We start from the raw sequence: 50,918 nt of genomic DNA on the forward strand, positions 1-50,918 counted from the left end.
GGAGAAGCGCTGGGTCTCGTCCGGGTTGCGGCCGCGGGTCGAGACGATCTCGCCGCGGTCGAGGAAGGCGTCGGAGACCATCACCGCCTGGTCGAGCAGGCCGCCCGGATTGTTGCGCAGGTCGATGACGTAGCCCTTGATCTTGTCCTGGCCGATCTCGGTCGAGAGCTTGTCGACCGCGGCGCGCAGGCCGTCGAAGGTCTGCTCGTTGAATTGGGTCAGGCGCACGTAGCCGATGTCGCTGCCCTCGACGCGCGAGCGCACCGGCTTGATCTTGATCACGTCGCGGGTGAGCGTGACGTCGATCGGCTCCTTGGCCTCCTTGCGGGTGATCTTCAGCTTGACGTTGGAGTTCACCGGGCCGCGCATCTTGTCGACGGCTTGGTTCAGGGTCAGCCCCTGGACCTGATCGTCGTCGATCTGGGTGATGATGTCGTTGGCGAGGAGGCCCGCCTTCGCCGCCGGGGTGTCGTCGATCGGGGTCACGACCTTGATCAGGCCGTCCTCCATCGTGACCTCGATGCCCAGGCCGCCGAACTCACCGCGGGTGGTGGTCTGCATGTCGCGGAACGCCTTGGCGTCCATGTAGCTCGAATGCGGGTCGAGGGAGGTCAGCATGCCGTTGACCGCCGCCTCGATCATCTTCGACTCGTCGGGCTTCTCGACATAGTCGGTCCGCACCTTCTCGAACACGTCGCCGAACAGGCTGAGCTGGCGATAGGTCTCGGCGGACGCCGCGACGGCGCGCGGACCCGACAGGAAGTCGGTCTGCGTGGCCACCATCGACGTCCCGGCGCCGAGGAACGCGCCGAGCATGATGAGGGAAGTCTTGCGCATTAGCCGCGAACCTTCTCGCTGGGGCTCCTGGCCCACCAGGGCTCCGGATCGATGGAGCCACCGTCCTTCTTGAACTCGACGTACAGGACCGGATCGCCACGGTCGCCGTCCGCTGCCGGCTGCGCCGCACTTCCCTCGCCCATGCTGCCCACCGGCTCTCCCGCGAGCACGAATTGGCCGACCTCGACGCTGATCTGATCCATTCCCGCCAGCAAGAGATAGTAGCCATCGCCCGCATTGATGATCAAGAGACGGCCATACGACCGGAAGGGGCCCGCGAAGGCCACCCAACCATCAGCGGGCGAGGAGACCACGGCCTTCGGGCGTGTCGAGAACGTGATGCCGCGCGTCAAACCGCCATTGCCGTCGGGCTGGTTGAAGGTGCGCAGGAGGCGGCCGCTGACGGGGCGTGGAACCTCGCCGCGCACCTGCGCGAAGGGTGTCTTGGGGGCGAGACGCGCCGGGTCGCGGAACCCGGCCGCGGCGAAGCGCTGCTGCGTCGCCTTGGCCTCCCGTTCCTCGGCGGCGCGGGCCTCCTCCGCGGCGCGGCGGGCGGCGCTCACCTCGCTCGTCATGCGGTCGAGGAGATCCTTGAGATTGCGCGCCTGATTGCCCAGCTCGGCCGCGCGTACGCGTTCGGCGGCGAGCCCGCTCTCGACTTCCGCCTGACGGGTGCGGCGGATGGTGACCAGGGCGTTGAGTCGCTGCTGCTCGCGGGCCCATCCGGCAAGGTCGTTGCGCAAGCCCTCCCGGTCGGCGGCGATCAGGCTGCGCAGGCGCACCAGTTCCGTGAGGTCGCCCGCGAGCGTCGCCACCTCGCCGCGCAGTTCCGGCACCACCGCGCCGAGCAGCATGGAGGTGCGGATCACCGCGAGGACGTCCTCGGGATTGACCAGGACGGCCGGCGGCGGGCGCCGGCCCATGCGCTGGAGCGCGGCCAGGATCTCGGCGATGACGGTGCGGCGGGCGTCGAGCGAGCGCCGGATCGCGGCCTCGCTCTCGCCCATGGTGCGCAGCCGCTCTTCCAGCCGCGTCAGCCGCGCCTCGGTCGCCTGGGCCTGCCGGCCGGCATCGACCAGGGCGGCGTTCAATTTCGCGCGATCCTGCCCGATCGCGGCGATCTCGGACTCGGCTTGGGCGCGCGCGCCGGTGCTGGCGGCCAGGGCCTCCTCGATGCGCTTGAGGTTCTCGGCGCGGCGCTCGCGCTCAGCCTGGGCCTTCTGCAGACGGTCCTGCTCCTGGGCCGGCAGGTCCTCGGCACACGCGGGCGCGGCGGCCGAAGAGAGGGCCAGAAGGAGCAGGGCGCCCGCCGCCCGTCTGATGAAGCCTCGCGTCACCGGGTCGTGCCGCTCAGGCCCCGGCTTCGCCGCGATGATAGGGATGGCCGGCCAGGATCGTCATGGAGCGGTAGAGCTGTTCGAGGACGAGCACGCGCACGAGACCGTGCGGGAGCGTCGCCGCCCCGAAGGACAGAATCAGCTCCGCGCGCGTCCGAATTGAGGCATCGTGGCCGTCCGGCCCGCCGATAGCGACGCAGAGCGCCGCGCGCCCGGCGTCGCGCCAGCCTCCGATCCGGTCCGCGATCTGCTCGCTCGTGAGATCGGACCGCCCGCGCTCGTCGTAGGCGATGAGGATGCCGCCGGCCGGCAGGTGGCCGAGCAGTCCCGCCGCCTCCTCGGCACAGCGGTCGTCCGCCCGCCGTGCCCGGCTCTCGACGAGTTCCACGAGGTCGCAGGTGGTGAAGCCGAGCGCCCGGCCGGACTGGGCCGTGCGCTCGCGGTAGCGCGCGGCGAGGTCGCGCTCGGGCCCGTTCTTCAGGCGGCCGACCGCGGCGACGAGAAGGCGCAAGGGTGAGGCGCCGTCAGCCGGCGAGCTGCTGGCCGGCGGGGCGGTCGGCGCCCCACATCTTTTCCAGGTTGTAGAAGCCGCGCACCTCAGGCCGGAAGATGTGCACCAGCACGTCTCCCGCGTCGATCAGGACCCAGTCGCAGGCCGGCATGCCCTCGACGCGGGCATTGCCGAAGCCGCGGGCCTTCATCTCCTGCAGGATCTTGTCGGCGATCGAGCCGACATGGCGCTGCGAGCGCCCGGAGGCGATGATCATGGTGTCGGCGAGCGAGGTCTTGCCGGCGAGGTCGATCGCGATCGTCTCCTCGGCCTTCATCTCGTCGAGGCAACCGAGAGCGAGCGCCCTCAGGTCTTCGGTTCGCGCCAGCGCGTGGGTCTCGGCGCTGGCGGCCTCGGTGTGGGTCGTCTCGGGCAGCGTCACGGTTCCTGATGAGAATTGGATTCCGCCGGAGCGGCACGGTCCGAAAGTGGAGGGTTCGCGATGCGATTGCAATACGCGATCTGCCGTTCACAGGCCCTGGCGGATCTGCGTGGAGGACAGATTCGAGCGCGGGCCGTGCAGGTAGGTCCAGGCAGGCGGGCGCCGCAGCGCCAGCGTCCCGGCCTGGTCCTCGGGCACGCGAGCCCCAGCAAGGAACCGAGCCGCGCGCGCGTTCGGGGCGCGCAGCGTGTGGCCGGGCCGGTCGATTACCGCGATCGGGACCCGCGCGGCGATCTCGCGGAAGCCACGCCAGCGGTGGAAGCTCGCCAGCGAATCAGCCCCCATGATCCAGACGAAATGCACGTCGGGCCGTCGCGCCGTGAGGTAGCGGATCGTCTGCCGGGTGTAGCGGGCGCCGATCGCCTCCTCGAAGCCGGTGACGGCGATGCGCGGATGGTCGGCGATCGCGGCGGCCTGGGCACAGCGCTCGGCCATCGGCGCGAGAAGGCCGCGGTCCTTCAGCGGGTTTCCGGGCGTGACCAGCCACCAGACCCGGTCGAGCGCCAAGCGCCGCAAGGCCGTCAGCGTGACATGCCGGTGCCCGAGATGGGCCGGGTTGAAGGAACCCCCGTAGAGCCCGATCCGCATGCCCGATGCGGTCGGCGGCAACGTTGCCCGCACAGCCGCGTCAGACGGGGCGCGTCTGCCCGTTGCCGTGGACCCGGTACTTGAAGGTGGTCAGCTGCTCCACACCCACCGGCCCGCGCGCATGCATGCGCCCGGTGGCGATGCCGATCTCGGCGCCGAAGCCGAATTCGCCGCCATCGGCGAACTGCGTCGAGGCGTTGTGCGTGACGATCGCCGAGTCGACCTCGGCGAGGAAGCGGGAGGCGGCTTCCGCATCCTCGGTGATGATCGCGTCGGTGTGATGCGAGCCGTAGGTCTCGATATGGTCGATGGCCGCGTCGAGCCCGTCCACGACGCGCGCCGAGATCACCGCATCGAGATACTCGGTGCGCCAGTCGATCTCGCTCGCCGGCGTCACCCGCGGGTCGGCCGCGCGTGCCGCCTCATCGCCGCGCACGGCGCAGCCGGCATCGAGCAGGGCCGTGACCAGGGGCACGAGGTGGGTCCGGGCGCAGGCCGCGTCGACCAGCAGCGTCTCGGCGGCGCCGCAGATGCCGGTGCGGCGCATCTTGCTGTTGAGGAGCACGGTGCGCGCCATGTCGAGATCGGCCTGGCCGTGGATGTAGACGTGGCAGATGCCGTCGAGATGGGCGAAGACCGGGACCTTCGCCTCGCCCTGCACGCGCTCCACGAGGCCGCGCCCGCCGCGGGGCACGATCACGTCGATGCAGCCGTCGAGGCCGGAGAGCATGGCGCCGACCGCCGCACGGTCGCGGGTCGGCACGATCTGGATCGCGTCGGCGGGTAGGCCCGACGCGGCGAGCCCCTCGCTCATCGCATGGGCGATCGCCATGGCGCTGCGGTGGCTGTCCGAGCCGGCGCGCAGGATCGCGGCGTTCCCGGCCTTGAGGCAGAGCGCTCCGGCATCGGCGGTGACGTTGGGCCGGCCCTCGAAGATCACGCCGATCACGCCGAGCGGCACGGCGATGCGCTCGATCAGCAGGCCGTTCGGCCGCTCGATCGCCGCGAGTTGCCGCCCGACCGGATCGGGCAGGGCGCCGATCTTCTCGACCGCGTCGGCGATGCCGGCGAGGCGCTTCTCGTCGAGGGTCAGGCGGTCGATCAGGGCCTGGCTGTGGCCTGCGGCCTTGGCAGCGGCGACGTCGCGGGCGTTCTCACGCAGGATCTCGGGGCCGCGGCTGCGGATGCACTCGGCGATGGTGCGCAATGCGATGTCCTTCGCCTGCGCCGAGGCGAGCGCCATCTTCCGCGCGGCGGCGCGGGCGCGGCGGCCGATCTCGGCCATCTGCGTGCCGAGATCGTCGGCTGCGGCGAGATCCGATCGCAGGTTCAGAACAGGCACGTCCGCTATCCGATCACGAGAAGTGGCCAGCCGTAATTGCACATCCGCAACCGGCGAAACAAGCGTTGCAGGTGCGTGTTCGCACCTACTCGGCAAACAACGCGAGATCGTCGCGGTGCACCATCCAAGAGCGGCCGGGATGGGTCAGCAGATCTCCGATGCGGGCGCTCGGATGGCCGATGATCCGTGCAGCTTCCGCGCTGTCGTAGGCGACAAGGCCGCGGCCGAGGGGCTTGCCCGCAAGGCTGCGGATATCGACCGCGTCGCCGCGGCTGAAGCTGCCCTCGATGGCGCGCACGCCCACCGGTAACAGGCTCGCGCCGCCCTGCAGCGCCCGGAGGGCGCCGTCATCGATGAGAAGCACCCCGCGCGGCTCCAGCGAGCCGGCGATCCAGGTCTTGCGCGCGGCATTGGGGGTCGAGCCGGAGAGGAACCAGGTGCAGCGCCCGCCCTCGATCACCTTGCGGAGCGGGTTCTTCTCGCGTCCGTCCGCGATGACGAGATGCGTGCCGCCGCCGACGGCGATCTTGGCGGCCTCGACCTTCGTGCGCATGCCCCCGCGGGACAGCTCGGAGGCCGGGCCGCCGGCCATCGCCTCGATCTCGGGGGTGATGCGCTCGACCACGGGCAGGTGGCGGGCATCCGGGTCGCTCTTCGGCGGGGCGGTGTAGAGCCCGTCGATATCGGAGAACAGCACCAGCACGTCGGCGCCGATCATCGTGGCGACACGGGCGGCGAGCCGGTCGTTGTCGCCGTAGCGGATCTCGCTCGTCGCGACGGTGTCGTTCTCGTTGACCACGGGCACCGCGCGCAGCTCGAGCAGCTTCTGAACCGTGGCGCGGGCGTTGAGATAGCGGCGGCGCTCCTCGGTATCCTGCGGCGTCACCAGGATCTGGCCGGCGATGATGCCGTGATGGCCGAGTGCCTCCGACCAGTGGCGGGCGAGCGCGATCTGCCCCACCGAGGCCGCGCCCTGGCTTTCCTCCAGCTTCAGCGCGCCCGGGGCCAGGCCCAGAACGGTGCGCCCCAGAGCGATGCTGCCGGAGGAGACGACGAGAACGTCGACGCCCCGGGCATGCAGGTCCGCGATGTCCTCGGCGAGCGCCGCGAGCCAAGCATGCCGCAGCCGGCCGCGCGCCCGGTCCACGAGCAGCGCGGAGCCGACCTTGATGACGACGCGGCGGAAATCTTCGAGAGCGGGGATCATGGCAGGAGCACGGAGGCGGGGACGCTGTCCGTGTGGACGAAGTCGTCGCCCTTGAACAGGAGGGGCGGGCGCATGACCGATGCGTTGGGGCAGACGTCGTGGGCGCTGCCGGCCGGCCTCACGATCTGCGGTCGGGGCCGCAAGGGCAAGGGTCGGCAGCCCTACGGCTGCCAGGCGGGTGCCGGCTCGGCTGCGGCCTCGGCCTCGCGGCCGGCCTCGATCGCGCCGGCCAGCGCCCGCAGCGCCTCGGGCACGCCCTGACCGCTCGCTGAGGAGAGGACCAGCGGGGCCCGCTTCGCCGCGCGCTTCAGCCGGGCGACCTGTTCCTTCAGGGTCTCCGGATCGAGGGCATCGGCCTTCGACAGGGCGACGATTTCGGGCTTGTCGGCGAGGCCGTGGCCATAAGCCTCAAGCTCGCCGCGCACCAGCTTGTAGGCTTTGCCGGCATGCTCGCTGGTGCCCTCCACGAGGTGGAGCAGGACCCGGCAGCGCTCCACATGGGCGAGGAACTTGTCGCCGAGACCGACGCCCTCGTGCGCGCCCTCGATCAGGCCCGGAATGTCGGCGAGCACGAATTCGCGCCCGTCCGCATTCACCACGCCGAGGCCGGGATGCAGGGTGGTGAAGGGATAGTCTGCGATCTTCGGCTTGGCCGCGGTCACGGTCGCCAGGAAGGTCGACTTGCCGGCATTCGGCAGGCCGACAAGCCCGGCATCGGCGATGAGCTTGAGGCGCAGCCAGATCCACATCTCCGTGCCTTCCTGGCCCGGATTGGCGTGCTTGGGCGCGCGGTTCGTCGAGGTGGTGAAGTAGGCGTTGCCGAAGCCGCCGTTGCCGCCCTTGGCGAGGCGCACCTTCTGGCCGACCTCGGTCAGGTCGGCGATCAGGGTCTCGCCGTCCTCGGCGAGGACCTGGGTCCCGGTCGGCACCTTCAGCACGATATCGGACCCGTTGGCCCCGTGCCGGTTCGAGCCCATGCCGTGCTCGCCCTTCCGGGCTTTGAAGTGCTGCTGGTAGCGGTAGTCGATCAGGGTGTTCAGGCCCTGGACGCACTCGATCCAGACGTCGCCGCCGCGGCCACCGTCGCCGCCGTTCGGGCCGCCGAACTCGATGAACTTCTCGCGGCGGAACGAGACGCAGCCGGCCCCGCCGTCGCCGGAGCGGACATAGACCTTGGCTTCGTCGAGGAACTTCACGGTGACACCCGTCGCTTGCGCTGAGCGGTCGAGCCGCCCTCTCGTCCAGTTTCGCACGATCCGGGCCGGGGCGTCGCCCGGCCCGAACCCTCAGGCGGCTTGTGCGGAGGGCATCTGCCAGTCCCGCCAGCGCGCCCGGTCGAGGCGGTACAAGTCGACCGCCAGGTCGCCGCCGCGCGCCGGGAAGGCCTTCTGCGCCCGTCCCGCGTGCTGGAATCCGCATGACGCGAGCACCCGCTGCGAGGCCGCGTTCTCGACCCGTGCCGAGGCCTGCAGGACCTCGCCGCCCGCATAGGCGAAGAAGGCCTCGACCAGGGCGCAGGCGGCCTCCGCCATCAGACCCGCGCCCCAATGGGGACGGCCGAGCCAGTAGCCGAGTTCCGGAACGCCCTCGGCGCCCGCGGACAGGCCGACGATGCCGATCAGCCCCGCCGGATCCGCGCGGCGCGACAGAGCCAGGGTGAGGCCGGTGCCGTCGATGTTGCGGGCCCGCGCGTCGAGGAGGAAGGCATCCACCTCCGCCCGTGGCAGCGGATGCGGGATGCGCGCCGTCATCTCGGCCACGGCCCGCTCGCCCGCGAGCCGGGTGATGGCCTCCGCGTCCCTGGCACGCGGCCAGCGCAGCCAAAGACGGCGCGTCTCGATCCGGAAGACGTCGTCGCGGGTCAGGTCCGGGAACATCGGGTCACCTCCGAGGCGGCCGCTTCGCGTGCCGCGCCTTGAGACGACGAAGGGGAGGATGGTGCCCCATCCTCCCCGCTGGTCCGTCCGGTCCCGGATCCGCGCGTGGCGGCGCGGATCTCGAAGGGAACGTCTCTGCCGGGTCGTCTGGGACACCGGCGGGACGCTCGCTTCGCCTGTCAGGCGCCCGCCGTTACTCTGCGGCCTCGAGGGCCGGAACCACCGCTACGAAGGCGCGCCCGCGGCGCGTCTCGAACTGCACCTTGCCGGGTACGAGGGCGAACAGGGTGTGATCCTTGCCCATGCCGACATTGGCGCCGGGGTGCCATTTGGTACCGCGCTGACGCACGATGATGTTGCCCGGAATCACGGCCTCCGAGCCGAACTTCTTGACGCCGAGGCGCCGGCCTTCCGAGTCGCGACCGTTGCGGGACGAGCCGCCAGCCTTTTTGTGTGCCATGGGAGATGCTCCGAATTCTGTGTTGGGTGGATGCGGTCGCGGACGGGGCCCGGGAGCGGACCACTACGCGCCCTGCGGGAGGGCGATCAGGCCTGAATACCGGTGATGCGCACCACGGTGTGCGCCTGACGGTGACCGCGCTTGCGGCGCGAGTTCTGGCGGCGGCGCTTCTTGAAGGCGATCACCTTCTTGTCGCGGCCGTGAGCCACGATCTCACCGGTAACCGTGATGCCGGACACGGTCGGCGCGCCGACCTGGGTCGCGCCCGCGCCGTCGGTGAACAGCAGGACCTCGCCGAACTCGATCGAGGCGCCGGCTTCGCCGGGCAGCGTGGCGACGGTGATGGTGTCGTTGGCGGCGACGCGGTACTGCTTGCCGCCCGTCTTGATGACTGCGAACATCGTTCTCTCGTGTTCTCGAACGGCCTCCGGGGCGAACCCCTGGACCGGCTTCTTGTTCAGTTGTGTCGCGCCCGCAGAGGTCCGCGGGACTGCAACGCGAAACGCGCGGACTTCTGCGAGGAAGCCGCGCGTGGTGCGGGTCCTTAGGCCGGAGCGCGGCCGCCTGTCAATCACCAGGGCCGAGGAATGCCGGTTCCCGGCCCGATCGGACGGGCGTCCTCAGTTCACCCGCATGATCTGGATCACGGCGGGCGTGATGATCACCACGAACAGCACCGGAAGGAAGAACAGGATCATCGGCACGGTCAGCTTCGGCGGCAGGGCCGCGGCCTTCTTCTCGGCCTCTGTCATGCGCTGGTCGCGGCTTTCCTGTGCGAGGACCCGCAGGGCCTGGCCGATCGGCGTGCCGTAGCGCTCGGCCTGGATCAGGGCGGTCGAGACGGCCTTGACCGGCTCGATGCCGATGCGCGTGCTCAGGTTCTCGTAGGCCAGGCGCCGGTCGGGCAGGTAGGACATCTCCGCGGTCATCAGCGCCAGTTCCTCGGCCAGAACCACGGAGGAGACGGCGATCTCGGTGCTCACCTTCCTGAAGGCGTGCTCGATGGACATGCCGGATTCGACGCAGATGAGCGTCAGGTCGAGAGCGTCGGGCCAAGCCTTGCGCACCTCGGTCTGCCGCTTCTTGGCGCTGTTGATCAGGAACAGCTCCGGCGCCTTGATGCCGAGATAGGCCGCGGCGATCACCAGAGCGATCCGGACCAGGTAGGGCTGATCGAGCACCTCGATGACGAAGAAGTAGAAGATCGAGCCGAGCGTCATCACCACCGGCGCGACGAGGCGAAAGAACAGGAACGCGGTCTCGGCCTGCGGGCCGCGGTAGCCGGCCTGCATCAGCTTGATCTTGGCGGTCTCGGTGCCGAGCCAGCGCCGCAGGTCGAAGCGCTCGACCACGTCCTTCATGTAGGCCTTCTGCTCGGCCCGGATCGAGACCTTGCCGGGGCCCATGCGCTCGCGCTCGCGCCGGCGGATCTGCTCGCGCTCGTCGCTCACGAGCTTCATCCGCTTGGCCAGGCGGTCGGTCTCGAGGAAGGGCTGCGCCACGGCGAAGGCAGTGGCTGCGACCGCGACCGCGATGAGCACCGTGCTCATGAACCGCGGGTCGAGGATCTTGGCAGCGATCAGGTCGATCATGGCGCTCGGGAGCCTGCGTCGGGCCGGCGCGGCGCCGGCCTCGGAGGTCAGAAGTCGAAGGCGATCATCTTCTTGATCGTGAGGATCCCGCAGGCCATCCACAGGCCCGAGCCGACGAGGGCGATCTTGCCCGCATCCGTCGTCCAGAGCAGCGAGATGTAGTCCGGGCTCGTCAGCGTGGTGATGCCGGCGACACCGAAGGGCAGCGCCGCGATGATCGAGGCCGAGGCCTTGGCCTCCATGCTCATCGCCTGGACCTTGCCGGCCATCTTGCGCCGCTCGCGCAGCACGCGCGACAGGTTGCCGAGGGCCTCCGAGAGGTTGCCGCCCGATTGCTGCTGGATGTTGATCACGATCGAGAAGAAATTCACCTCCGGCACCGGCACCCGCTCGTAGAGGCGGCTCACCGACTCGCCGAGGGACAGGCCGAGCGCCTGCGTCTCGATGATGGTCCGGAACTCGCTGCGCACCGGCTCCTCGGCCTCGCGCGAGACCATCCGGAAGCAGTCGCCGACCGGGATGCCGGTCCGGATGCCGCGCACGATGACGTCGACCGCGTTCGGCAATTCCTTGTTGAACTTGGCGATGCGGCGCAGACGCAAGCGGCGCAGGAGGTATTGCGGCACCCCGAGCGCGCCCACGAACACGCCGCCGAGAGCGACGAGCGGGCTCTCGGTGATCATCAGGACGATCAGGCCGAGGGCTGCGCCGATGCCCACCGAGACGGTCCAGAAGGTGCGCACCGTCCAGGGCAGACCGGCACGGGCGATCTTCAGCTCCAGCGTGACCTTGGTCGCGCCTTTCGATTTCGCCTCGATCTCGTTGAGGGTCTTGGCGACCTGATCCCGGCGACTGACCGTCGCGGCGCGGCCGGAGCTGCCGGCCGTCGGCACGCTGATGGTCTTCAGCCGCTGTGCCGCGCGGCGCTCGCCGGTGAGGAGCGGCAGCAGCAGGACATAGACGATCCCGGCAACAGCGACGGCAAGCAGGCCGGCCGCGAGGGGAAAGTTGCCGGCGAGCGTCACGGCTCGGCCCCCGTCTCGGCAGCGTCGAGGGCTTCGCCGAGCCGCTTCTCCAGGCCGTAATAGCGGGCCCGCTCCCAGAATTTCGGCCGGCCGACGCCGGTCGAGCGATGCTTGCCGATCAGGCGTCCGTTCGCGTCCTCGCCGACGATGTCGTAGAGGAAGATGTCCTGCGTCGTGATCACGTCGCCCTCCATCCCGATCACCTCGGTGATGTGGGTGATGCGGCGCGAGCCGTCGCGCAGGCGCATTGCCTGGATGATCACGTCGATCGAGCCGACGATCATCTCGCGCAGCGTCTTCGAGGGCAGGGTGAAGCCACCCATCGAGATCATCGATTCGATACGCGACAGGCACTCGCGCGGCGAGTTTGCGTGGAGCGTGCCCATCGAGCCGTCATGGCCCGTATTCATGGCCTGAAGCAGGTCGAAGGCCTCCGGCCCGCGCACCTCGCCGACAATGATGCGCTCGGGCCGCATGCGCAGGCAGTTCTTGACGAGGTCGCGCATGGTGACCTGGCCCTGGCCCTCCATGTTGGGCGGCCGGGTCTCGAGGCGGACCACGTGCGGCTGCTGCAGCTGCAGCTCGGCCGCGTCCTCGCAGGTGATGACGCGCTCGTCGTGCTCGATATAGGCGGTCAGGCAATTGAGCAGCGTCGTCTTGCCCGAGCCGGTGCCGCCCGAGATGACGACGTTGCAACGGCTCTTGCCGATGATCTTCAGGATCTCGGCCCCCTCGGGCGAGATCGCTCCGAAGCGCACGAGCTGGTCGAGGGTGAGCTTGTCCTTCTTGAACTTACGGATGGTCAGCGCCGGCCCGTCGATGGCGAGCGGCGGCGCGATCACGTTGACGCGGGAGCCGTCGGGCAGGCGCGCGTCGCAGATCGGCGAGGCGTCGTCGACGCGCCGGCCGACCTGACTGACGATGCGCTGGCAGATGTTCATCAGCTGCTGGTTGTCGCGGAAGCGCACGCTGGTGAGCTGGATCTTGCCCCCGACCTCGATGAAGGCGCGGTTGGCGCCGTTGACCATGATGTCGGCGATGTCGTCGCGGGCGAGCAGCGGCTCCAACGGGCCGTAGCCGAGAACGTCGTTGCAGATGTCGTCGAGCAGCTCCTCCTGCTCGGCGATCGAGAGGACGATGTTCTTGAGCCCGATGATCTCCGAGACGATGTCGCGGATCTCCTCGCGCGCGGTCTCGGAGTCGAGCCGCGAGAGCTGGGCGAGGTCGATGGCCTCGATCAGCGCGCCGAAGATCATGCTCTTCGTGCGGTAATATTCCTCGGAGCGCGTGACCTCCACCTGGACCGGCGCGGCCGGCTCGAGGCGCCGCGCCGGCGCGTCGTCCTGCATCAGGACGGGCGCGGAGACCTTCGCCGCCGCCTCGACCTGCGGGCGCGCCGGCGCGGTGGGTTGGGCGACGCTCTGCCGTCTACCGAACATGCTGCGGATCCTCGCCCGTGCGAGTTCGGATGGTCACGATCAGGACGCCTTGCGCCGCGCGAGCTTGGCGAGCAGGGGTTCGAGCAGATTCGCCCGGCCGCGGCGGGTCTCGGGACGGCCGAGCACCGAGGCGGCGAGCTCCGCATAGATCTCGGTCGCCTTGGCGCCCGGCTGCACCTCGGCCACCATCTGCCCGTTATTCGCTGCGGTGCCGAACAGGCCCGGATCGAAGGGAATGGTTGCCGCGAGCGGCACTTCGAGCGCCTTGGCGAATTCCGCCGCACCGATCTCGGGCCGCTTGGCCATGCCGACGCCGTTCAGCACCATGCGGGGCGGACGGTCGTTCGGGCGGCCGTGCTGCAGGGCGCCGAGCACGTTCTTGGCATTGCGCAGGCAGGTCAGGTCGGGGCCCGCGACCACGATGAGATCGTCGGCCCCGGTCAGGACCCGCCTGGTCCAGGCCGACCATTGATGGGGCACGTCCAGGACGATGCAGGGCACCGCGGCGCGGAGGTGGTCGATGAGCCCGTCGAAGGCGGGCTCGGCAAGGTCGATGGTGCGGTCGAGGCTCGCGGGCGCCGAAAGCAGGCTGAGATTGTCGCTGCACTTCGAGAGCAGGCGCTCGACCAGAGCCGAATCGAGGCGCTCGGGTGCGAAGACGGCCTCGGCGATGCCCTGCGGCGGATCCTGGTTGAAGTTCAGGCTCGCGGTGCCGAAGGCGATGTCGAGGTCGGCGATCACCGTTTGAAGCTTCTGGCCGCGGGCGATCGACCAGGCGAGGTTGTGCGCCACCGTCGAAGCGCCGATGCCTCCGCGCACGCCGAAGACGGCGATGGTGCGGCCGACCGGCTTGACGCCCGGCGCGGTGAAGAGATCGGATACCGATGTGATCAGCGTCAGCGGCTCCAGCGGCACCATCAGGTAGTCGCTGACGCCGCGCTGGATGAACTGCCGGTAGAGCGCCACGTCGTTGACGTGCCCGATCACCAGGACGCGGGTGCCCTCGTCGCAGACCTCGGCGAGCGCGTCGAGATGCTCGAGCGGCTTCGATTTCGGCCCCTGCGTCTCGATGATGATGACGTTGGGGGTCGGCGCGCTGCGGTAGGCCTCGACCGCCGCCGCGGCCCCGCCCATCTGCACCTTCAGATGGGCCTTCTGCATGCGCCGGTCGGTACCGGCCGCCTCGATCATCGCGGCCGTCTCCGCGGTCTCGCAGAAGGCCTGGATCGTGATCCGCGGCACCGGGGCGATCAAGCGCTCGGATGTCTCGGAAATGTCCGCCATGGTGAGGCTTTCCGGTTCGGGTCCTGTACGGGGCCGGCGTGGTCGCGACGCGGTTCAGATGCCGAGACGGCTGCCTACGTTGGTCTGGCCATCCTGACGCCAGTTGGTTGAGGGATCCTTGCCGATGCGGAGCTGATCGATGTCCTTGACGCGGCGGACCGTATCGATTCGGCCCTCCGTCCGTCCGCGCACGAGATCGACGGGGTCGGCGACCTGGGCGGCGATGGTGGACTGAGTCGCGCAGCCGAGATTCCAGTTCGGCTCGTTGCGCAGATTCGCCATGGGCGTGCTGACGCCGAGATCCTGCGGCCAGAGCCCGCACTGGTCGGCGACCCGGGCCTCCATGCGCTGGAAGCTCAGGCGGATCGGCGCGGCGAGGCCGGGATTGGCGACCGCGTAGCCGGACACCGCGAGTTCGCGGGCCGGCACGCCGCCCTCCGCCGCGAGCCGCCGGATCGCGGCGGCGCTGCGCTCGACCGCGGCTCCGGCCGCGGGCGCGACCCCGCGCGGCAACTCGACGAGCAGCGTGCCGCGGCCGTAGCGGCGGTATTCGAGCAGGAAGGCATCGGCATCCGCGCGCTGACGCGGGGCGAGATGGCCCGGGCCGGTGGGGGACACGTCGAGGCTGCGGCTGCCATCGGCGAGCACGATGGGGGGCCGCGCCCGGTAGTCGTGGGGATAGACCGAGCCGGTGGCGGCCCGGTCGGCCTGGCACGCGCCGAGGAGGGCGGCGAGAGCGACGGCCGCGAGGAGCTGGGGGCGGAGGGCGGTCATGGTGCGGATCCTGGACGGGCGGGCCGCTGTCGGGGCGGCCGCATCGGGGCGCCCGGCGAGGCAGGGAGGCGGAACGGTCAATCGGTGATGAAGCCGACGCGGCCGCGGTAGCCGCGCCCGAGGGGCTTCGCGCCGGCCACGCCGTAGAGGCGGTTGATCTGGCCAAGCAGGACCGCCTGGCCGTCGGTGGCCTCCACGAAGCCGTCATCCGGGCGCGAGACCTGGCGCGGCTCGATTGGCTTGGCGATGTAGGGCGTCACCATGATCATCAGCTCCGTCTCCTGCCGCTGGTAGTCGCGGCTGCGGAACAGGGCGCCGAGGATCGGCAGGTTGATGAGGCCGGGCAGGCCGGCGATCGCCGCCTTGCTCTTCTGCTGGATCAGGCCCGCGGTCATCATCGTGCCCCCCGAGGGCAGCTCGACGGTGGTCTCGGAGTTGCGCACCGTCAGGCCCGGGACGGCCGTGGTCGAGTTCCCGCTGACGAAGCTGTAGGAGTTCTGCGGATCGATCTCGCTGACCTCGGTGCCGACGCGGATCGAGATCCGGTTCTCGGACTGGACGACGGGCGTGAAGTTCAGGCTGACGCCGTACTTCTTGAACGCAATGCCGACGACGCAGGTGGGTTGCTGGCCGGCCACCAGGGCCGGCGTGCAGGTCTGGCTCGACGGAACCGGAAGCTCGCCGCCCGCGGTGAACTTGGCCGATTCGCCTGAGATCGCGGTCAGCGTCGGCTCGGCCAGGATCCGCGACACGCCGGCCTGCTCGAAGGCCCTGAGCGTTGCCGTCAGGCTGGCGCCGCCAGCGCCGTTGATCGTGCCCGAGATCAGGTTGCCGGTGGGGAACTGGCCGCCGGAGATCGCGAGTGGCGCGGCGTTGACGAGGTTGAGGTTCGACCAGTTGCCGCTGAGGTTGACGCCGAACTGCTTCAGAACGGTGCGCGAGACCTCGGCCACGGTCACGCGCAGCATGACCTGATCCTTGCCGCGGATCGTCAGGTTGTTGATCACGGCGCCGCGTGAGCCGCCGGCGACGCCCGCCCCGCTGCCCCCGCCGCCGCCTCCGGAGACGCCGACGAAGGCGTTGGCGATGTCGATGGCCTGCTGCGCCTCCGCGCTCGAGGCGACCGAGCCAGAGAGCAGGACCGAGTCGCCGCTGGAGCGCACGTCGAAGCGCGCGCCGGGGATGCTCTGGCCGAGGAGCTGGCGCAGGATGTTGAGGTTCAGGTCGCGCGCCACCGTGACGTCGAGGGCGGTGATCTGGCGCCCTTCGCCGTCGAGGATGAAGATCGAGGTAGTACCGTTCTCCATGCCGATCACGAAGACCTTCCGGGTCGAGCGCACCACGGCGTTGGCGACCTTGGGATTCGCGACGAAGACTTCCTTTGCGTCGCGCGGGAGATCGACGATAATCGAGCGGCCGGCGGTCAGTTCGACCTTGCGGGTGGCCGTGGCCTCGGCGGCGCCGACCGCCAAGGTCGGGGCGGGGCCGAGGACCGGCCGATCCTGCGCGGCCGCGGCCGAGAAGTCGAACGCGAGGCCCGCGAGCGGGAGGGCGAGCCGGAGCGCGGCGCGCAGCGGGCGGCGGAGGGGGGAGCGGGCGGCCATCTGTGCCATCACCGGGTGGTCTGCTGGCGGGCGACGCCGAAGCGCACGACCGTGAGGGCGGGGGTCTTCTGGTCCGGCTCGGCCTCCGCCGTCTTGCCGGTATCGGCGATGCTGCGCAGGGCTAGCGACAGCGAGCCGACCTTCTGCGCCAGCGTGATGGTCTCGGCCTGGGCCGGCGTCAGCGCGAGCGTCGCGGTCTCGCCGGTGACGACGTTGGTGCCGTTCTTCTCCTGGATGAGCTGCCCGACCGCGAGCACCCGGATGTCGCTGAGGATGATCTGGGAGAGCTGCACGTCGGTGCCGGTCGCGCGCGAGTTCTCCTCGTCGCGGTAGGTGCGGATCACGTCGACGCGGTCGTTCGGCAGGATGAAGCCGCCGGCCGAGTTGGTGCCGCGGGTGTCGGTGACGATGGCGACGGCGCGCATGCCCTGGGGCAGGATCGCGGCCATGAAGCCGCTGTCCGGCCGCACCAGCTTCTGCAGGCGCACGGGCTCGCCGACCAGGAACGGCGCACGCACGGTGGCGCCGACCGCTTCCTCCAGGGCCTTCGGATTGAGCTTGCGGGTCAGGTAGCCCGGGGTCAGCGCGTCGTCGGGCCATTTCTGCCAGCGCAGGTCGGCCGGCTGCAGCACCTGGCCCATGGGCAGCTCGGCGGCGGCCACGAGCACTTCCGTCACGGGGGCCGGCGGCGGCTCGACCTTGACGACGGGTGCCGGCGGCGGCGGCGGATCGCCGCCGCTCATGAGCAGCGCCGCACCGCCGCCCGCGACGAGGGCTATGGCGAGAACGGCAAGTCGTGCTGGTTGCATCGCCTGACCACGGGAAGGACGACGGCCCGATCTGCACCGTCGCCGCCAGAGTGCCGCGGCATTCGTGTAATTAGGGTTAAGGAGATGTCACCGCCTGCTTTCGGCCGGCGTCCGAAAGCGGCTCTCTCGATCGGTCGAGGGGGGTCAGGCCATCACGGCGCGGGCCCAGACCGTGGTCTCCGGCAGGACGAGGAGGGCCGCGGCGGCGAGCGCGATGCCGTAGGGGATGCCGGTGCGGCGGTCGTGCAGATGGAGCGCGAAGGGCAGCCGGGCGATCGCCTGCGGCAGCGGGTGGGAGCGGGCCGCGAGAATCGCCAGCGTCAGGCCGCCGCCGAGGATCGAGGCAACGAGGAGGTAGTCGAGCAGCCCGTCGAAGCCGAGCCAGAGCGCGGTCGCCGCGGCGAGCTTGGCGTCGCCCCCGCCGATCACGCCGAAGGCGAAGAGGGTGAAGCAGACGCTCAGCACCAGGGCCGCCGCGCCGGCATGCAGGCCGAGCTCGGTCCAGGACATCAGACCGGTGCAGGCAAGCGCCGCGAAGGCGCCGACGAGCGCGAGGGAGATCCGGTTCGGGATCAGCATGGTCAGGAGGTCGCTGGCGGCCGCGTAGGCCATCAGGAACGGGAACACGACCAGGATGCCGAGGGAGGCCATCGCGTCACCAGAGTCGGGGCAGGGGAGGGCGCCGCTGCGCGCGGGCCGCGCGAAACGCAGCCGCGGCCGGTCCCGCTCGACACGGGAACGACCACGGCAGGCTGTGTCGGTCCGCCCGAGCAGGCCGGCTCCGGCTCGTCCCCGGCGGGACGGGCCGGAGCACGGACGGTGCCGCCGGGCGAGCCGCGATGCGGATCAGTTCAGCTGGGCAGAGATCGCGTTGAACTTCGCGTTGAGCTGCGTGCCGATGATCTTCAGGGTGCCGATGATGACGACGGCGATGAGGGCGGCGATCATGCCATACTCGATCGCGGTGGCGCCGGACTCGTCGGCAGCGAAACGCTTGAACACGGACTTCATGGCTGAGATCCTTGGAGGAACGACCTGCGAGGGGGCCGTCGAAAATCTTCGTCTCGATCGGCGGCAGGGGAACAATGGCCGATCCGCTCTTGAAAATCGGTTAAACGGACCGCTGGTGGCAAGGCATCGGCAGCACAACTGCGGCGTGGTGAAGAGATCGTAATCGGAACGACAGTCGGGCCCGGTTCCTTCAGCGCGAACAACAGGTTCGGCGTTCACCCCGTGCGGCGGCGGAGCGCGATGTGCAGGGGTGGTGAACGTGCCTCGGGCCGCCTTAGCGCTTCCTTCACCAATCCGGTGTCTCGTTGCGCGGGAGGCAGCGCGCCCGCCGCGCCGCAATCCGTCCGTCCCGCCCGCGGAGATCCTCAGGGCGCGGAAGTGAGGCCTCGCCCGATGCGCCGTCCCGTCCTCCGCCTCGCCGCGGGCCTGCTCGCGGCCTCCGCGGCCCTGCATGCCGGCCCGGGCCTCGCCGCGGAGGCCGCACTGCCGGTGGTGAGCGTCAGCGTGGACAACGCCAAGGTGATGCGCCTGCCGGAGAAGACGCAGACGGTGATCGTCGGCAACCCGCTCATCGCCGACGTGACCCTGCAGAAGAACGGCGTGCTGGTGCTCACCGGGAAGAGCTTCGGCGCCACCAATCTGATCGCCCTCGACGCCGCCGGCGCGATGATCGCCGAGACCATGATCCGGGTCGAGGCGTCGCAGGCCTCGGTGGTCACGGTCCAGCGCGGGCCGAGCGAGCGCAACTCCTATTCCTGCACCCCGGTCTGCCAGCCCTCCGTGCAGCTCGGTGACACGGCCGACTATTTCGGCCAGGTGAGCGGCCAGGCCGACAGGCGCCGGAAGCTCGCCGCCGACGCGGCGGGCCCCGACAAGTAGGATCCCGGCGCGGCTCCGACGTCCCGGTCGGGACGCGCTCGCATCCGCCGATCCGGCGTCCGCCGGGATCGAGCGGAAGCCGGATCAGATCGTCTGGTTGTAGGCGCCGACCGCCGCGTTCTCGCGCAGCACGCCGTCGACCGCCGCGAACATCGCCCGCAGCCGGGCCTCCGAGACCGGGCTCTCGACCACCACCACCAGTTCCGGCTTGTTGGAGGAGGCGCGCACCAGACCCCAGGTGCCGTCCTCGGCGGTGATGCGCACGCCGTTCACGGTGACGAGATCGACGATCCGCTGGCCGGCGAGCGCCTCGCCCGCCGCCTTCATCGCCCGGAACCGCTCCGTCACCGTCTCCACGACGCCGTACTTCACCTCGTCGTCGCAATGGGGCGACATGGTCGGCGAGCCCCAGGTCTTGGGCAGCGCCCGGTAGAGGTCGGCCATCGACCGGTCGGGATTGCGGTCGAGCATCTCGATCACGCTGATCGCGGTGAGCAACCCGTCGTCGTAGCCGCGCCCGATCGGCTCGTTGAAGAAGAAGTGGCCCGATTTCTCGAAGCCCGCCAGCGCGCCGAGCTCGTTGACGCGGCGCTTGATGTAGGAATGGCCGGTCTTCCAGTAATCGGTCTTGACCGCGAGCGCCTGCAGCTCGGGATCGGTGTTGTAGAGCCCGGTCGACTTCACATCGACCACGAAGGTCGCGCCCGGATGCAGCTTGCCGAGGTCCCGGGCCAGCATGACGCCGATCTTGTCGGCGAAGATCTCCTCGCCCTCGTTGTCCACCACGCCGCAGCGGTCGCCGTCGCCGTCGAAGCCGAGGCCGACATCGGCGCCGGTCTCCTTCACCTTGGCCGCGATGGCATGGAGCATCTCCATGTCCTCGGGGTTCGGGTTGTAGCGCGGGAAGCTGTGGTCCGGCTCGACGTCGAGGGGCACGACCTCGACGCCCAGCGCCTCCAGAAGGCGCGGCGCGAAGGCGCCGGCCGTGCCGTTGCCGCAGGCGGCGACCACCTTGAGCTTGCGCGTGACGGGCTTCGCCCGCGCCTTCAGATCCTTCAGGTAGGTCTCGGCGAAGCCCTCCACGAATTCGTAGGCGCCGCCGTCGCGGTACTGGTAGGTGCCGCCGAGGACGATCTCCTTCAGCCGGCCCATCTCGTCGGGGCCGAAGGTCATGGGCCGGTTGGCCCCCATCTTCACGCCGGTCCAGCCGTTGTCGTTGTGCGAGGCGGTGACCATCGCCACGCAGGGGCAGTCGAGGGCGAACTGGCCGAAATAGGCCATCGGCGAGAGCGCGAGGCCGATATCCTTCACGCGCAGGCCCGCCGCCTGCATGCCGGCGATCAGCGCGAGCTTGATCGCCGAGGAGTAGCTGCGGAAATCGTGGCCGGTGACGATATCGGGCCGCACGCCGAGCTCGTGCACCAGGGTGCCGATGCCGAGGCCCAGCGCCTGCACCCCCATCAGGTTGATCTCCTTGGGGAACAGCCAGCGCGCGTCGTATTCGCGGAAGCCCGTCGGCTTGACGAGCGGCGTCTGCTCGAAGGCGAAGGTGTTGGGCTCGAGCGCGGGCAGCGGCTTGGGGAACATCGCGGTCCTCGTCCTGTCGGGCTCGTCCTGCCGAGCGGGTCGCCCTCGCTTAGCGAAGCGCCCGGGCGAGGCCAAGCCGGGCTGTTCCGGGCAAGCGGCTTCGTCCCCGCGCGTCTTGCGGACGCCGGAGGCATGGCTGGAGCGGGAGACGCGGGACGCCGCGGAACCCAAACTCATGTGCGTACGGATACCGAGCTCCCCGGCGTCCCGCGGACGAGGGGGCCGCGTGTGGCCGGCCTCGTCCGTTTAGCGTCGCGGTCTCTTGCTCACCTGCATCGACCCCGATCGTGGCGGACTGCGTAGCGCCGTTGCCCGGCTCGCCCAGCCTCACCCCGGCAGACTTGAAGCGTCGTGCACCGGACCTCGTATTGGGCCCGGCATCGGTTCCAACGACCTGTGCAGGCCGGACTATCGGGGCTGTCCCGTTGTTGATCCGGGCTGGCGCCGAGAACGGCCCTGTGTCGCGCAGAGGCGCCCGGGGCGCCGGCTGACCGGCCGGCGACGCGGGAACCGCCGCGCTGTCCTGGCACGGGCCGTGGTCATGCGGCCCGGGCTCCCTGCGCGCGGCGCGGCGGGTTGCAGGACCCGTCGCGCCGCGGGACAGCGCGTGGCCGGGATGTACGTGTTTTGTTCTCGCGTGTCAAGCTTTTTGTCTTAAGGAAGGCCTTTCGCCCTGCCGCCGCGACGTCGTCCCTCTCCCCTCTGCGGGAGAGGGTGGCCCCCGAAGGGGGTCGGGTGAGGGGACCCCCATCTCCGAATGAGGCGTCACGTCGATGCCGAGCATTCTCCTGCACCGTCGCACCCCTCTCCCGACCCGCTTCGCGGGCCACCCTCCCCCGCAGAGGGGGGAGGGAGGGCGGCAGTTCGCGCGTATGACCGGCTTTCAAGACCAAGCGCGGTCCCGTGATCGCTTCGAGACGCCGTCAATGCTCCGGCATCGATCCGGGCCGGAGATAGGCGAACATGTGCGGCACGTAATCGGCCTTGCCCAAGTCGATCCCGTGATGTCTCAGGATGGCGTAGGCTGTGATCAGGTGGAAACAGAACTGTGCCTGCGCCCAGTCGCGCGCGTATTGCTCGCCGGTCATGTCGAAGACGATGCCGTTCGGGAGTGTGAGCGTGATCGGCTGCCCGGCGCCGGCATCAAGTGCGGCTGGCCCGAGATCGCCGAGCACCGCCAGGGCTTCGCCGATCCGGCCTTGAGCCTCGGCCATCGAGCCCGGCCTGTCACCAGCTCTCGTCCCGCGCGGGCCACATCCTCCAGGGATTCCGGCAGGGGTTCGCCGCGGAGCCGGAACGTTGCCTCCTGTGCTTGGTAGCAGGCGAAGCGGACCTGGGATGCGAGGGGTAACATGTCGGGGGCAAGCCGCTTGCCGAGCAGCGCCTCTGCCTCCTCGCCGGGCAATTGCTTGCAGGCCTTGTCGAGCCAGCCCGAGAGCGCCCGCAGCATTTGTGCGTAGGCGGGGACGAGGAGGTTCGTCAGCGACATGGATTCTCCTGAAAACCGGACAGCCGTGCGGACTTAGCCGTAGCGGTGCAGCCCCGCGCCCTCGCGCTTCAGCCACGCCTCAGCCGGCTCCACATGGGGGCAGATCCGGCCGACCAGGGTCCAGAAGCGGGACGAGTGGTTCATCTCGCGCAAATGCGCCATCTCGTGCGCCACCAGGTAGTCGAGCACCAGGGGCGGGGCGAGGATCAGGCGCCAGGAGAAGTTCAGCTCGCCCCGCGCCGTGCAGGAGCCCCAGCGGCTGCGCGTGTCGCGCAGGGTCACGCCGGTCGGGCCCTGGCCGAGGGCCTGCGTGTAGCGGGCGATGGCGGCGGCGAGGTCCTTGCGCGCTTCGGCCTGGAGGAAGTCCCGCACCCGCCGCGCCACATGCGGCTCCCCGCAGGAGACCGAGACGACCGGGCCGCTGGGCGTGTCCTCGATCCGGGTCGCGCCGCTGCGCTCGCCGCGCCGCACGATCCGGTGGGGCGTGCCGCGGACCGGGATCTCCGATCCCTCCGCGAAGGCGATGCGCTCCGGCATCCGGGCGAGGCGCGCCGCGATCCAGCCGCCATGGCTCGCCGCGAAGCGCCGGGCTGTGGCGAGCCCGGTGCGCGGCGGCAGCGTCATCACGACCGCGCCGGTGGCCGAGGAGACCCGCAGGGTCAGCCGCCGCGCCGTGTCGCGTCGGCGCAGCAGGATCCGGACGGTCTCGCCCGCGTGGACGATCTCGATATGGTCGGGGGCGGGAGCCGGGTCGACGCGCCGCAGCAGGGCCGAGAGCATGGCCGCACTCTAGCGCAGGCTCGGCCGTTTGGCATCCGGTTCGGGCGGCTCCCGCTCCGCCGGGGTGACGCATTCGTGCGATGGTCCAGAGGTCGGCTCAAGACCCCTCTCCCGAACGGGAGAGGGGTCGTGTCGTGCTTGGCATCGGTGTCGGAGCCAAGCCTGGGGGAGGAGGCCTGGATTCGCAGATGTGCGAGGGGGAGGCCCCGCCTCAGCTCACCGCGCGCAGGTGCGGCGCCCTGGCCGCGGGCTCGCGCCGCTCGGCCGCCATCGCCCGGATGAAGGCGGCGATGCGCGGCGCGATGACGGCCCGGTAGCGCGAGCCGTTGAACACGCCGTAATGCCCGACGCCCTCCTGCAGGTGATAGGCCTTGCGCGCGTCGGGGAGGTTCGGCGTGAGGTCGAGGGCGGCCAGCGTCTGGCCGACGCCCGAGATGTCGTCCTTCTCGCCCTCGACGGCGAGGATCGCGCAGGTGCGGATGGCGGCGAGATCGACCGGCTCGCCCCGGTGCCGCATCACGCCCCGCGGCAGGGCGTGCTCCACGAACACCGTCTCGACGGTCTGCAGGTAGAATTCCGCGGTGAGATCCATCACCGCGAGGTACTCGTCGTAGAACTCGCGGTGCTTCTCCGCCGAATCGCCGTCGCCCGTCACGAGGTGGTCGAACATGTCGGCATGGGCGGTCACGTGGCGGTCGAGGTTCATCGCCATGAAGCCGGAGAGCTGCAGGAAGCCCGGATAGACCCGCCGCCACGCCCCGGGGAAGGTCGGCGGCACATAGGCGATGGTGTTGCGCTCGAACCAGGCCTGGCCGCGCTCCTGGGCGAGGCAGTTCACGGCGGTGGGCGAGGGGCGGGTGTCGATCGGGCCGCCCATCAGGGTCATCGAGACGGGCACCGGATGCGCCCTCCGCGCCTCCATCACCGCGACCGCGGCGATCACCGGCACCGCCGGCTGGCACACCGCCATCACGTGCAGGTCCGGCCCGAGATCCTCGAACATCGCCTCCAGGTAGTCGATGTAGGTGTCGAGATCGAAGGAGCCGGCGGTGATCGGCACCATGCGGGCATCCGACCAGTCGGTGATGTAGACCTGATGGTTCGGCAGCATCGCCTCGACGGTGCCGCGCAGGAGCGTGGCGTAGTGGCCCGACATCGGCGCGACGATGAGGAGCTTCGGCTGCGGCTCGGCCGGCGGGCGCAGGAAGCCCCGGTCGAAGCTGACCACCCGGCAGAACGGGCGCTCCCAGACCACGCGCTCGGTGACGGGCACGGCGACCCCGTCCACCACCGTGCTGTCGAGGCCGAAATGCGGCTTGCCATAGCGGCGGGTGACGCGCTCGAACATCTCGCAGCCCGCCGCGATCGAGCGGGCATAGGGCGAGTAGGCCAGCGGGTTGGCCGGGTTCTGCACCGCGTAGCGGGTGACGTCCGCCGCGATCCGGGCCGGCGCCATCAGGGCGCGGGCGCCCTCGTACCAGAAATAAGCCAGATCCATCGTCGGTCCCCCCGGAGCCCGCCCGGTCGATGCAGAGCATGGTCCGGCAGGATGCGTGGTCAGCGTTGTGCGAACGTTGCGGCCCGGACGGGCCACAGGGTGAAACCGTCGATCCCGCCGCAGGCCCAGGTCACGATGGCGTGTCACCATGGCGTGCGGACCGGATCGCGGCGCCCCGGGACACCGGGGCCTGTTGCCGCAACTTCGGGGCCCTACCTCCGTTCCCTCGCGGGGGGAGCGGCCCGGCGCCGCGCCCGCTGCGTTGTTCGACGAGACATGATGCCCGACAGCGATCCGTCCCGCCTGCTCCGCGATGCGCGCCACCTGCGCCTCGACACCTTCGTGCGCCTGCGCTGGCTCGCCATCGCCGGCCAGAGCGCGGCGGTGATCGGCGCGCAGTTCGGCCTTGGCCTGTCGCTGCCCTTCGGCTGGTGCTTCCTGGCCATCGCCGCCTCGTCCTGGCTGAATCTCGGGCTGCGCATCCGCTTCCCGGCGAGCTACCGCCTGAGCGACGATTCGGCCGCGCTGCTGCTCGCCTTCGACATCGTTCAGCTCGCGATGCTGCTCTTCCTCACCGGCGGGTTGCAGAACCCGTTCTCGCTGCTCTTCCTCGCCCCCGTGCTGATCTCGGCGACCGCGCTGCCGCCGGAGCGGACGCTCGCCCTCGGGCTCCTCGCGGTGGGGCTCGCCACGCTGCTCGCCCTCGTGCACCGGCCGCTGCCCTGGTTCTCGGACGGGCGGATCGAGTTGCCCTTCCTCTACGTCTCGGGGGTCTGGACGGCGATCCTGCTCGGCACCGCCTTCACCGGCGTCTATGCCTGGCGGGTCTCGGAGGAAACGCGCCAACTCGCCCAGGCGCTCGCCGCGACCGAGCTGGTGCTCGCCCGCGAGCAGCACCTGTCGCAGCTCGACGGGCTGGCGGCGGCCGCCGCGCACGAGCTCGGCACGCCGCTCGGCACCATCATGGTGGTCTCGAAGGAGCTGATCCGCCAGCTCGGACCGACCGCGACGCCTGCCATCCGCGACGACCTCGACCTCCTGCGCGAGCAGGTCGACCGCTGCCGCGGCATCCTCGGCAAGCTGACCTCCCTGGGCTCGGAGGGCGACGGGGAGGGCGGCGGCTTCCTGGAGACCGTGAGCCTCAGCCACCTCGTGGAGGAACTCGCCGCGCCGCAGCGCGCGATGGGCGTCGCCCTCGAATTGTCGAGCGTCGGCGAGGGGCCCGAGCCGGCCTGGCGCCGGAATCCGGGCGTGATGTACGGCCTCGCCAACATCCTCGACAACGCCCTCGACTTCGCCGAGGCGAAGGTCTGCCTGGAGGCGCGCTGGACGGTCGAGCGCGTGTCGCTGGAGATCCGCGACGACGGGCCGGGCTTCCCCGCCGAGGTGCTGCTGCGCGTGGGCGAGCCCTACGTCACCACCCGCGGCCGCAACCGGAGCGGGGAGGGGGTCGGGGGCGGGCTCGGGCTCGGCCTGTTCATCGCCAAGACCCTGATCGAGCGCTCGGGCGCGCAGATCACCCTCTCGAACGTGGCGCGCCCCGGATTGCAGGGCGCGGTGGTGCGCATCTCCTGGGCGCGCCATGTCTTCGAACGCGGGGCGGCCCCGCGCCATCAGCCTGAAATTCCGCGCGCCGCGCCTCTCCCGACAGGAGATGCCGCACCTATATAAGACCCTATCAGAACAAAGGAATCGAAAGGACGCGTCTCATGCTGACGCAGACCGGAATCCCGGCGCCGATATCCGATGCCACGGCCGCCGGCACCGACCCGCTCGCCGCCTTCTCCGACCGCAGCCTCCTCATCGTCGACGACGACAAGCCCTTCTCGACGCGGCTCGCCCGCGCCATGGAGAGCCGCGGCTACCAAGTCCAGGTGGCCGACAGCGTGGCCGAGGGCCTCTCGGCCGTCGAGAGCCGGGCCCCCGCCTTCGCGGTGATCGACATGCGCCTCGGCGACGGCAACGGCCTCGACGTGATCGCCCGCCTGAAGGAGCAGCGCCCCGAGGCCCGCGGCGTGATCCTCACCGGCTACGGCAACATCGCCACCGCGGTGAATGCGGTGAAGCTCGGCGCCTTCGACTATCTCGCCAAGCCCGCCGATGCCGACGAGATCCACGGCACGCTGATGGCCCAGCCCGGCGAGCGCGCCGACCCGCCGGAGAACCCGATGTCCGCCGATCGGGTGCGCTGGGAGCATATCCAGCGCGTCTACGAGCTCTGCGGCCGGAACGTCAGCGAGACCGCCCGCCGGCTCAACATGCACCGCCGCACCCTGCAGCGGATCCTGGCCAAGCGCGCCCCGCGCTGATGAGCCCCGCCCGCCGGAGACCTCTCCGGCGGGCTGTCCCGTAATCGGCCCCTCGAAGCTGCGGCTTGCGCCCGCACGGCCAATCACGCTAGTGCCGTCGCCAGAATCCCCGGGACCCCGAAGAGATTTGGCTCCGTGAATACCCGCAACCTGATCACGATCCTCAGCATGATGGTGCTGGTCGGGACCGAGGTCTTCGCCGTCGCCATCGCCGCCGGTTGGGCGCTGGCCGGCCTCCTCGATCTCGGCGACCGCGTCGGCCACATCCTCATGGGCCTGTTCAGCCTCGTGGCGGCCTGGGTGATGCTCCAGCTCTGGCGCCGCGCCACCAGCATCGAGCCCCTGCGCGATCCGCCCGCCCGCGCGTCCCGCTAGGGGGCGGACGCGCAGCCCCGCGCCGCGAAGGGTTGATCGGGGGCCTGCGAAAAACCTAAGTAGACTGGCGGCCCGTCGTCCCGGATCCTGGGGCAGCCTCCGACACGCGAAGAGCATCCCGATCATGAAAGCCCGCATCATCGTCACCCTGAAGACAGGTGTCCTGGATCCTCAGGGGAAGGCGATCGAGGCCGCTCTGAAGTCGTTCGGAATCGACAGCGTCGAGGGCGTGCGCCAGGGCAAGGTCTTCGACCTCGACGTGAACGCCAGCGATCCGGCTGCCGCCGAGGCCACGCTCAAGGCAGCCTGCGAGAAGCTCCTGGCGAACACGGTGGTGGAAAACTACGCGATCGAGATCGCCTGATGCGCGCGGCGATCGTCGTCTTCCCCGGCTCGAATCGCGACGCCGACGTGGCGCGCGCGCTCCGGCTCGCGGGCGCCGAGGTGGTCAGCGTCTGGCACGCGGACACGGAGCTGCCGGCCGGCACCGACCTCGCCGTGCTGCCCGGCGGCTTCTCCTACGGCGACTATCTGCGCTGCGGCGCCATCGCGGGCCGCGCGCCCGCCATGGACGCGGTGCGCGCCCACGCCGCCCGGGGCGGCCTCGTGCTCGGCATCTGCAACGGCTTCCAGATCCTGTGCGAATCAGGGCTGCTGCCCGGCGTCCTGATGCGCAACGTCAACCGCCGCTTCATCTGCCACCGCCAGACCCTGCGGGTCGAGCGCAATGACACCCGCTTCACCAGCGCCTACGCGCGCGGCCAGGTGATCGACGTCTGCGTCGCCCATGGCGAGGGCAACTACTTCGCCGAGCCCGAGACGCTGGCTCGCATCGAGGGCGAGGGCCGCGTGGCCTTCCGCTACTGCGACCCGACCGGCGCGCTGACCATCGACGCCAACCGCAACGGCTCGATCAACGCCATTGCCGGCATCTACTCCGAGACCCGCAACGTGCTCGGCCTGATGCCCCATCCCGAGAACTTCGTCGAAGGCCTCGTCGGCGGCCAGGACGGCCGCGGCCTGTTCGAGAGCCTCGCGGCCTGAGGGCTCGGATCCGCGGGCCGGCGACGCCGCGCATCCCCATTCCCGATCCTGCCTCGAGCTGCCGCGCCAGCGGCCTCGGGATCATGGCGTTGCATGGGATGCGCGAAGACGCGCGCCCGATGCGCATTTTAACGCCGTGTTAACGTTTCCGATTTATCAATGGGATCAGTCCAGATGGTCTGGATGTCGAGTGGTATTTCTGTCCACTCTGTTTGATGCCTCCCTGATGACTCTTTCAAGCCGCTCTTCGGAGCGGCTTTTTTCTTGGGCTGATCCATTTTTCCGGATGAGGGAGCGGACCGCCACGGATCCCCCCACTCCCCGCGTGCGGGGAGTGGGCTCAGCCGACCCTGCAGTCGGCTGAGCGAGGCGGCAGCCGAGGGTGAGGGGGCGGTTTCAAGCAGAGCCCCTTCCGGAGCAGCCCCCTCACCGCCACTGCGGCTTCGCCTTCGCTTCCTGCCTGCACGACGAGGTGCAGGCAGGCCTCTCCCCGCGCGTGGGGAGAGGGGGGCGCATGAGCCGGCCGGAGGCGAACAACCGGAGGCGGTACCGAATCCCGACCCGAAAAGCCCCTCCCGCCGGGGCGGGAGGAGCTCTGTCGCGGTCGAGACGGGAGAGACGGCCTCAGTACAGGCCGCCGGCCTGGGCGGCGCGGTCGGCATCCGCCGGCACCGCGGCGGGGGCGCCGGGGCCGTCGGGGCGGGCCACGTAGGCGTCCGGCGGGGCGGTGCCGGGCTTGAAGGCCTCGAGGATGGTGCCGCCGCCCTCACCGGAGCCGGCGCGCATGCCCGAGGACGCGCTGACGCGGATCAGCTTGATTCCCGGCGGCACGCGGAAGGGCGTCGGCGGCTTGTCCTTGAGGGCGCTCTTCAGGAAGTCGAGGGCGATCGGGGCCGCGAGGCCGCCGCCGGTCGCCCGGTCGCCGAGCGAGCGCGGCTTGTCGAAGCCGATATAGATGCCGACCGCGAGATCCGGCGAGAAGCCCACGAACCACGCGTCCTTGGCGTCGTTCGTCGTGCCGGTCTTGCCGGCGAGCGGCTTGCCGATCTGCTTCAGGATCGTCGCGGTGCCGCGCTGGACCACGCCCTCCATGATCGAGACCATCTGGTAGGCGGTGAGCGGGTCGAGCACCTGCTCGGAATCGTCCACCAGCTTCGGCTCGTCCTGGCCCGACCACTTCTCGGCGTCGCAGCCGACGCATTTGCGGGTGTCGTGCCGGTAGATCGTCTCGCCGGTCCGGTCCTGGATCCGGTCGATCAGGGTGGGCCGGATGCGCCGGCCGCCATTGGCGAGCATCGAATAGGCGGTGACCATGCGCATCACCGTGGTCTCGCCGGCGCCGAGCGACATCGGCAGCACGGGCAGCATGTCGTCGTAGACGCCGAAGCGGCGGGCATACTCGGCGATGAGCGGCATGCCGACATCCTTGGCCAGCCGCACGGTCATCAGGTTCTTCGAGTGCTCGATGCCGTAGCGCAGGGTGTGCGGGCCGCCGGCCTTGCCGTCGTAGTTCGAGGGCGTCCAGGCCTCCTGGCCGGGGCCGGCCTCGATGGTGATCGGCGAATCCTGCACGATGGAGGAGGGAGTGTAGCCGTTGTCGAGCGCCGCCGAGTAGACGATCGGCTTGAACGAGGAGCCCGGCTGGCGCATCGCCTGCGTGGCCCGGTTGAACTCGGACTCGTCGTAGGAGAAGCCGCCGACCATCGCGTGCACGCGGCCGGTATAGGGGTCCATGGCGACGATGGCGCCGGAGACCTCGGGCTTCTGGCGCAGGCGGTACTGGCCGCGCCCGCCATCCATCGCCTCGACATAGACCATGTCGCCGGCGGCGAGGCCGGCGCGGCCGGCCCAGCGCATGCCCTCCGGCGGGATCACGCCGGTCTCGCGGTCCTTGGAGACCTGTCCGGAGGCCTCGCGGCGGGGCTGCAGGCCGATCTGCAGGCCGCCCGCGCCGTTGCCCAGCACCACGGCGAGCCGCCAGGGCGCCACGTCGCCGAGCGCCGAGACCTCGGCCGCCGCCATGCCCCAGTCGCGGCCGGTCAGGTCGACCTTCGCCACGGGGCCGCGCCAGCCATGCGCTTGATCGTAGCGCACGAGGCCGTCGATCAGCGCCCGGCGCGCCCAGGCCTGCATCTTCGGGTCGAGCGTGGCGCGCACCGAGAGGCCGCCCTCGTAGAGCTTCTTCTCGCCGTAGCGCTCGGAGATCTCGCGGCGGACCTCCTCGGTGAAGTAGTTGGCGTTGGCCGCGTTCGGGAAGGCGACGCGCGGGTTGACGCCGAGCGGCTGCTTCTTGGCGGTCTCCTCCTCCTCGCGCGTGATGTAGCCGTTCTCGCGCATCAGGCGGATGATCTCGTTGCGCCGCACCAGCGCCGCCTGGGTCTTGCGGTAGGGGTGGTAGTTGTTCGGTCCCTTCGGCAGGGCGGCGAGATAGGCCGCCTCGTTGACGGTCAGCTCGTGGACGGACTTGCCGAAATAGTCGAGCGCGGCAGCCGCGACGCCGTGCAGGTTGCGGCCGGGCACGATGGTGCCGAGGAAGATCTCGTTCAGGTACAGCTCGAGGATCTTGTCCTTCGAGTAGGCCGCCTCGATCCGGAGTGCGATCAGCGCCTCCTTGATCTTGCGGTCGTAGGTCTGCTCGTTGGAGAGCAGGAAGTTCTTGGCCACCTGCTGGGTGATGGTCGAGGCGCCCTGCTTCTTGCCGCTCGCGGCATTGGTCAGCACCGCGCGCACGATGCCCTCGGGATCGATGCCGCCGTGCTTGTAGAAGTTCTTGTCCTCTGCCGAGAGGAAGGCCGCGACCACGACCTTCGGCATCGCCTGGATCGGCAGGTAGAGCCGGCGCTCGCGGGCATATTCGGCGAGCAGCGAGCCGTCCGCGGCATGGACGCGGGTCATCACGGGCGGCTCGTAATTGGCGAGCGCCGCGTGGTCCGGCAGGTCCTGGCTGTACTTCCAGTAGAAGAACGCCCCGGCAGCCGCGGCGACCAGGAACAGCACCGCCCCGATGCTGAACAGGAAGCCGAAGAAGCGAAGGATCAAGCGCATCCGGTTTTCCGCCTGTCGGTGGCTCGGCCGCGCACGGCCCTGTCTCGGCTGGGGCGGCGGGCGCGCTCCGGAAGGCTTTTACAGAACCTCGCGGGCGGCCGCCATGAGGCCCCGGCCGCTCGCATCCTGACGGCGGCGCGACGGGGCATTCTCGATGCCCCGTATCCACACTGGATCTATGGTGAAACTGGGGCGATTGCCGCCGCGCGGCGTGCCGTGGCAACCGGGCGCCCGAGCGTGGCGCGGTTGGCGAAGAACAGCTCGATCGCCTTCGCCATCGAGCCGGTGACGCCGGCGCGCCACTCGGGCGATTGCAGCATCTCGAGGTCGCGCTTGCTCGACAGGTAGCCGAGTTCCACCAGAACGCTCGGCACGTCGGGCGAGCGCAGCACCCGGAAGCCGGCCTCGCGGTGCGGCTTCGTGCTCATCTCCATGACCGGGCTCAGATGGCCCATCAGGGTGCGGGCGAAGCCGGAGGAGAAGCCGCGGGTCTCGCGCAGCGTCAGCTCCTGCAGGATGTCGGCGATCTCGGGCGGGCCCTCGCTCGCGTCGGCGCCGGCGGCGGCGTCGGCCTTGTTCTCGCGCTCGGCGAGCTTGGCTGATTCGGCGTCGGTCGCCTTCTCGGAACCCGTGTAGATCGTGGCGCCGCGCACCTGCGGCGCCGAGGAGATCGAATCGGCGTGGATCGAGACGAACAGGTCGGCCTTGGCCTCGCGGGCGAGGCGCACCCGCTCGGCCAGCGGCACGAACACGTCGCGGTCACGGGTCATGCGCACGCGGTAGCGGCCGCTCTCCTCGAGCTTGCCCACGAGGGCCTGGGCAAAGCCGAAGACGATGTCCTTCTCGAACACGCCGCCGACCGCGATGGCGCCGGGATCGGTGCCGCCATGGCCCGCATCGATCATCACCAGGGGGCGCTGGTCGGCAGCCTCCCGCACCACCGCCTTCGGCGCGGGCGCCGGATCGCTCGCGGCGGCGGCCTTGCGGAAGGCCTCGCGCTCGACCTTCTGGAACGGGATGGTGAGGAGCACGGCGCCGTCGCGGGGGCGCGTCGCCGTCTCGATCGGGCCGACGGCCGCGGGTCCGGCGAGATCCACCACGATGCGCGAGCGCCCGGGCGCGAACAGGCCGTAACGGAAGGACTGGACCACGCCCTCGCGGCGGCGCCCCGCCTCGGGGCCGAGCTGGAAATTCACCTCGGGCAGGTCGATCACCGCCCGGTCGGGCCGCTCCATCACGAAGGCGCGCGCCTCGACCGCCTTCGACAGGGTGATGGTGAGCCGCGTGGTGCCGGTGGCGCCGCCCGCGAGGTCGGCCGCGATCGCGACCACCCGCTCGCCGTCCTGCGCCGCGGCCGGTCGCGGCCCGGCGAGCGCCGGGACGAGCAGGGCGGCGAGGAGGACGGTTCGGATCAGACGCGTGCGGCTCGGCATCGTTCGGTGCGGTCTCCCGGGCCCTGAATAGGGCATAGGGGCGGCAGGGTTAACCGATGCTTGCAAAGTTTCGCACGATGGGTCCGGATTTGTGGCGGGCCGGCGACAGCCGCGAACGGTCCCCCGAAACGCGACGCGCCGCCGGCCCGGGGCCGACGGCGCGTCGCGTTCGTGGCGGCCTGGCGGCCGGTATGCGCGCCGGTGCCGGGCCGTCGGTCAGTGGGCCGACAGCGAGCGGCCGGCCCGGCGGGCTATGGCCATCCAGCAGGTCAGGGAGGCGTCGGCGGCGCGCTGCATCTCCGTGACGTTCAGGCGGATCATGTCGGCCGGCGTGCGGACCTCGCCGAGGGCGCGCATGTGCGACAGGGCCGCGGCGCTCTCGGTCTGCACGTAGTTCAGCAGGATCGTGCCGATGCCCTCGACGTCGAGATAGGTCGGCGTGAAGCTGAACCGGTAGGCGAAGGCCTGCGCCGGGGCCGGGGCCAGTCTCGCGGCCGGTGCCGCCGTCTCCGGCTCGGCGGGGGGGATCTCGGTGGCGAGCGTTGCCAGCGCCGGGGCGGCGGCCTCGATGGTGGCCGGCTCCTCGACCGGCTCCGCCGGCGGCGCTTCCGCGGCGGCCTCGACCGGTGCCTCGACGGCCTCGGCCGGCTCAGGCGCAGCGTCGAGCGCGGGCTCGACGGGGGCCGGCTCGGCCTCGGCCGCGGGCTCCGGCGCGGCGGTTGCAGTCTCGACCGGGCTGGTCTCGGGGTGGCTGGTCTCGATCGCGTCGGTTTCGGGCGTCTCGGGCGCGGCCGTCTCCGTCACGGCCTCGGCCGTCACCGTGGTCTCGGGTGCGGCACGGCTGGCGATCGGAGCGGGCGCGGCCGGGCTGCGCCGCAGGGGCGGCCTCCGATTCGAACCCTGTGGCGTGCGCTGCTTACCCATCGCTCGTCATCCCTCGTAGAATCCTCCGGCCGGCACGCCATCCCGGTGGACGTGCCGTCGGAGCCTCGACCCTGCGGGTCGACCTGATCCGGGAGCCCGCGGCGGACTCCCGGCCTGTCGGCCCCTGCGGGGGCCTCGACGCCTCAGTGCGTCGCGTTCTGGGCGAGGCTGCCGAACTCCTTGGCCTGGGCCTGGAGCGCGGCGATCTGGCTGCGAAGGAACTCGGTCTGCAGCTCGTAGGCCTCACGGAAGTCCTTGGCGCGGACCAGCTTCTGGGCGTGGTCGAAAGCGGCCGAGGCGTTGGTCTGAGCGTGGTCGAAGCCCTTGGCGACGGCGGCCTGCAGAGTCGACTGGAAGGTCTTGCTGCCCGTCTGGAACTGGTCGACGGCCTTGTGCGCGTTGGTCATCATCACGCCGACGGCGTTGCGCGCCTGGTCGACGCTCTTCTCCGCGAAATCGCGCATCTCGGTCGGGATCTCGAAGTTCGGGGTCTGCATGTCTCTCTCCGCTCGCGGGCCGGGCTCAGCCCGGCCCGATCGGCCACGACTGGCGGACTGACTTATGTTGCATTGCAACAAAAAGGTCAAGAGACCCCGATAGGCGGATATCGGCCTGTGTGACGGATCATAACAAATGTTAGCGTCACGAAAACTTTATCCGGCGGGTTGATCCGCCGAGATCCCGATCGTCACGGTACTGCGCCACAGGTCAGGTCCAGTACCGCCCCAGTGAGCCGGCGAAGTCAGCCGAAGCACAGGCCCGGAGATTGGGCCGGAAAGTCCGGATGCGCAAGCCTCCCGGCCATGCGGGGCGATTCTGAATGCAATAGTTCAGCCGATCGCCGACTCGGTCGCATGCGCCGGCACGCCATGCTGCGCCGCACAGGCCGCCTCTCGCGCCACCCGCGCATAGAGTTCCGCCAGCGCCCGGGCATGGGCCCCGAGACCCATCGGCGCGGCCCGGAAACGGGCCTCGGCCGCGCGGCCGAGCCGTGCGACCAGCCCGTCATCCCGCAGGGCGCGGACGGCCTCGGCCAGGGCGCCCGCCTCCGGCGCCGTCACGAAGCCGGTCTCGCCGTGCACCACCTTCTCCGAGGCCCCCGCGCGCTCCGAGGCGATCACGGGAATGCCGGCGGCCAACGCCTCGTAGACCGTAAGCGGCCCGGTCTCGAACCAGCGCGAGGGCGCGGCGAGCGCCCGCGCCCGGCGGCGCAGGATGTCCCCGACCGCCTCCGGGGCCTGCCAGCCCAGCATCTCGACCCCGGGGCGGCCGGCGAGCTCCGCCTCGAGCGGGCCGGTGCCGACGAACAGGGCCGTGAGCCCGGCGGCGGCGGCCGCCTCGGCGACGAGGTCGGCGCCCTTCTCGCGGGTGAGCCGGCCGACATAGGCGATGGCGTCGCCCCGTTCCGGCGCGGCCGCTGGCCCGGGGCGCGTGCGCACGGGGTTGTCGATGCGGTGGTGGCGCAGGCGATAGCCGCCGAGCAGCGCACCCAGGCGCTGCCGGCTCGCGTCGCAGACATGGATCACGTGCAGGGGGTGCCCGGCGAGCGCCTGCCGCAGGGCCGCGCTGCGCGCCACCCGCACCAGCTTGTGCGCCCGGCTCTTCGCATCGCAGGGCGCTGCGATGCAGGCGGCGGACAGAGGCTTCAGCGCGCAGGGCTCGGCCCGGTCGAAGCGGTAATAGACCCCGTTCGGGCAGGCGAGGAAGTAGTCGTGCAGCGTCACGAAGACGGGCGCGCCCGCTCCCGCCAGAACCGGGAACACGCTGGGCGACAGGCTGCGCGTCCACTGGTGAAGATGCAGGGCGTCGATCCGGCCGAGGCCGGCGAGCGCCGCCGCGACCCGCTCGGCCGCGGTGAAGTGCCAGATGCCGGAGGCGGCGCCGGCCAGCGCCCCCCGGCTCCAGATATCGGGCAGGCCGAGGCAGAGGCGCCGGATGCGCGGATGGTCGAGGAGCGGGTCGACCGGCCCGTCGATGCCCTGAAGATAGGTGACCGAGAGCCCGAGATCGGCGAGGCCGCGGGCCGATTCGAGGGCGACCTTCTCGGCCCCGCCGCTGACGCCCGCGAATTCGGCAAGGATGACGACGTGCATGGCGCGGGCCTGGCGGCGGTTGCGGAGCGGAGAGCCTAATCCCGGCCGCGCTGCCACCCGGTAAACGGCCGGCCTGCAACGCCTCCGGGCGCCTCGCGTTGAGGGGGCAAGAGGTGCGGCGCGCGCGCCGCGTCCCCGCCAACGAGGAGCGCGTTCATGGCCCAGAGCCCCAGCAAGCCGCAGGACACGGACAAGGCCGGCTTCCAGCAGGACACCCCGAAGCCCGGCGACAAGGCGAATCCCGAGAACAAGCAGGGCGAGCTGAGCGAGCGGCTCGACGAGGCCCTGGAAGAGACCTTCCCGTCGAGCGACCCGGTCTCGGTGAAGATCACGAAGTAGCGCCGACCGGGAGCCGCTGCCGCTCGCGGCGCGCGTCGCTCAGGCGGCCGTGCCGAGGCGGTGTGCGGCCTCGGCCCCGTCCTGGGCGAGCAGGGCGCGGGCCGCCTCGGCCGTCAGGGGGCGGCTGAACAGGAAGCCCTGAACCTCGCTGCAGCCCTCCGCCTGCAGATGCGCGAACTGCGCGGCGGTCTCGACGCCCTCCGCCGTGGTGGCGATGCCGAGGCTCGCGCCGAGCCCGGTGACCGCCCGCACGATCGCGTTGCAATGCGGATTCTCGCCGACCTGGCTGATGAAGGAGCGGTCGATCTTGATCTTGTCGAACGGGAACGAGCGCAGGTAGCCGAGGCTCGAATAGCCCGTGCCGAAATCGTCCATGGCGATGCGCACGCCGAGGGCGCGCAGGGCGTGCAGCGTCGCGACATTGGCGTCGTTCTCGGCGAGCAGCACCGATTCGGTGATCTCCAACTCCAGCCGCTGCGGGGCGAGGCCGGCGGCCTCCAGCGCCTCGGCGACCGTGCGGACCAGTTCGCGGTTGCGGAACTGGACCGGCGACAGGTTGACCGCGATCCGCACCGGGTCCGGCCACGCCGCCGCCTCGCGGCAGGCCTGGCGCAGCACCCAGGCGCCGATCGGCCCGATCAGCCCCGTCTCCTCCGCGAGGGGAATGAACTCGCCCGGCGAGATCGGCCCCTCGACCGGATCGGTCCAGCGGAGCAGCGCCTCGAAGGCGCAGACCCGCTGCGTGGCCGCGTCGATCAGCGGCTGGTAGGACAGGGACAGCTCGCCGCGGGCGAAGGCCTCGCGCAGATTGTTCTCCCGGCGGCGCCGGGCCTGCACCCAGGCATCCATCTCGGGCTTGAAGCACCGGAAGGTGCTGCCGCCATCGGCCTTGGCGCGGTAGAGCGCGAGATCCGCGTTGCGCAGAAGCGTCTCCGCGTCCTCGCCGTCGCGGGGCAGGCAGGCGACCCCGATGCTCGTGCCGATATGGCAGACCTGTCCCGCGATGTGGAAGGGCGCCGACATCTCGGCGATGATCCGGCCCGCCAGCGCCTGGATGAACTCGGCCTCGGCCGGCCGCGGAACCAGGATCGCGAACTCGTCGCCGCCGAGCCGGGCGACGCAATCCTCGGCGCGCAGGCAGCCGAGCAGCCGGGCGCCCACCTCGCGCAGCAGCGCGTCGCCGACCGGATGGCCGAGGGTGTCGTTGACGATCTTGAACTTGTCGAGGTCGAGGCAGAACAGGAAGGCGCTGCTGCCCTTGGCCTTCCTCCGGGCGAGGGTCTCGTCGAGGCGCTTGGCGAACAGGACCCGGTTCGGCAGCTCCGTCAGGGCGTCGTGGTGGGCCATGTGGTCGATGCGGGCCGCGTTGCGGCGGCTCTCCGTGACGTCGACCACGGCGCCGAGGCGCGCCGGCCGTCCCTCGAAGGGCATCGCCCGCTCGAACAGGCTGACCTCGATGACGGAGCCGTCGGCGCGGCGATGATGCAGGATGCCGTCGCTGTCGGTCTCCCCGGTCCCGGCCGAGAGATCGGCGAGCGCCAGGGTGAGGAAGGTCTCCCGGTCATGGCCGTAATGGGTCACGGCCGCGGCATTCACCGCGACGAAACGGCCATCCGCGGCATCGACCAGCCACATCGGCAACGGATTGTCCTCGAAGAGAAGCCGGAAGGATTCCTCGCGGGCCTTGATGTCGCCGACATCCGTGAGGGTCACCGCCACGAGGTCGCCCACCGCGCCGACCTCCCCCTTGAGGTGGAGCAGGCGGCCGTCCGAGCGCGGATAGGTCAGCTCGAACGCGCCGCGCCCCGGCCGCCCCGGGGCTCCTGCGAGACGGGCGATCACATCCCGGCCCGGGGCTCCCGAGAGCAGCTCCCCCAGTCGCTTCCATTGCAGCTCGGTGTCGGGCCGCCCGAACATCCGGGCCGCCCCCTGGTTCAGCGCGACGATTTTGAAGTCGGTGATGGTCCCCGCGGCGTCGCGCAGGGCCGTGAGGGCGAGCATCCCCTGCTCGGTCGCTCCGAACAGGGCCCGGGCCAACTCCGTCCGGACCATCTCCTCCCCGAGTTGGATCAGGACGAGCGGATCCGCGCCGCCCCGGGACAGCGGCACGCCGACGAGCCTGTGCGTCGTGACGATCCCCTCCGCGAGCCGGTCGCAGCGGGCCTCCGCGGGCGCGGCGCTCCGCGCGGCGGAGACGACGATCTCCGCGACGGACCGGTGCACCTCGTCCGGCAGGGCCGCGAGCGACAGGCCGCGGAGATCCTGGCCGAGCCAGTCCGCAAAGCCCTTTCCGCCCCACAGAATCGTGTCCGGCTGCCCGTCGCGGGTGGCAACCAGGGCGCAGCGATCGGCAAGGCGCCCGAGGCGGCCGAGCACCACGCTCTCGTAGCTCGGGATCGTGCCGTCAGCACGCCGGCTCTCCTGCCAGTGCTGAACCAGGCTGCCCGATGCGCGGGCGGCGTTATGCGAGGACACGCGTGTTGGCTCCGACGGTCTCGGAGCAAGGTCTAGAAGCAGATTTCCTTACAGCGAGTTCATGTGCCGGCTTCCGATCCGCGCAAAAATCTCGGAACCTCGGCCTGCCGCCGCGAGATCTATCGCCGAAGCCCGTCCGCGTCCGGAAGACAGGGGCGGACGATGCGAAGATCTGTGCGCCCTCGCGCGTCGCCCAGGCATATGCGTCGTATCTAGGCCTGGTCGCGCGCCGTCGTCGTGAGCGGACTCGTCTGGCGGCGCGAGGCGCGGATCCGGCTCTCAGAGCCTCTTTGAGCTGGATCGACTGATTCTCATGTGAAGATCCGGCTCCTCCCACCCATCCACCTCAGGATGAGGTCGAGGAGGGGATAGGCCGGATCGACACCCGATCGATCGGCTCGAACAGGCGCTCAGGCCGTCTCGAGCAGGCGCCGGGCGATGACCTGGGCCTGGATCTCGGCCGCGCCCTCGAAGATCGAGAGGATGCGGGCGTCGCAGAGCACGCGGCTGATCTGGTACTCCAGGGCGAAGCCGTTGCCGCCATGGATCTGCAGGGCGTTGTCCGCCGCCGCCCAGGCGACGCGGGCGCCGAGCAGCTTGGCCATGCCGGCCTCGAGGTCGCAGCGCTTGCCCTCGTCCTTCTCGCGGGCCGAGAAGTAGGTGAGCTGGCGCGCGATGTTGATCTCGACCGCCATCATCGCGAGCTTGTCGGCCACGCGCGGGAAGTTGATCAGCGGCTTGCCGAACTGCACCCGCTCCTCGGCGTAGCGCAGGCCGATATCGAGGGCCGACTGGGCCACGCCGATGGCGCGGGCCGCGGTCTGGATACGGGCCGATTCGAAGGTCTGCATGAGCTGGGCGAAGCCCTTGCCCTCGATGCCGCCCAGGAGGTTCTCCGCGGGCACGGAGAAATTCTCGAAGGCGAGCTCGTACTCCTTCATGCCGCGGTAGCCGAGCACCTCGATCTCGCCGCCGGACAGCCCCTCCACGGGGAAGGGATCGGCATCGTCGCCGCGCGGCTTCTCGGCGATCAGCATGGAGAGGCCGCGATGGCCCTTCTCCTCGGGCTTGGTGCGCACCAGGACCGTCATGATGTCGGCGCGCACAGGGTGGGTGATCCAGGTCTTGTTGCCCGAGATCTTCCAGGTGTCGCCGTCCTTCACCGCCTTGGTGCGGAGGGAGGCGAGATCGGAGCCGGTATTCGGCTCGGTGAAGACCGCGGTCGGAAGGATCTCGCCGGAGGCGATCTTCGGCAGGAACTTCTGCTTCTGCTCCTCGGTGCCGCCGCCGAGGATCAGCTCGGCCGCGATCTCCGAGCGGGTGCCGAGCGAGCCGACGCCGATATAGGCGCGGGACAGCTCCTCCGAGACCACGCACATGGCGGCCTTCGGCATGCCCATGCCGCCGTATTCCTCGGGGATGGTGAGCCCGAACACGCCGAGCTCGGCCATCTTCTCGATGATCGCCATCGGGATGTAGGCGTTCTTCAGGTGCCACTCATGCGCCTGATCGACCACCTCGGCCTTGCCGAAGCGGCGCATCTCGGAGCGGATCGCCTCCATGTCCTCGTCGAGGCCGGAATCGCCGATCGTCGCCGAGCCGCCGCCCTCGCGGATCTTGGCGACGAGGGCCGCGCGGTTCTGGGCGGTGTTGCCGGTGGCGATCATCGCCTCGACGGCGTCGGTGCGGAACTGGGCCAGCTCCTTGGCCGAGAGCCCGAGGGAGCCCACGGGGCGGACCATCTCGCCCTGGCTCATCGGGATGCCGCCGAACATCTGATCGAGATACTCGCCCGCGCCGATCCGCACGAGCAGCGTCTCGGTCTCGCCGAGGCGGCCGGCCGCCTGGAGGGCCGCCGCGTAGGCGCCGAGCTCGCGCACCGCCTCACCGTAGACCGCGAGCCAGGCGAGGCCGTGGGTGGCGTGCTGCTCCGTCTCGAGCTTGGCGGCGTCGATCTTGCCGTCCTGGCCGAGCACACGGGCGCGCACCCGGCGCGTGGCCTCGGCGACGAGCTTCTTGGCCGCCGCGCCGGCCTCCGTCGCGAGGGCGACGATGTCCTGCGGCTCGGTCTGGAGAACGGGGGAGGCTGACATGCGCGCACCTGTGCAGGGTTCGGATCTCGTGTGGCCCCGTTATAGGGCGCTCCGCAAAAGCGGAGATATTTTTTTATTTGCACCGGCTCTGAACGAAAGTGAATTCGCGTCGCATTGCACCATGGTGCAAGACGGCGCCGCTCTCGGGCTCAGTTCCGGCTCGCCAGGGCCACACCGAGCACGGCGACGACCATGCCGCCGACCTGCACGGGGGCGAGGGTCTCGCCGAACAGGGCGTAGGCCATGACGGCCGAGACCGCCGGCACGAGGTAGAACAGGGCGGAGACGCCGGCGACCGCCTCGCGCCGGATCAGCCAGAGCAGCAGCAGGACGCCGCCGACCGACAGGCCGAGCACCGCCCAGGCCAGCCCGGCGAGCGCCGGCGGCGCGAGATCGAACCGCCCGTCCTCGAACAGCAGGGCGAGCGGCAGGGTGAGGAGGCCGGCCCCGAGGAACTGCACGGCCGCGTTGGTGCGCAGGTCGACCGTCGCCGCGAAGCGCTTCTGCCACAGGGTGCCGGCGGTGAGGGCGAGCGTTGCCGCGAAGCAGACGGCGAGGGCAACGGGCGGGATCGCGTCGGCGGACGGGCCGAGCTTCGGCACGAGGACAAGCCCGGCCCCGATCGCGCCGATTCCGATGCCGAGCCAGCGCCGGCCCGAGACGCGCTCGCCCAGCAGCGGGCCGGCGACCAGGGCCGCGAGCAGCGGCTGCAGGCTGGTGATCAGCGCGGTCAGCCCCGCCGGCAGGCCGCGGCTCACAGCCCAGAACACCCCGTCGAGATAGAGCCCCTGGAGCAGGATCCCGGCCAGGAGCGCGTCCCGCCAGCCGCGCCAGCCCACCGGCCAGCGCGCCCCGGCGACGAGGGCGACCGCGCTCAGGACGCAGACCGTGAGCAGGAAGCGCAACGACAGAAAGGTGAAGGGCTCGGCATGGGGCGCGACGAGGCGGGCGACCACGAAGCCGCTCGACCAGATCGCGACGAAGAGCCCGGGAACGAGGCGGAGGGCGGGGTTGGCCGTTGCGGAGAGCGGGCGTGACATCGGATGCGGGCGGCGGCAGGGGCGGAGCCCTCTGTAGACGACTTGGCCCAAGAAAGCCTGGCCGCAGAAAGCCTGGCCGTGAGGCGCTTGACCGTGTCGGGTGCGGCCTCCAGGCGCGGACCCGCGCAGGCCCGGCGGCGGAATGGGCGCTCTCGCCCGTGGCCGGATCCGGTGTAGAGACCGGACCCGTCATGCCACCCGCTCCACGCCCGCGCCGCTTCCTCGAGATCGCTGCGATCGCCGCGCAGCGCTTCGTCGCCCATGACGGCTGGGCGATCGCGAGCCACATCGCCCTGTCGATGCTGACCTCGCTGTTCCCGTTCCTGATCCTGCTCGCGGCGCTCGCGGGCGTGTTCGGCTCGAAGTCGCTCGCCGACGAGGCCGGGGTGCTGATCCTCGATGCCTGGCCGCGCGAGGTGGCCAAGCCCATCGTCGGCGAGGTGCACCGGGTGCTCACCGAGCAGCGCGGCGGCGTTCTGACCCTCGGCGCCCTGCTCGCCCTCTACTTCTCCTCGTCCGGGGTGGAGAGCCTGCGCGTCGGGCTGAACCGCGCCTACGGCATCCGCGAGATGCGGCCCTGGTGGCTGACGCGCCTCGAATCGATCGGCTACGTGATCTGCGGCGCCTTCGCCATGCTGGCCTTCGCCTTCCTCGTGGTGCTGGGACCGCTGATCTGGCGCACGCTGATCAACGTGGCGCCGGGGCTTGAGCCGCTGAGCCTCACGGTGGCCATCGGCCGGATCGCGGTGACGGCCGTCCTGCTCGTGCTGGTGCTGGTGATCGCCCACAAATTCGTGGCCGCAGGGCGGCGGCCGATCCTGATGGTGCTGCCGGGCATCGCCGCAACGCTGCTGCTCTGGTTCCTCGCCGGGCTCGGCTTCGGCTTCTATCTCGACCGGTTCTCGAACGCCTACGCCTCCACCTATGGGGGGCTGGCCACCGCGATGGTGTTCCTCGTCTTCCTCTACTGGCTCGCGGCGATGTTCCTGTTCGGCGGCGAGATCAACGGCACGGTCATCGCGGCCCGCCGCGCCCGGCTTCAGGCGAAGATGCAGGCCCGCCGCGCCGGGGTGACGGCGCCCTGATCCGGGTGCCGAGAGGGATTATCCCTCTCTCAGGGATGGGCGGAGCCCGGGGCCTTCCGTCAGGGCTTTGCCCCGACACCCCACCAAAGGGATGATCCCTTTGGAAACCCGGAGGTGCCGGATCGCACGCGGGCGGTGGAACCCCAAGCGGGGCCGGCGCATTCCCCCTGCACTCCATGCGATCCCCAGAGCACCTGCAAAAGGCCCGCCGTCCGGCGGGCCTCTTTTTTCGTGCCTTGCGGTTCCCGTGTCTCAGGCGGCGAGGGCCAGATCGTCGTCGGTCTCCGCCTCGGCGGCCATGAACTGGGCCCGGGCGAGCTCGGCGAAGCGGCCGTCCTGCGCGACCAGTTCGTCGAAGCTGCCGCTCTCGACGATGCGCCCCTCGTGGAAGACCAGGATGCGGTCGGCGTTGCGGATCGTGGCGAGACGGTGGGCGATCACGAAGGTGGTGCGGCCCTCCATCACCGTCTCGAGGGCGGCCTGGAGCTTGCGCTCGGTGGCCGCGTCCAGCGCCGAGGTGGCCTCGTCGAGGATCAGGATCGGCGGGTTCTTCAGGAGCGCGCGGGCGATCGAGAGGCGCTGGCGCTCACCGCCGGAGAGCGAGCGGCCGCGCTCGCCGATCACCGTGTCGAGCCCGTCGGGCTGGCGCGCCATGAAGGCCGAGGCCTGGGCCCGCTCCAGGGCGTCGAGCATCTCGGCATCGGTCGCGTCGGGGCAGCCGACCTGCAGGTTCTCGCGGATCGAGCGGGCGAACAGCATCGGCTCCTGGAAGACCACGCCGATGTTGTGCCGCAGGGAGGCGAGGCCGATGTCGCGGATGTCCATGCCGTCGACCCGGATGGCGCCCGAGGCCGGGTCGAAGCTGCGGTGCAGGAGGCCGAGGGTGGTCGACTTGCCCGAGCCCGTGGTGCCGACGAGCGCCACCGTCTCACCGGCCCGCGCCGAGAAGGAGACGCCGTCCAGCGCCTGGCGGCGGCCGTCATAGGAGAAGGCGACGTTCTCGAAGCTGACCTCGCCGTCGAGGCGGGCGACCTGTTTGGCGTGCGGCCGGTCGCGCACGGCCGGGACCGTGTCGTAGATCTGGAAGAACTCGGCGATCTTGGGGGCCTGCTGGAACACGCCGTTGACGAAGCCGACCACGTGGTCGAGGCGGCCGACGAAGGCAGTGGCGAGACCCATGAAGGCCACGACCTCGCCGACCGTGGTCGTGCCGGCCTGGTAGAGCATGATGCCGGTGACGAAGATCGCCGTCATGGTGATGGTCGCCGAGGCGCGGGTCGCCACGTTGGCGAGCGCCCACCAGGACAGGACCGGGATCTGGGCGTCGAGCAGGTTGCCGATGATGTCGCGCATGGCATCCTTCTCCGCCTTGGCGCGGGTGAAGGACTGGATCACGGCGACGTTGCCGAGCGCGTCCGACGCGTGGGCGGCGAGGCCCGAATTGTACAGCTCGACCCGGCCCTGCAGCGTCTCGGTGCGACGCATCACGAAGGTGGTGAGCGCCGTGAAGACGAGCACCAGCACCACGAGGATGAGGCCGAGCTTCCAGTTGACGAAGAGGGTCATCGGCAGGAGCACGCCGAGCGAGACCAGCGCCGCGAAATGGTCGCGGAAGAAGCCGAGCCAGAAGGCCGACATGCCGTTGGCACCCTCCAGCATCGCCTTGAGAACGGTGCCCGAATGGGTGCTGGCGTGGAAGGCGAGAGGCAGGTCGAGCACGTGCTCGAAATAGCCCGCCATGGCCGAGAGCCGGTTGCGGTGGGCGAGCCGGTCGGCGTGGAGCGCGATGGCGACGCCCGCCGCGATGGTGAAGAAGCCGAAGGCGACCCAGGCGAGAATCAGCGGCAGCATCGTGCCCATGGCGTCGCCGCCCCGCTTCAGATGCGTGAGCTGGTCGATGATGCGGCCCATCAGCAGCGGCTCGGCGAAGGCCGTCCCCGCCAGCATGACGTTGGCGCCCGCCAGGCCCCAGGCGAGCCTGCGGTCGGTGCCGAGCAGTCCCAGCACGCGCGCGTAGAGACGAACCAGCGACATGGACACTCCGGTTGCCCGCTCTCCCGGCGCCGACCCGTCCGGGTCTCCGCGCCGCTTTCCCCTGGACCCGCCTGCGCGATGCAGTCCGGGTCGTGCTCCCTGCGCGGCGGAAAGCGCTGCCGTGTGCCGGCATTCCTCCCGCTGCGTAAGGGCTTATGCGCGGCCCAGCCTGAACGCTGCATGACGCGGCCCTTCAGCGGGCGGCGCCTTTACGGTTCGTTCAGCAAGATTTCCTAACGCTGTGGCGGAGCCCGCGACAAGCGCCGCGGCGCCTCGGCCCATCCGAATTCGCGCGTCAGGTCGTGTCCCGATGGATCTCGCAACCGGAGTCGGACTGCTCGGCGGCGTCGGCGTCGTGTTCACCCTGATCATGATCGATGGCGGCAACTTCGCCGCCTATTTCGACAAGCACGCGGTGATCGTGATCTTCGGCGGGTCCGTCATGGCGACGATCATCCGCTTTCCCTTCTCGACCATCGCCCACGGCCTGCCGATGGGCCTGCGCTACGCCTTCACCATGCGGGCGGTGAAGCCGCACGACCTGATCGAGGAGATCACCAAGATCGCCGACGTGGTCCGCAAGAGCGGACCCATGGCACTGGAGAACATGGAGATCGCCGATCCGTTCCTCGCCCAGGGCGCGCGCTACATCGCCGACGGCTACGACCGCGAGTTCATCCGCGACACGATGGAGCGGGACCGCGACAACTTCCTGATGCATCTCGACGAGGGCTCGAAGATCTACCGCGCCTTCGGCGACTGCGCCCCGGCCTGGGGCATGATCGGCACCATCCTGGGCATGGTGACGATGTTCGCCAACATGTCCGACCCCTCGAAGCTCGGCCCCGCCATGGCGACGGCGCTGCTCGCGACCCTCTACGGCGCGCTCATCGCCAACCTCGTCACCCTGCCGATCGCCGACAAGCTGCACGTGAAGGTGGAGGAGGAGGACGTCTCCCGCTCGCTCATCATCGACGGCATCCTGATGATCCGCGACCAGAAGAGCCCGACCCTGGTGCGCGAGATGCTGGTCGCCTACCTGCCGCACAACCACCGCGAATCGCTCGCCGAGGCGGCGGCGTGAGCCGCACCCGTCATCCGGCGGCCGGCACGCCGATCTCCGCCGGCCGAGGCCGGCGATCCGTGAGCGGAGTGCGGTGAGGTGGCCAAGAAGAAGCGCGGCGGTGCGCATGGCGGACACGGCTGGTTCGTCACCTTCGCCGACCTGATGGCGCTCCTGATGAGCTTCTTCGTGATGATCGCCGCGTATTCCACGCAGGATCAGAAGAAGATGCAGGCGGTGGCGGGCTCGATGCGCGACGCCTTCGGCGTCAACAAGGAATCGCGCTTCGCCGGCGTGATCGAGTACAAGGGCCTGCCCTCGGCCGACAAGCTGCGATACCTGCGCGACGTTCCGCCCGACCGTGCCTCCGACCGCACCACCCCGGCGCGCGACCTGCAGACCGCCGAGGACGGGCTCGACAATCAGGGCGACCCGGAGAATTTCGGGCTCGCGGCCGCCTCCCTGCGCCAGGCGCTGCAGGACCTGCCGGAGATCTCCGAACTCTCCAAGCACGTCATCGTCGCCAAGACCGAGCAGGGCCTCGACGTATCGATCGTCGACCAGGATGGGCGCTCGATGTTCCCGGACGGGTCGAGCCGGCCGACCGAGCGCACCCGCCGCCTCCTGGAGGCGCTGGCGCCGGTCCTGCGGCAGATGCCGAACCGCATCGCCGTCACCGGCTTCACCGCGACCGACCGGCCCGGGCGGCGTCCGCTCGCGCCGCCCTGGGAGATCTCGGCGAGCCGCGCGATCAGCGTGCGCGAGATCCTGGCCGGATCGGGCGTGCCGGACGACCGCTTCGCCTCGGTCTCGGGCAAGGCCGATACCGAGCCGCTGTTCCCCGACAACCCCTATCTCGCCGCGAACCGCCGCGTGACGGTGACCCTCCTCAAGGAGGCGCCGCCGACCCCGCTCAAGGGGCTGCCCTGAGCGTCTGTCGGGGAATGGATCGAGCATCCTGCGAATCTCGGTTCGCCCTCCCGAACGACCTCCGGATGAGGTCGCGGATGGAAGGGCCGGCCGCGATCGCGGGGCGGCCCCTCCGGCAATCCGACGCGGCGTCTACTTCGCGGTCAGCAGCGCCCAGTAGACCTTGTATTTCGAGCCCGGCGCGAAGGCGGTGGCGATGCCCATCCGCGTGGCCTCGGGATCGAGCAGCACGGCGTTGTGGGGCGGGCTGTCGCGCCAGCCGGAGAAGGCTTCCGCCAGGGTGTGGTAGCCGGCCGAGAGGTTCGCGTTCGGCGAGGCGTAGCCGAGGCGGCCCACCGCGCCCTTCACCGTCTGCGCCTTGCTCGGCCGGTCGGCGAGCGCCATCGCGGCGGCCTCGGCCTCGGCGAGGCGCTGCAACTCGGGATCGACGGTGAGCGGGCCCTCGCCGCGGTTGCGGCGATAGGCCGAGATCATGTCGCGCGCGGTCTGCGCATCGACCTGCGCGCCGGTATTGGCGAGCGGCAGGTACAGGGTCGGGATCGCCGAGGTCGTGGGTGAATCCGCCGCGCAGCCCGCCAGAAGCAGCGCCGCCGCGCCCGCCAGCCCGATCCCGATCCGCCCGACCACTGTCCGTCCTCCGTCGCGGCCTACTCGGCCGCCTCCCGCTTCGGCGTGCCGCCCCGCCCGAACCGGCTCGCGATCTCGGACATGGCGTCCTGCATCCCGTCGAGGCCCTGGACCGTGACGACGCTGGAGCCCGGACCCATCGGCGGGATGAAGCCTTCCCCCGATAAGGTCTTGAACACCGAGAAGTTCAAGTCGTTCTGCACCTTCAGCGACAGCGACACGTCGACGATCATCGCGATCAGCTCGAACTCGAGGAAGGGGTCGCCGATCTTGCGGAACACCACCCGCGGGGCCGGGTCCTTCAGCACCTCGGGGAGGGCGGCGGCGCACTGCACCATCAGCTCGGCGGCGCGCACCGGATCCTGGTTGCGCAGCACGTTGACGGTGATGTTCACCCGGCCCGCCCGGTCGCCGCGGACGCGGTTCTTCACGATGCCCGAGATCAGGTTCGAGTTCGGCACGATCACCGCCGAGCGGTCGAAGGTCTGGATCTCGGTGGAGCGCACCGAGATGCGCTTCACGATGCCCTCGCTGTCGCCGATCAGCACTTGGTCGCCGACGCGGATCGGGCGCTCCCAGAGCAGGAGCAGGCCGGAGACGAAGTTGTTGACGATCGATTGCAGGCCGAAACCGATACCGACCGAGAGCGCGCCGGCCACGATGGTCAGCTTCTCCAGGCTCAGGCCCAGATAGGAGAAGGCGACCGCGAGCGCGATCAGGAAGCCGCAATAGCCCGAGACCGTCGAGATCGAGTTGCGCAGGCCCGCATCGAGATCGGTGGCCGGGAGATAGGTCACGTCGAGCCAGCGCTGGATCGCCCGGGTGATGACGACGCCCAGCACCATGATGCCGATGGCCATCGCGATGGTGGAGAGCGAGATCGTGACGTCGCCGACCTTGAAGCCGAAGAAGGCCGAGCGGACCGAGGACAGGATGTCCGTCGAATCGAGGCCCCAGGGCGCCAGGATCAGCAGGGCCGCGAGCAGGAACAGCACCACCCGCGCCGCGCCCGTGGTCAGCACCGCGATCTGGTTGAGCGAGCGCTTGCGCAGGCCCGTATTGGCCTGCAGCGTTGTGGCGAAGCGGGCCCCGTCGCAGAGCGAGCTGCCGACGAAGGTGTCGATGCTCTGCACGAGCAGGTAGAGCAGCACCAGGACGCTCGTCGCCCAGACGAGCTGGTCGATCAGGAAGCTCGCGAAGGCGACGTAGCCGCTCACCGCCGCCGCCGCGATCACGCCGACCGCGGCCCAGCCGATCAGGCGGGCCGGGCCGCCGATGCCGGTGGTGGTCTTGGTGGGGACGTAGGGGCCGAAGCAGGCCTCCTCCTCCTCCTCCGTGTCGGCGAAGCGGTGGAGGCCGATCGCGAGCATCGCGGCCATGGCGAGCGCGCCGATGCCGCGGGTGGCGATCGAGACCGGGAGCGCCGCCGAGATGCCGCTGTTGAGCGCCTCGATCGCCTTCACCACGGAGATCACCGTGGCGATGCCGACCGCCAGACGCATCACCCGGGTCGCGGCCGCGTCGCTCACCGGGGCCGGCCGCCAGGCGGGCTTCCCCGGCGAGAGCAGGCCGTCGCAGAGCGCCTCCACGAAGGCGACGAAGGCGAAGCCGCCGAGCACCGCCCCCGCGAAGGGCAGGAGACGCGAGGGCAGCAGGTCGGTGGCGTCGAGGGCGTAGTAGACCGCGTAGCTTCCGGCCACCGCCGGCAGGGTGCCGAGCAGGATCACCCGCCAGGCCCCGAGCAGCGTGGCGCGCCGCGAAGGCGCGGTGTCCGTGGCGTCGCGGCGGCCGAGCCGCGGGGCGATGTTGCGGCGGCCGAGATAGAGCGCCACCGACACGCCGAAGGCGACGCCGAGCAGCAGGAGGTTCCAGAGCGTGCCGTTGCGGGCGAACAGCAGGCCGATATCGGACAGCGCGCTCTGCAGCGAGCGGGTGTCGCGCGGCAGGTCCGCCATCACCCGGGTCCACAGGCCCGGGCTCAGCAGCGGCTGGGTCCGCTCGAACAGGCCGCGGGTGAAGGATTCGCGCCGCTTGTTCGAGACGCGGTCGATGATCTGGTCGCCCTGGACCAGCAGCGAGCGGGCGAGGCGCTGCGATTCGTCGATGCGGGCGACGACGGCCTCGCGCTCGACGCGCTCCTGGGCGACCTCGGGGCTCTCCTCCGCGTCCTTCGGCTTCGGCCCGAGCTGGGTCAGGCGCTCGCGGGCCGCCTCCAGGGGGGCGTCGAGCTGGCTGATGATCGTGCGGATCTGATCGGTGACCGGGCCGACGCCGTCGCGCACCGCGGCGAGGTCGGCGGTGGTGAGATCGGGACGCTGCAATTCCTTCTCGCGCCGCTCCAGCTCGGCCTTCGCGGCGTCGAGCTTCGCCCGGACCTGCTTGCCCTGCTCGGACATCTCCGGCTTCTGCGGGGCGGGCTTTGCCTCGGCGGGTTTGGCCTCGGCAGGTTTGGCCTCGGCCGGCTTTCCGCCCGGCGCCTGTGCGGCAGGTTGCCCCGGAGCGGGGGCGTGCTGGGCCGGCGCCTGCTGGGCCGGCGCTTGGGCCAGCGCCGGCTGCAGCGCCAGCGCGCCGGGTGCGAGGAGCAGCGCGACGAGAGCCAGGGCGAGGCGCGGCTGGCCCCGTCGGGATCGCGGTCCGGTCGGAGCGGGCGCGGAGAGGCAGCGGCTCGGGCGTCGGCGCATCGGCATTCTCGGTCGGGTATCCTTCTGGTCGGCGGCTCGGGCGCATCCCGGCGGCCGGGCGCGGGCCGGACGGAGCCCGGGCGCGGCGGGCCGCGCGGCGATCTCTGCCGGAGGAATAGGGCGAAAGCCTGCCCATGCCCACCCGGGCCGGCCGGCATGCCGGACCAGTGCCCTACGCAGTCGGCGCGGTCGATGCGCGGTGACGGCCTGTGCGCGGTGCCTGCGCGCTTTGAGCGCGCGGCTTCACAAGGGTGTCACCGTGATATTAGACTAAGAGTTGATGGACAGGGCCTTTTCGTCACCGGGCGAGGAGGCGCGGCCGAGCGGTACGCCGCCGCGGCCCCGCCACGCGCCGGATCTTCACGCCCCGCCGGGTCGCCCCGGGCGCCCGCCGTTCCGTCCGTCATCGTGCCGCCGCACCCGTCCGCGCCGGCCGTCTCCTGCCCTTCCCGTCGATTTCCGCCCCCGTTCGGCGCGCTGGCCCGGTCTCGCGCGTTGTCCGGCAGGGCCGCCCCTCGAAGAAGAGCCGTGCCGATGATGGACCTCCAAACCCTCGTCCTGAATGCGGATTACCGGCCGCTCTCCTATAATCCGCTGTCCTTGTGGTCCTGGAAGGACGCCTTCACCGCCCTGTTCCTCGACCGCGTGACCCTGGTGGCGAGCTACGATGTCGAGGCCCGCTCGCCGAGCCGGGCGCTCAAGGTGCCGAGCGTCGTGGCGCTCAAGAACTACGTGACGCTCGCGCGCAGCCCGGCCTTCACCCGCTACAACATCTACCTGCGCGACGGCTTCGCCTGCCAGTATTGCGGCCTGCGCCTGCCCGGACCCGGTCGCGGGTCCGCCGATCGAGGTTGGAGAAGGGCTCGTCGAGGAGGAGCAGCCGAGGCCTCGGCGCCAGCGCCCGGGCGAGGGCCACC

46 protein-coding genes and 1 pseudogene (1 of these 47 running past the window's edge) are annotated in these 50,918 nt (G+C 70.6%); 11 read left to right on the forward strand and 36 right to left on the reverse strand.

Going from position 1 to position 50,918, the window contains the following annotated elements; genetic code table 11:
• The 20 genes from MET9862_RS04335 to MET9862_RS04430 all read right to left on the reverse strand — a co-directional run.
• Nucleotides 1-837: the 5' portion of a S41 family peptidase gene (locus MET9862_RS04335; protein WP_142581882.1), read on the reverse strand. The gene continues 486 nt to the left of window position 1, outside the view; the window shows 837 of its 1,323 coding nt (coding positions 1-837); its start codon is at nt 835-837; its stop codon lies off the left edge, out of view.
• Nucleotides 837-2,087, reverse strand: a complete 1,251-nt coding sequence (locus MET9862_RS04340) for a murein hydrolase activator EnvC family protein (RefSeq protein ID WP_438616593.1) — start codon at nt 2,085-2,087, stop codon at nt 837-839. Before MET9862_RS04340 ends, MET9862_RS04335 begins: the two co-directional genes overlap by 1 nt.
• 100 nt (nt 2,088-2,187) lie before the next feature.
• Nucleotides 2,188-2,685, reverse strand: coding sequence for a 23S rRNA (pseudouridine(1915)-N(3))-methyltransferase RlmH (rlmH, locus tag MET9862_RS04345; protein WP_142581884.1), 498 nt, complete (start codon nt 2,683-2,685; stop codon nt 2,188-2,190).
• A gap of 13 nt (nt 2,686-2,698) precedes the next feature.
• Complete coding sequence (rsfS, locus tag MET9862_RS04350; protein WP_244612567.1) at nt 2,699-3,100, reverse strand: ribosome silencing factor; 402 nt, start codon at nt 3,098-3,100, stop codon at nt 2,699-2,701.
• Between the two features lie 93 nt (nt 3,101-3,193).
• On the reverse strand, nt 3,194-3,787 hold the full coding sequence (locus MET9862_RS04355; protein WP_142581885.1) for a nicotinate-nucleotide adenylyltransferase: 594 nt from the start codon (nt 3,785-3,787) through the stop codon (nt 3,194-3,196).
• 7 nt (nt 3,788-3,794) lie between these two features.
• Nucleotides 3,795-5,096: a glutamate-5-semialdehyde dehydrogenase gene (locus MET9862_RS04360; RefSeq protein ID WP_142581886.1), complete on the reverse strand. Its 1,302-nt coding sequence runs from the start codon at nt 5,094-5,096 to the stop codon at nt 3,795-3,797.
• Nucleotides 5,097-5,181: 85 nt separating this feature from the next.
• Entirely contained in the window at nt 5,182-6,303 is a 1,122-nt protein-coding gene (gene proB / locus MET9862_RS04365) for a glutamate 5-kinase (RefSeq protein ID WP_142581887.1), read from the reverse strand.
• Between the two features lie 161 nt (nt 6,304-6,464).
• Nucleotides 6,465-7,499, reverse strand: a complete 1,035-nt coding sequence (obgE, locus tag MET9862_RS04370; protein ID WP_142581888.1) for a GTPase ObgE — start codon at nt 7,497-7,499, stop codon at nt 6,465-6,467.
• A gap of 90 nt (nt 7,500-7,589) precedes the next feature.
• Complete coding sequence (locus tag MET9862_RS04375) at nt 7,590-8,180, reverse strand: GNAT family N-acetyltransferase (protein ID WP_142581889.1); 591 nt, start codon at nt 8,178-8,180, stop codon at nt 7,590-7,592.
• A gap of 193 nt (nt 8,181-8,373) precedes the next feature.
• Entirely contained in the window at nt 8,374-8,640 is a 267-nt protein-coding gene (rpmA, locus tag MET9862_RS04380; protein WP_142581890.1) for a 50S ribosomal protein L27, read from the reverse strand.
• An 86-nt stretch (nt 8,641-8,726) separates the two neighbouring features.
• Nucleotides 8,727-9,041, reverse strand: a complete 315-nt coding sequence (gene rplU, locus MET9862_RS04385) for a 50S ribosomal protein L21 (protein ID WP_142581891.1) — start codon at nt 9,039-9,041, stop codon at nt 8,727-8,729.
• 219 nt (nt 9,042-9,260) lie between these two features.
• Nucleotides 9,261-10,232 carry a type II secretion system F family protein gene (locus tag MET9862_RS04390; protein ID WP_142581892.1) on the reverse strand — a complete coding sequence of 324 codons (972 nt, stop codon included), beginning with the start codon at nt 10,230-10,232 and terminating at the stop codon, nt 9,261-9,263.
• Nucleotides 10,233-10,279: 47 nt separating this feature from the next.
• Nucleotides 10,280-11,257, reverse strand: a complete 978-nt coding sequence (locus MET9862_RS04395) for a type II secretion system F family protein (RefSeq protein WP_142581893.1) — start codon at nt 11,255-11,257, stop codon at nt 10,280-10,282.
• Nucleotides 11,254-12,696: a TadA family conjugal transfer-associated ATPase gene (locus tag MET9862_RS04400; protein WP_142581894.1), complete on the reverse strand. Its 1,443-nt coding sequence runs from the start codon at nt 12,694-12,696 to the stop codon at nt 11,254-11,256. Before MET9862_RS04400 ends, MET9862_RS04395 begins: the two co-directional genes overlap by 4 nt.
• A gap of 39 nt (nt 12,697-12,735) precedes the next feature.
• Nucleotides 12,736-13,980: a CpaE/TadZ family protein gene (locus MET9862_RS04405; RefSeq protein WP_142581895.1), complete on the reverse strand. Its 1,245-nt coding sequence runs from the start codon at nt 13,978-13,980 to the stop codon at nt 12,736-12,738.
• Nucleotides 13,981-14,034: 54 nt separating this feature from the next.
• A complete protein-coding gene (locus MET9862_RS04410) occupies nt 14,035-14,754 on the reverse strand; it encodes a CpaD family pilus assembly protein (RefSeq protein ID WP_142581896.1) in 720 nt (239 codons plus the stop codon).
• Between the two features lie 77 nt (nt 14,755-14,831).
• Nucleotides 14,832-16,358 (reverse strand): type II and III secretion system protein family protein, encoded by a 1,527-nt coding sequence (locus MET9862_RS04415; protein ID WP_142581925.1) that lies wholly within the window; start codon nt 16,356-16,358, stop codon nt 14,832-14,834.
• Nucleotides 16,359-16,366: 8 nt separating this feature from the next.
• Nucleotides 16,367-17,167 carry a Flp pilus assembly protein CpaB gene (cpaB, locus tag MET9862_RS04420; protein WP_142581897.1) on the reverse strand — a complete coding sequence of 267 codons (801 nt, stop codon included), beginning with the start codon at nt 17,165-17,167 and terminating at the stop codon, nt 16,367-16,369.
• A 144-nt stretch (nt 17,168-17,311) separates the two neighbouring features.
• Nucleotides 17,312-17,818, reverse strand: coding sequence for an A24 family peptidase (locus MET9862_RS04425; RefSeq protein ID WP_142581898.1), 507 nt, complete (start codon nt 17,816-17,818; stop codon nt 17,312-17,314).
• A 195-nt stretch (nt 17,819-18,013) separates the two neighbouring features.
• Entirely contained in the window at nt 18,014-18,178 is a 165-nt protein-coding gene (locus MET9862_RS04430) for a Flp family type IVb pilin (RefSeq protein ID WP_142581899.1), read from the reverse strand.
• A gap of 393 nt (nt 18,179-18,571) precedes the next feature.
• Here MET9862_RS04430 and MET9862_RS04435 point away from each other — a divergent pair, with 393 nt between their 5' ends.
• Complete coding sequence (locus MET9862_RS04435; RefSeq protein WP_142581900.1) at nt 18,572-19,057, forward strand: pilus assembly protein N-terminal domain-containing protein; 486 nt, start codon at nt 18,572-18,574, stop codon at nt 19,055-19,057.
• Nucleotides 19,058-19,141: 84 nt separating this feature from the next.
• On the opposite strand, the gene MET9862_RS04440 is transcribed toward MET9862_RS04435, so the two are convergent.
• The 5 genes and pseudogenes from MET9862_RS04440 to MET9862_RS04455 all read right to left on the reverse strand — a co-directional run bounded on the left by MET9862_RS04440 (nt 19,142) and on the right by MET9862_RS04455 (nt 24,411).
• Nucleotides 19,142-20,644 (reverse strand): phosphomannomutase/phosphoglucomutase, encoded by a 1,503-nt coding sequence (locus MET9862_RS04440; RefSeq protein ID WP_142581901.1) that lies wholly within the window; start codon nt 20,642-20,644, stop codon nt 19,142-19,144.
• 923 nt (nt 20,645-21,567) lie between these two features.
• Nucleotides 21,568-21,858 (reverse strand): DUF1993 family protein, encoded by a 291-nt coding sequence (locus MET9862_RS29945; protein ID WP_244612563.1) that lies wholly within the window; start codon nt 21,856-21,858, stop codon nt 21,568-21,570.
• Between the two features lie 101 nt (nt 21,859-21,959).
• Nucleotides 21,960-22,133, reverse strand: a pseudogene (locus MET9862_RS30600) (DUF1993 family protein); the annotation flags it as partial.
• A 33-nt stretch (nt 22,134-22,166) separates the two neighbouring features.
• A complete protein-coding gene (locus tag MET9862_RS04450) occupies nt 22,167-22,913 on the reverse strand; it encodes a M48 family metallopeptidase (protein WP_142581902.1) in 747 nt (248 codons plus the stop codon).
• 211 nt (nt 22,914-23,124) lie between these two features.
• On the reverse strand, nt 23,125-24,411 hold the full coding sequence (locus tag MET9862_RS04455; RefSeq protein WP_142581903.1) for a polyhydroxyalkanoate depolymerase: 1,287 nt from the start codon (nt 24,409-24,411) through the stop codon (nt 23,125-23,127).
• 279 nt (nt 24,412-24,690) lie between these two features.
• Here MET9862_RS04455 and MET9862_RS04460 point away from each other — a divergent pair, with 279 nt between their 5' ends.
• From MET9862_RS04460 to purQ, 5 genes are all read left to right on the forward strand, one after another.
• Nucleotides 24,691-26,082, forward strand: a complete 1,392-nt coding sequence (locus MET9862_RS04460; protein WP_185156743.1) for an ActS/PrrB/RegB family redox-sensitive histidine kinase — start codon at nt 24,691-24,693, stop codon at nt 26,080-26,082.
• A gap of 38 nt (nt 26,083-26,120) precedes the next feature.
• Complete coding sequence (locus MET9862_RS04465) at nt 26,121-26,720, forward strand: ActR/PrrA/RegA family redox response regulator transcription factor (protein WP_142581905.1); 600 nt, start codon at nt 26,121-26,123, stop codon at nt 26,718-26,720.
• Between the two features lie 135 nt (nt 26,721-26,855).
• Nucleotides 26,856-27,095, forward strand: coding sequence for a hypothetical protein (locus tag MET9862_RS04470; RefSeq protein ID WP_142581906.1), 240 nt, complete (start codon nt 26,856-26,858; stop codon nt 27,093-27,095).
• Between the two features lie 124 nt (nt 27,096-27,219).
• A complete protein-coding gene (purS, locus tag MET9862_RS04475) occupies nt 27,220-27,459 on the forward strand; it encodes a phosphoribosylformylglycinamidine synthase subunit PurS (protein WP_142581907.1) in 240 nt (79 codons plus the stop codon).
• Nucleotides 27,459-28,139, forward strand: coding sequence for a phosphoribosylformylglycinamidine synthase subunit PurQ (gene purQ, locus MET9862_RS04480; RefSeq protein WP_142581908.1), 681 nt, complete (start codon nt 27,459-27,461; stop codon nt 28,137-28,139). The genes purS and purQ overlap by 1 nt, the downstream gene beginning before the upstream one ends.
• A gap of 624 nt (nt 28,140-28,763) precedes the next feature.
• Here purQ and MET9862_RS04485 read toward each other — a convergent pair.
• The 5 genes from MET9862_RS04485 to MET9862_RS04505 all read right to left on the reverse strand — a co-directional run bounded on the left by MET9862_RS04485 (nt 28,764) and on the right by MET9862_RS04505 (nt 35,634).
• On the reverse strand, nt 28,764-31,184 hold the full coding sequence (locus tag MET9862_RS04485; RefSeq protein ID WP_142581909.1) for a penicillin-binding protein 1A: 2,421 nt from the start codon (nt 31,182-31,184) through the stop codon (nt 28,764-28,766).
• A gap of 176 nt (nt 31,185-31,360) precedes the next feature.
• Entirely contained in the window at nt 31,361-32,617 is a 1,257-nt protein-coding gene (locus MET9862_RS04490) for an N-acetylmuramoyl-L-alanine amidase (protein WP_142581910.1), read from the reverse strand.
• A gap of 216 nt (nt 32,618-32,833) precedes the next feature.
• Nucleotides 32,834-33,436, reverse strand: a complete 603-nt coding sequence (locus MET9862_RS04495; RefSeq protein WP_142581911.1) for a hypothetical protein — start codon at nt 33,434-33,436, stop codon at nt 32,834-32,836.
• 248 nt (nt 33,437-33,684) lie between these two features.
• Nucleotides 33,685-34,038 (reverse strand): phasin, encoded by a 354-nt coding sequence (locus MET9862_RS04500; protein ID WP_142581912.1) that lies wholly within the window; start codon nt 34,036-34,038, stop codon nt 33,685-33,687.
• A 333-nt stretch (nt 34,039-34,371) separates the two neighbouring features.
• Nucleotides 34,372-35,634 (reverse strand): glycosyltransferase, encoded by a 1,263-nt coding sequence (locus MET9862_RS04505; RefSeq protein WP_142581913.1) that lies wholly within the window; start codon nt 35,632-35,634, stop codon nt 34,372-34,374.
• A 156-nt stretch (nt 35,635-35,790) separates the two neighbouring features.
• Here MET9862_RS04505 and MET9862_RS04510 point away from each other — a divergent pair, with 156 nt between their 5' ends.
• A complete protein-coding gene (locus tag MET9862_RS04510) occupies nt 35,791-35,973 on the forward strand; it encodes a hypothetical protein (RefSeq protein WP_142581914.1) in 183 nt (60 codons plus the stop codon).
• A gap of 39 nt (nt 35,974-36,012) precedes the next feature.
• Here the strand turns inward: MET9862_RS04510 and MET9862_RS04515 are convergent, their stop codons facing one another.
• The 3 genes from MET9862_RS04515 to MET9862_RS04525 form a co-directional block, all read right to left on the reverse strand.
• Nucleotides 36,013-38,448 carry a putative bifunctional diguanylate cyclase/phosphodiesterase gene (locus tag MET9862_RS04515; protein ID WP_438616592.1) on the reverse strand — a complete coding sequence of 812 codons (2,436 nt, stop codon included), beginning with the start codon at nt 38,446-38,448 and terminating at the stop codon, nt 36,013-36,015.
• 410 nt (nt 38,449-38,858) lie between these two features.
• A complete protein-coding gene (locus MET9862_RS04520; protein ID WP_142581915.1) occupies nt 38,859-40,541 on the reverse strand; it encodes an acyl-CoA dehydrogenase family protein in 1,683 nt (560 codons plus the stop codon).
• Nucleotides 40,542-40,690: 149 nt separating this feature from the next.
• A complete protein-coding gene (locus MET9862_RS04525) occupies nt 40,691-41,581 on the reverse strand; it encodes a DMT family transporter (protein WP_142581916.1) in 891 nt (296 codons plus the stop codon).
• Between the two features lie 191 nt (nt 41,582-41,772).
• On the opposite strand from MET9862_RS04525, the gene MET9862_RS04530 reads away from it, so the two are divergent.
• Nucleotides 41,773-42,666, forward strand: coding sequence for a YihY/virulence factor BrkB family protein (locus MET9862_RS04530; protein ID WP_142581917.1), 894 nt, complete (start codon nt 41,773-41,775; stop codon nt 42,664-42,666).
• Nucleotides 42,667-42,918: 252 nt separating this feature from the next.
• On the opposite strand, the gene MET9862_RS04535 is transcribed toward MET9862_RS04530, so the two are convergent.
• A complete protein-coding gene (locus tag MET9862_RS04535) occupies nt 42,919-44,700 on the reverse strand; it encodes a glucan ABC transporter ATP-binding protein/ permease (RefSeq protein ID WP_142581918.1) in 1,782 nt (593 codons plus the stop codon).
• A gap of 310 nt (nt 44,701-45,010) precedes the next feature.
• Here MET9862_RS04535 and MET9862_RS04540 point away from each other — a divergent pair, with 310 nt between their 5' ends.
• Nucleotides 45,011-45,784 carry a motility protein A gene (locus MET9862_RS04540; RefSeq protein WP_142581919.1) on the forward strand — a complete coding sequence of 258 codons (774 nt, stop codon included), beginning with the start codon at nt 45,011-45,013 and terminating at the stop codon, nt 45,782-45,784.
• Between the two features lie 78 nt (nt 45,785-45,862).
• The gene (locus tag MET9862_RS04545; protein ID WP_142581920.1) at nt 45,863-46,693 is read left to right on the forward strand and encodes an OmpA/MotB family protein; all 831 of its coding nucleotides are present in this window, start codon (nt 45,863-45,865) and stop codon (nt 46,691-46,693) included.
• A 132-nt stretch (nt 46,694-46,825) separates the two neighbouring features.
• Here the strand turns inward: MET9862_RS04545 and MET9862_RS04550 are convergent, their stop codons facing one another.
• Nucleotides 46,826-47,320, reverse strand: a complete 495-nt coding sequence (locus MET9862_RS04550) for a CAP domain-containing protein (RefSeq protein WP_142581921.1) — start codon at nt 47,318-47,320, stop codon at nt 46,826-46,828.
• Between the two features lie 20 nt (nt 47,321-47,340).
• Nucleotides 47,341-50,001, reverse strand: coding sequence for a DUF3772 domain-containing protein (locus MET9862_RS04555; RefSeq protein WP_142581922.1), 2,661 nt, complete (start codon nt 49,999-50,001; stop codon nt 47,341-47,343).
• Nucleotides 50,002-50,535: 534 nt separating this feature from the next.
• Here MET9862_RS04555 and MET9862_RS04560 point away from each other — a divergent pair.
• Nucleotides 50,536-50,918, forward strand: a 383-nt coding sequence (locus tag MET9862_RS04560) for an HNH endonuclease (RefSeq protein ID WP_244612564.1), incomplete at its 3' end; no start/stop codon positions are given.

The sequence above is a fragment of the Methylobacterium symbioticum genome, from assembly GCF_902141845.1.
Lineage (GTDB): Bacteria > Pseudomonadota > Alphaproteobacteria > Rhizobiales > Beijerinckiaceae > Methylobacterium > Methylobacterium symbioticum.

Coding starts and splice junctions, on each gene's coding strand:
- proB (WP_142581887.1), bottom strand. CDS start 6,303: ATGATCCCCGCTCTCGAAGATTTCCGCCGCGTCGTCATCAAGGTCGGC.
- MET9862_RS04375 (WP_142581889.1), bottom strand. CDS start 8,180: ATGTTCCCGGACCTGACCCGCGACGACGTCTTCCGGATCGAGACGCGC.
- rpmA (WP_142581890.1), bottom strand. CDS start 8,640: ATGGCACACAAAAAGGCTGGCGGCTCGTCCCGCAACGGTCGCGACTCG.
- rplU (WP_142581891.1), bottom strand. CDS start 9,041: ATGTTCGCAGTCATCAAGACGGGCGGCAAGCAGTACCGCGTCGCCGCC.
- MET9862_RS04390 (WP_142581892.1), bottom strand. CDS start 10,232: ATGATCGACCTGATCGCTGCCAAGATCCTCGACCCGCGGTTCATGAGC.
- MET9862_RS04400 (WP_142581894.1), bottom strand. CDS start 12,696: ATGTTCGGTAGACGGCAGAGCGTCGCCCAACCCACCGCGCCGGCGCGC.
- MET9862_RS04405 (WP_142581895.1), bottom strand. CDS start 13,980: ATGGCGGACATTTCCGAGACATCCGAGCGCTTGATCGCCCCGGTGCCG.
- MET9862_RS04410 (WP_142581896.1), bottom strand. CDS start 14,754: ATGACCGCCCTCCGCCCCCAGCTCCTCGCGGCCGTCGCTCTCGCCGCC.
- MET9862_RS04415 (WP_142581925.1), bottom strand. CDS start 16,358: ATGGCCGCCCGCTCCCCCCTCCGCCGCCCGCTGCGCGCCGCGCTCCGG.
- cpaB (WP_142581897.1), bottom strand. CDS start 17,167: ATGCAACCAGCACGACTTGCCGTTCTCGCCATAGCCCTCGTCGCGGGC.
- MET9862_RS04425 (WP_142581898.1), bottom strand. CDS start 17,818: ATGGCCTCCCTCGGCATCCTGGTCGTGTTCCCGTTCCTGATGGCCTAC.
- MET9862_RS04430 (WP_142581899.1), bottom strand. CDS start 18,178: ATGAAGTCCGTGTTCAAGCGTTTCGCTGCCGACGAGTCCGGCGCCACC.
- MET9862_RS04435 (WP_142581900.1), top strand. CDS start 18,572: ATGCGCCGTCCCGTCCTCCGCCTCGCCGCGGGCCTGCTCGCGGCCTCC.
- MET9862_RS04440 (WP_142581901.1), bottom strand. CDS start 20,644: ATGTTCCCCAAGCCGCTGCCCGCGCTCGAGCCCAACACCTTCGCCTTC.
- MET9862_RS29945 (WP_244612563.1), bottom strand. CDS start 21,858: ATGGCCGAGGCTCAAGGCCGGATCGGCGAAGCCCTGGCGGTGCTCGGC.
- MET9862_RS04450 (WP_142581902.1), bottom strand. CDS start 22,913: ATGCTCTCGGCCCTGCTGCGGCGCGTCGACCCGGCTCCCGCCCCCGAC.
- MET9862_RS04455 (WP_142581903.1), bottom strand. CDS start 24,411: ATGGATCTGGCTTATTTCTGGTACGAGGGCGCCCGCGCCCTGATGGCG.
- MET9862_RS04460 (WP_185156743.1), top strand. CDS start 24,691: ATGCCCGACAGCGATCCGTCCCGCCTGCTCCGCGATGCGCGCCACCTG.
- MET9862_RS04465 (WP_142581905.1), top strand. CDS start 26,121: ATGCTGACGCAGACCGGAATCCCGGCGCCGATATCCGATGCCACGGCC.
- purS (WP_142581907.1), top strand. CDS start 27,220: ATGAAAGCCCGCATCATCGTCACCCTGAAGACAGGTGTCCTGGATCCT.
- purQ (WP_142581908.1), top strand. CDS start 27,459: ATGCGCGCGGCGATCGTCGTCTTCCCCGGCTCGAATCGCGACGCCGAC.
- MET9862_RS04485 (WP_142581909.1), bottom strand. CDS start 31,184: ATGCGCTTGATCCTTCGCTTCTTCGGCTTCCTGTTCAGCATCGGGGCG.
- MET9862_RS04490 (WP_142581910.1), bottom strand. CDS start 32,617: ATGCCGAGCCGCACGCGTCTGATCCGAACCGTCCTCCTCGCCGCCCTG.
- MET9862_RS04500 (WP_142581912.1), bottom strand. CDS start 34,038: ATGCAGACCCCGAACTTCGAGATCCCGACCGAGATGCGCGATTTCGCG.
- MET9862_RS04505 (WP_142581913.1), bottom strand. CDS start 35,634: ATGCACGTCGTCATCCTTGCCGAATTCGCGGGCGTCAGCGGCGGGGCC.
- MET9862_RS04510 (WP_142581914.1), top strand. CDS start 35,791: ATGGCCCAGAGCCCCAGCAAGCCGCAGGACACGGACAAGGCCGGCTTC.
- MET9862_RS04520 (WP_142581915.1), bottom strand. CDS start 40,541: ATGTCAGCCTCCCCCGTTCTCCAGACCGAGCCGCAGGACATCGTCGCC.
- MET9862_RS04525 (WP_142581916.1), bottom strand. CDS start 41,581: ATGTCACGCCCGCTCTCCGCAACGGCCAACCCCGCCCTCCGCCTCGTT.
- MET9862_RS04530 (WP_142581917.1), top strand. CDS start 41,773: ATGCCACCCGCTCCACGCCCGCGCCGCTTCCTCGAGATCGCTGCGATC.
- MET9862_RS04535 (WP_142581918.1), bottom strand. CDS start 44,700: ATGTCGCTGGTTCGTCTCTACGCGCGCGTGCTGGGACTGCTCGGCACC.
- MET9862_RS04540 (WP_142581919.1), top strand. CDS start 45,011: ATGGATCTCGCAACCGGAGTCGGACTGCTCGGCGGCGTCGGCGTCGTG.
- MET9862_RS04555 (WP_142581922.1), bottom strand. CDS start 50,001: ATGCGCCGACGCCCGAGCCGCTGCCTCTCCGCGCCCGCTCCGACCGGA.